This window comes from Mariniphaga anaerophila, assembly GCF_900129025.1.
GTDB classification, from domain to species: Bacteria; Bacteroidota; Bacteroidia; order Bacteroidales; family Prolixibacteraceae; genus Mariniphaga; species Mariniphaga anaerophila.
In genome coordinates this window covers 288,357-346,027 of record NZ_FQUM01000006.1, presented here as the reverse complement: position 1 = coordinate 346,027, position 57,671 = coordinate 288,357, and the positions used below count along the sequence as shown (strand labels likewise).

At 43.6% G+C, this 57,671-nt stretch carries 49 protein-coding genes (2 of these 49 cut by a window edge); 27 read left to right on the top strand and 22 right to left on the bottom strand.

Features of this window, described 5'->3' with window-relative positions; all coding sequences use genetic code 11:
• The 3 genes from BUB08_RS14285 to BUB08_RS14275 all read right to left on the bottom strand — a co-directional run.
• Nucleotides 1–195: the beginning of a glycoside hydrolase family 26 protein gene (locus tag BUB08_RS14285; RefSeq protein WP_073002554.1), read on the bottom strand. It extends 903 nt beyond the left edge of the window; only the first 195 of its 1,098 coding nucleotides appear in the window; the start codon lies at nt 193–195; its stop codon lies beyond the left edge, outside the window.
• A gap of 199 nt (nt 196–394) precedes the next feature.
• The gene (locus BUB08_RS14280; protein WP_073002553.1) at nt 395–1,978 is read right to left on the bottom strand and encodes a sulfatase; all 1,584 of its coding nucleotides are present in this window, start codon (nt 1,976–1,978) and stop codon (nt 395–397) included.
• Nucleotides 1,979–2,006: 28 nt separating this feature from the next.
• On the bottom strand, nt 2,007–3,458 hold the full coding sequence (locus tag BUB08_RS14275; protein ID WP_139249723.1) for an arylsulfatase: 1,452 nt from the start codon (nt 3,456–3,458) through the stop codon (nt 2,007–2,009).
• A 565-nt stretch (nt 3,459–4,023) separates the two neighbouring features.
• Between BUB08_RS14275 and BUB08_RS14270 the strand changes: the two genes are divergently transcribed.
• Nucleotides 4,024–4,230, top strand: coding sequence for a hypothetical protein (locus BUB08_RS14270; protein ID WP_139249722.1), 207 nt, complete (start codon nt 4,024–4,026; stop codon nt 4,228–4,230).
• A 201-nt stretch (nt 4,231–4,431) separates the two neighbouring features.
• On the opposite strand, the gene trpS is transcribed toward BUB08_RS14270, so the two are convergent.
• A complete protein-coding gene (gene trpS, locus BUB08_RS14265) occupies nt 4,432–5,436 on the bottom strand; it encodes a tryptophan--tRNA ligase (protein ID WP_073002550.1) in 1,005 nt (334 codons plus the stop codon).
• Nucleotides 5,437–5,603: 167 nt separating this feature from the next.
• On the opposite strand from trpS, the gene queD reads away from it, so the two are divergent.
• Together queD and BUB08_RS14255 are read left to right on the top strand one after the other, a co-directional pair.
• Nucleotides 5,604–6,056 carry a 6-carboxytetrahydropterin synthase QueD gene (queD, locus tag BUB08_RS14260; RefSeq protein WP_073002549.1) on the top strand — a complete coding sequence of 151 codons (453 nt, stop codon included), beginning with the start codon at nt 5,604–5,606 and terminating at the stop codon, nt 6,054–6,056.
• Nucleotides 6,057–6,146: 90 nt separating this feature from the next.
• Entirely contained in the window at nt 6,147–6,836 is a 690-nt protein-coding gene (locus tag BUB08_RS14255; protein ID WP_073002632.1) for a hypothetical protein, read from the top strand.
• A gap of 94 nt (nt 6,837–6,930) precedes the next feature.
• Here the strand turns inward: BUB08_RS14255 and BUB08_RS14250 are convergent, their stop codons facing one another.
• Complete coding sequence (locus BUB08_RS14250; protein WP_073002548.1) at nt 6,931–7,185, bottom strand: hypothetical protein; 255 nt, start codon at nt 7,183–7,185, stop codon at nt 6,931–6,933.
• A gap of 223 nt (nt 7,186–7,408) precedes the next feature.
• On the opposite strand from BUB08_RS14250, the gene BUB08_RS14245 reads away from it, so the two are divergent.
• The 8 genes from BUB08_RS14245 (at nt 7,409) to BUB08_RS14210 (ending at nt 16,140) form a co-directional block, all read left to right on the top strand.
• Nucleotides 7,409–9,079 carry a T9SS type A sorting domain-containing protein gene (locus tag BUB08_RS14245; protein WP_073002547.1) on the top strand — a complete coding sequence of 557 codons (1,671 nt, stop codon included), beginning with the start codon at nt 7,409–7,411 and terminating at the stop codon, nt 9,077–9,079.
• 198 nt (nt 9,080–9,277) lie between these two features.
• On the top strand, nt 9,278–9,607 hold the full coding sequence (locus BUB08_RS14240; RefSeq protein WP_139249721.1) for a hypothetical protein: 330 nt from the start codon (nt 9,278–9,280) through the stop codon (nt 9,605–9,607).
• Nucleotides 9,608–9,778: 171 nt separating this feature from the next.
• Entirely contained in the window at nt 9,779–11,347 is a 1,569-nt protein-coding gene (locus tag BUB08_RS14235) for a M81 family metallopeptidase (RefSeq protein ID WP_073002545.1), read from the top strand.
• 18 nt (nt 11,348–11,365) lie between these two features.
• Nucleotides 11,366–12,349 (top strand): L-glyceraldehyde 3-phosphate reductase, encoded by a 984-nt coding sequence (gene mgrA, locus BUB08_RS14230; protein WP_073002544.1) that lies wholly within the window; start codon nt 11,366–11,368, stop codon nt 12,347–12,349.
• Nucleotides 12,350–12,575: 226 nt separating this feature from the next.
• Nucleotides 12,576–13,151, top strand: a complete 576-nt coding sequence (locus BUB08_RS14225) for a Crp/Fnr family transcriptional regulator (RefSeq protein ID WP_073002543.1) — start codon at nt 12,576–12,578, stop codon at nt 13,149–13,151.
• A gap of 67 nt (nt 13,152–13,218) precedes the next feature.
• Complete coding sequence (locus tag BUB08_RS14220; RefSeq protein ID WP_073002542.1) at nt 13,219–14,106, top strand: hypothetical protein; 888 nt, start codon at nt 13,219–13,221, stop codon at nt 14,104–14,106.
• A 26-nt stretch (nt 14,107–14,132) separates the two neighbouring features.
• The gene (locus tag BUB08_RS14215) at nt 14,133–14,963 is read left to right on the top strand and encodes a hypothetical protein (RefSeq protein ID WP_073002541.1); all 831 of its coding nucleotides are present in this window, start codon (nt 14,133–14,135) and stop codon (nt 14,961–14,963) included.
• A 202-nt stretch (nt 14,964–15,165) separates the two neighbouring features.
• A complete protein-coding gene (locus BUB08_RS14210) occupies nt 15,166–16,140 on the top strand; it encodes a hypothetical protein (protein WP_139249720.1) in 975 nt (324 codons plus the stop codon).
• 82 nt (nt 16,141–16,222) lie between these two features.
• Here the strand turns inward: BUB08_RS14210 and BUB08_RS14205 are convergent, their stop codons facing one another.
• From BUB08_RS14205 to BUB08_RS14130, 16 genes are all read right to left on the bottom strand, one after another.
• A complete protein-coding gene (locus BUB08_RS14205) occupies nt 16,223–17,761 on the bottom strand; it encodes a YifB family Mg chelatase-like AAA ATPase (protein ID WP_073002539.1) in 1,539 nt (512 codons plus the stop codon).
• 257 nt (nt 17,762–18,018) lie between these two features.
• Nucleotides 18,019–18,498 (bottom strand): SRPBCC family protein, encoded by a 480-nt coding sequence (locus BUB08_RS14200; protein ID WP_073002538.1) that lies wholly within the window; start codon nt 18,496–18,498, stop codon nt 18,019–18,021.
• A 64-nt stretch (nt 18,499–18,562) separates the two neighbouring features.
• Nucleotides 18,563–21,640: a cytochrome c biogenesis protein CcsA gene (gene ccsA, locus BUB08_RS14195; RefSeq protein WP_073002537.1), complete on the bottom strand. Its 3,078-nt coding sequence runs from the start codon at nt 21,638–21,640 to the stop codon at nt 18,563–18,565.
• 284 nt (nt 21,641–21,924) lie between these two features.
• Entirely contained in the window at nt 21,925–22,542 is a 618-nt protein-coding gene (locus BUB08_RS14190; RefSeq protein WP_073002536.1) for a cytochrome b/b6 domain-containing protein, read from the bottom strand.
• Between the two features lie 4 nt (nt 22,543–22,546).
• On the bottom strand, nt 22,547–23,527 hold the full coding sequence (locus tag BUB08_RS14185) for a cytochrome c3 family protein (protein WP_139249719.1): 981 nt from the start codon (nt 23,525–23,527) through the stop codon (nt 22,547–22,549).
• A gap of 64 nt (nt 23,528–23,591) precedes the next feature.
• Nucleotides 23,592–24,020 carry a c-type cytochrome gene (locus BUB08_RS14180; RefSeq protein WP_073002534.1) on the bottom strand — a complete coding sequence of 143 codons (429 nt, stop codon included), beginning with the start codon at nt 24,018–24,020 and terminating at the stop codon, nt 23,592–23,594.
• Between the two features lie 25 nt (nt 24,021–24,045).
• Complete coding sequence (locus BUB08_RS14175) at nt 24,046–24,951, bottom strand: DUF5777 family beta-barrel protein (protein WP_139249718.1); 906 nt, start codon at nt 24,949–24,951, stop codon at nt 24,046–24,048.
• A 20-nt stretch (nt 24,952–24,971) separates the two neighbouring features.
• The gene (locus BUB08_RS14170) at nt 24,972–25,355 is read right to left on the bottom strand and encodes a hypothetical protein (protein WP_073002532.1); all 384 of its coding nucleotides are present in this window, start codon (nt 25,353–25,355) and stop codon (nt 24,972–24,974) included.
• A gap of 72 nt (nt 25,356–25,427) precedes the next feature.
• The gene (locus BUB08_RS14165) at nt 25,428–26,477 is read right to left on the bottom strand and encodes a hypothetical protein (RefSeq protein ID WP_073002531.1); all 1,050 of its coding nucleotides are present in this window, start codon (nt 26,475–26,477) and stop codon (nt 25,428–25,430) included.
• A 153-nt stretch (nt 26,478–26,630) separates the two neighbouring features.
• The gene (locus BUB08_RS14160; protein ID WP_175550012.1) at nt 26,631–27,260 is read right to left on the bottom strand and encodes a Crp/Fnr family transcriptional regulator; all 630 of its coding nucleotides are present in this window, start codon (nt 27,258–27,260) and stop codon (nt 26,631–26,633) included.
• 285 nt (nt 27,261–27,545) lie between these two features.
• Nucleotides 27,546–28,574: a ferrochelatase gene (hemH, locus tag BUB08_RS14155; protein ID WP_073002529.1), complete on the bottom strand. Its 1,029-nt coding sequence runs from the start codon at nt 28,572–28,574 to the stop codon at nt 27,546–27,548.
• Nucleotides 28,567–29,934 (bottom strand): protoporphyrinogen oxidase, encoded by a 1,368-nt coding sequence (hemG, locus tag BUB08_RS14150; protein WP_073002528.1) that lies wholly within the window; start codon nt 29,932–29,934, stop codon nt 28,567–28,569. The genes hemH and hemG overlap by 8 nt, the downstream gene beginning before the upstream one ends.
• Before the next feature lie 11 nt (nt 29,935–29,945).
• Entirely contained in the window at nt 29,946–31,325 is a 1,380-nt protein-coding gene (hemN, locus tag BUB08_RS14145; protein WP_217651624.1) for an oxygen-independent coproporphyrinogen III oxidase, read from the bottom strand.
• Nucleotides 31,312–32,529 (bottom strand): MFS transporter, encoded by a 1,218-nt coding sequence (locus BUB08_RS14140; RefSeq protein WP_073002527.1) that lies wholly within the window; start codon nt 32,527–32,529, stop codon nt 31,312–31,314. The genes hemN and BUB08_RS14140 overlap by 14 nt, the downstream gene beginning before the upstream one ends.
• A gap of 5 nt (nt 32,530–32,534) precedes the next feature.
• Nucleotides 32,535–34,631 carry a TonB-dependent receptor gene (locus tag BUB08_RS14135; protein ID WP_083570775.1) on the bottom strand — a complete coding sequence of 699 codons (2,097 nt, stop codon included), beginning with the start codon at nt 34,629–34,631 and terminating at the stop codon, nt 32,535–32,537.
• 88 nt (nt 34,632–34,719) lie between these two features.
• Entirely contained in the window at nt 34,720–35,058 is a 339-nt protein-coding gene (locus BUB08_RS14130) for a hypothetical protein (protein ID WP_073002526.1), read from the bottom strand.
• 156 nt (nt 35,059–35,214) lie between these two features.
• On the opposite strand from BUB08_RS14130, the gene BUB08_RS14125 reads away from it, so the two are divergent.
• The 14 genes from BUB08_RS14125 to BUB08_RS14060 all read left to right on the top strand — a co-directional run bounded on the left by BUB08_RS14125 (nt 35,215) and on the right by BUB08_RS14060 (nt 54,438).
• Complete coding sequence (locus tag BUB08_RS14125) at nt 35,215–36,630, top strand: leucyl aminopeptidase family protein (RefSeq protein WP_073002525.1); 1,416 nt, start codon at nt 35,215–35,217, stop codon at nt 36,628–36,630.
• A 60-nt stretch (nt 36,631–36,690) separates the two neighbouring features.
• Entirely contained in the window at nt 36,691–37,788 is a 1,098-nt protein-coding gene (gene pdxA / locus BUB08_RS14120; protein WP_073002524.1) for a 4-hydroxythreonine-4-phosphate dehydrogenase PdxA, read from the top strand.
• Between the two features lie 11 nt (nt 37,789–37,799).
• Nucleotides 37,800–38,381 carry a Holliday junction branch migration protein RuvA gene (ruvA, locus tag BUB08_RS14115; RefSeq protein WP_073002523.1) on the top strand — a complete coding sequence of 194 codons (582 nt, stop codon included), beginning with the start codon at nt 37,800–37,802 and terminating at the stop codon, nt 38,379–38,381.
• Nucleotides 38,382–38,394: 13 nt separating this feature from the next.
• A complete protein-coding gene (gene sov / locus BUB08_RS14110) occupies nt 38,395–45,906 on the top strand; it encodes a T9SS outer membrane translocon Sov/SprA (RefSeq protein WP_245820207.1) in 7,512 nt (2,503 codons plus the stop codon).
• Nucleotides 45,907–45,950: 44 nt separating this feature from the next.
• Complete coding sequence (locus BUB08_RS14105) at nt 45,951–46,385, top strand: PaaI family thioesterase (RefSeq protein WP_073002521.1); 435 nt, start codon at nt 45,951–45,953, stop codon at nt 46,383–46,385.
• Nucleotides 46,378–47,493: an isochorismate synthase gene (locus tag BUB08_RS14100; protein WP_073002520.1), complete on the top strand. Its 1,116-nt coding sequence runs from the start codon at nt 46,378–46,380 to the stop codon at nt 47,491–47,493. Before BUB08_RS14105 ends, BUB08_RS14100 begins: the two co-directional genes overlap by 8 nt.
• The gene (gene menD, locus BUB08_RS14095) at nt 47,490–49,172 is read left to right on the top strand and encodes a 2-succinyl-5-enolpyruvyl-6-hydroxy-3-cyclohexene-1-carboxylic-acid synthase (protein WP_073002519.1); all 1,683 of its coding nucleotides are present in this window, start codon (nt 47,490–47,492) and stop codon (nt 49,170–49,172) included. The genes BUB08_RS14100 and menD overlap by 4 nt, the downstream gene beginning before the upstream one ends.
• Before the next feature lie 13 nt (nt 49,173–49,185).
• Nucleotides 49,186–50,010, top strand: coding sequence for a 1,4-dihydroxy-2-naphthoyl-CoA synthase (gene menB / locus BUB08_RS14090; RefSeq protein WP_073002518.1), 825 nt, complete (start codon nt 49,186–49,188; stop codon nt 50,008–50,010).
• Between the two features lie 49 nt (nt 50,011–50,059).
• On the top strand, nt 50,060–50,971 hold the full coding sequence (locus BUB08_RS14085) for a 1,4-dihydroxy-2-naphthoate polyprenyltransferase (protein ID WP_073002517.1): 912 nt from the start codon (nt 50,060–50,062) through the stop codon (nt 50,969–50,971).
• Nucleotides 50,968–52,014 (top strand): o-succinylbenzoate synthase, encoded by a 1,047-nt coding sequence (locus tag BUB08_RS14080; protein WP_073002516.1) that lies wholly within the window; start codon nt 50,968–50,970, stop codon nt 52,012–52,014. Before BUB08_RS14085 ends, BUB08_RS14080 begins: the two co-directional genes overlap by 4 nt.
• Nucleotides 52,011–53,069: an AMP-binding protein gene (locus tag BUB08_RS14075; protein WP_073002515.1), complete on the top strand. Its 1,059-nt coding sequence runs from the start codon at nt 52,011–52,013 to the stop codon at nt 53,067–53,069. The genes BUB08_RS14080 and BUB08_RS14075 overlap by 4 nt, the downstream gene beginning before the upstream one ends.
• Nucleotides 53,070–53,274: 205 nt before the next feature.
• Nucleotides 53,275–53,526 (top strand): DUF6364 family protein, encoded by a 252-nt coding sequence (locus BUB08_RS14070; protein ID WP_073002514.1) that lies wholly within the window; start codon nt 53,275–53,277, stop codon nt 53,524–53,526.
• A gap of 88 nt (nt 53,527–53,614) precedes the next feature.
• Nucleotides 53,615–54,037 carry a type II toxin-antitoxin system VapC family toxin gene (locus tag BUB08_RS14065; RefSeq protein WP_073002513.1) on the top strand — a complete coding sequence of 141 codons (423 nt, stop codon included), beginning with the start codon at nt 53,615–53,617 and terminating at the stop codon, nt 54,035–54,037.
• 107 nt (nt 54,038–54,144) lie between these two features.
• Nucleotides 54,145–54,438 (top strand): hypothetical protein, encoded by a 294-nt coding sequence (locus tag BUB08_RS14060; protein WP_073002512.1) that lies wholly within the window; start codon nt 54,145–54,147, stop codon nt 54,436–54,438.
• A gap of 58 nt (nt 54,439–54,496) precedes the next feature.
• Here the strand turns inward: BUB08_RS14060 and BUB08_RS14055 are convergent, their stop codons facing one another.
• Complete coding sequence (locus BUB08_RS14055; RefSeq protein WP_073002511.1) at nt 54,497–55,660, bottom strand: PQQ-binding-like beta-propeller repeat protein; 1,164 nt, start codon at nt 55,658–55,660, stop codon at nt 54,497–54,499.
• A gap of 539 nt (nt 55,661–56,199) precedes the next feature.
• Here BUB08_RS14055 and BUB08_RS14050 point away from each other — a divergent pair.
• Entirely contained in the window at nt 56,200–57,609 is a 1,410-nt protein-coding gene (locus tag BUB08_RS14050; RefSeq protein ID WP_073002510.1) for an anthranilate synthase component I family protein, read from the top strand.
• An 11-nt stretch (nt 57,610–57,620) separates the two neighbouring features.
• Nucleotides 57,621–57,671, top strand: partial view of an anthranilate synthase component II gene (locus tag BUB08_RS14045; protein ID WP_073002629.1) — the 5' portion only. The gene runs 546 nt beyond the window's last position; only the first 51 of its 597 coding nucleotides appear in the window; its start codon is at nt 57,621–57,623; its stop codon lies off the right edge, out of view.

Below are 57,671 nucleotides of genomic sequence, written 5' to 3'. Positions count from 1 at the left end.
TTCTTCGTAAACCCAGCCTTCGCCGTAGGCCAAATCATCCTGGTGGCCGAACATTATTCCCTCGTGTTGCAGCTTCAGTAAGTTCCGGTAAAGATTAACGGTTTCGGGCGTTGCCTGCGAATCTGCAGGGTGAGGTTTTTGTGCAAAAGCAGCAATTCCTAAAATTAGAAATGAAATTACGAGTAATTTTTTCATGGTTCATCGGTTTTACAAGGTTTAATATTTCGTTTATAAGTGCCTTGAAATAAATCGCTTTTCAGGTTATTGTATTTTGTACTAAAATACAAATTTTGTGGCAGTACTAAAACGAAATCTGCATTTCTTTGTGAAACACCAATGAAGCTCAAATATAACTTGTGGAATTTTTGATAACGTTTTTTATTTCTGTTTAGATTCAGTCGTACACCATACTTCCCCACCAGTTGTTTCCCGGGTCGAAGTCTTTGGAGAGGAGTTGAAGGCGTTGCTTTTCGAGTTGTGGCAGGCGTTTGTTTTTTACTTTTTCCAGGTGTGCTCGTTCCAGTTTTTCGTTGTATTCCGGATCTTTTTCAGGGAAACGGGCGCCTACTTCGTTCAGGTACGAAAAGAGCTGTTCGCTTAACTGGCGGGTCAGCTCCGGGTGTTTGGCAGAAACGTCGTTTGTCTCGGCCAAATCGGTTTTCAAATTGTACAATTCTTTACGGCCGTCTTCGTAATAATGAATAAGTTTCCACTCTCCCAGCCTGATGATTGAAGAGGGCTCGCCTCCCTGGTTACCGTAATGCGGATAGTGCCAGATAAGCGGCCGTTCGGGCAGTGTTTTGCCGTTGAGTAGGGGAACGAGGCTGAGTCCGTCACTGTGCTGTTCCGGCTTCAGATTGGCACCGGCAAGTTCCAGGAGGGTGGGGTAGAAGTCGGTGCCGGAAACAGGAACATTTGTCTTTTCTCCGGCAATGTTGAGCCATGGAATTTTAATAAAATAGGGTTCGCGGATTCCTCCTTCAAACTGGTATCCTTTTCCTGCCCGCAGTGGCTTGTTAGATGTTGCAAACGCATCGCCGGCAGCTACTCCTCCGTTGTCCGAAGTGAAAATAACGATGGTATTTTCTGCAAGTCCCAGTTCGTCGAGTGCATTTAAAACCACACCAACGGCATCGTCCATGGTTTCTACCAGGCCGGCATAAACGGGGTTGTCCTGCACCTGCCTGATTGGAAGAAAATGCCCCATTTCAAACCCTGTTTCTGCGATTCCCATGTGTTCTGCTTTTTGCCTGTATTTTTCCCACTTTTCGTGCGTGGTTTGCAGGGGCGCATGAACCGCATAAAACGAAAGAAAAGCGAAAAAGGAGGTGTCTTTGTGCTCTTTCATAAATTTTGCCGTTTCGTGAGCCAGCCGCATGGTGAGGCTTTCTCCGTTGGGCCCGTTGGGCAGTCTCGGGTTTTCCCAGGGCGCATAAAAACCACCTTTAGGACTGCCTTTATCCCAGCCGCCTTTATTGATGTCGAATCCGTGATTTTCGGGCCAGGAGCCCTCGCTTCCCAGGTGCCATTTTCCGGCAAAGAATGTTTTGTAACCCGCTTCTTTCAAGGCTTCGGGTAGTGTTACATATTCGTGCGGAAGGTTGTGAACGTAGTCTGGAGGAAGTAACTTGTTAAACCTTCCGGCCTTTCTCCATGCTTCTCCAACGGGGGCGCCAATCCAGTCGGTGATTCCATGCCTTGCAGGAAATTTTCCGGTCATGATGCTTGCCCTCGACGGACTGCATACCTGGCACGCAGCGTATCCATAGGTAAAAGTCATCCCTTCGTTGGCAATCCGGTCGATGTTAGGTGTTTCGTAAAAATTGCTCCCGGTAACGCCCGTGTCGTAGTACCCGAAATCATCGGCCAGAATAAAAAGAATATTGGGTTTTTGTTGCCCGGGTTCTTCTTTGCGATTGCTCTGGCATGCGGTTAATAAAAAGAAAACAGAGGCCAGCATTGAAATAGTTTTGAACATGGAGTAGCTTTTTTTTCCGGGGAGGAAATTATTGAATAATGGTTTTGGATTCGAAAGTGAAAACTTCAGACTCTGTACGTGCTGAATTCATTAGCTTTTTCAGCTCTTCAACAATCTCTGGATGTGCTTCTGCCACATTGTTCTGCTCGCCCGGATCGTCAGCAATATTGTATAATTCTGTGGTGGTTTTTTCCGGGTTGAAAACGTTGTAATTTATCAGTTTCCAATCGCCTTTTCGCAATGCCTTTCTCCCTCCTCTCTCGTGAAATTCCCAGTAAAGGTAATCGTGGGGCTTTTGCTCGTTTGTTTTTCCCAGAAGGGTAGGTAAAAATGACACGCCATCAGTATTTTCAGGAGCGGAGATGCCGGCAATTTCGGCAACGGTTGGAAAAACATCCCAAAATGCAGAAGGATGGCCGGTTTCTGTTCCTGCGGCAATTCTTTCGTCCCAGACGGCAATCATCGGAACCCGGATTCCCCCTTCATAAAGATCGCGTTTGTACCCTTTAAAAATCCCGTTCGAGTTAAAAAAGTCGGGGTCGGCTCCACCTTCCATGTGTGGGCCATTGTCTGACGTGAACATGATGACCGTATTTTCATAAATGCCCAGTTCTTTTAGTTTGGCAACAATGTCGCCCACCTGTTTGTCGAGCAGAGTAACCATTGCGGCAAAGGCTGCGTGGCTTTCGGGTTGCGTTCCGTACGCGCCTTCGCGAAAGTTGGGATCGCCCGGCTCGGCTCCTTTAAATTCATTTTCGGGCAGGAGCTTGCCTCTGAATTCGGCCAGGTTTTCTTCCGGCAAAAGCAGCTCTGCATGGGGAATTACGTTGGGGTAAAACATGAAAAAAGGTTTTTCCTTATTTTTTTCGATGAATTGCAGCGCTTTTTGGTGAATCAGCTCGGGTGCATAAACTGCGAATTGCTGGCCGCTGTTTTCCTCTAGAGGCACTTTTTGCTGATTTTCCCACAAATGGGAGGGGTAATAATTGTGTGCCAGCCGTTGGCAATTATATCCGTAAAATTCGGAGAATCCCTGGTTGTTTGGGTCTCCTTCGGAACCCGGATATCCAAGACCCCATTTGCCGAAAGCTCCGGTGGTGTAACCGGCCTCCTGCAGCGCTTCGGCCAGCGTAAACGCTTTAGCTTCCATCGGATATTGGCCTTCGGGTTTCCATTCTTTGTTCCCCCTAATAAATGTGTGCCCGGTGTGCTGGCCGGTCATTAACGACGAGCGCGACGGGGCGCAAACTGTGGAGCCGGAATAGTGTTGCGTAAATTTCAGCCCGGCTTGGGCCAGTTTGTCGATATTGGGGGTTTGAAATAGTTTTTGTCCGTAGCAGCTTAAATCGCCGTAGCCCAAATCATCGGCTAAAATGTATACAATGTTGGGTTTTGTTGGCTCTTTGCTTTGTTTTTTTTGGGAGGTACATGCTGTAAAAAACAGGAATGAAATCAGAATAAGAATGGTTGATTTGTTCACGATGGTTATTATTTGGTTTTCAATAAATACTCAGTAACAGCTTTTTTAAACGTTATATTTCCATGTTGTTGCTTCTGGCTGTGGGCATACTTCTTTATTGTTTTCAGTTCGAAAGATAATGAATATCTGCGGGGTGTCTGTCCGTTTTGCTGATAAATTGTATCAGCTTTTCATCCGTGGAGAGATCCTGATAAATGTCTTGCTTTTTTTGCTTTGACCACAAGTACGAAGGAGGTTTTGTTGGGGTGGATTGAAGTGCGTTGCTCTTCGAAAGTCAGTTTTGTTATCGCTACAATTTTGTTTTCGCTAAGTGTAGATATTCAGGTGTTTATAGGTTGTTTAGATGGGGCTTCTTTTTATGTTGTCGGCAATAAAAGTCAGAAGCAGTGCATCGTTGACGAGTTGATGTGAATGATTTCCGGTAATGCATTAGTAAAGAAAGTGGTATCAGCTTTTTGGATAAAAAATTAGGCATTTTGAGAATTTACTTTCAGCGTTTTTTCTGACCGTTTGTTTAACAAAACTAGATACTTTTGACATGTACAAGCCGTTAAAAAAACACAAGATGGAAGAGAAAAATTATTTTTATAAACTTTTGCTGGAAGGTCATTTCGACCTTTGTTTTGATGAGTGCGCGTTGAAAGAGTTCAGCAAAATGTCTGTAGCAGAGTTGATCGAAAAGACAACAAACATGAGCTCTGTGGAAATGAGAGATATTATCTGCAAGCACGAAGAATGCCTGAAAAATTACCGGCACAAATATGCCAGTTAAAGTGGCTGATTTTGCCCGTGTTTTTTGTTTCTTTCAATCCCGTTACCATTTATCGGTTCCGGATGGTGATGTGAGCAACCCACTTTTGTTGTTTGGATCACACTCTGGTTTAATAATATCCCTGAATGCATAAAAGAATCAGGAAAATGAAAAGCCGGGCAACAGCCCGGCATAAATGTTACCCAGGGTATATGTGTTGTTTTAAAACAACCTTTTAAATCCGACTACCTTTTTTACCTCAGCCAGGGTTTTTGAAGCTGATTCTCGTGCTTTTTCAGCACCCATTTTTGCAACCTTTGCAAGGTACTCATCATTTTTCAATATATCAATAATCCGGTCGCGTATTGGCGAAGTATATGATATAATATCCTCTGCCAGTTGCTTTTTCATGTCGCCGTACCTAATTTCGCAGTTGTTGTACAGCTCGTCAAAATGAGCAACTGTTTCCGGTTTCGAAACAATTTCCATCAGCGTAAACAGGTTTTGCACGGTTTCCGGTTTTTCCTGGTTCATTTCTGTCGGGCCGGCATCGGTTACTGCCCTCATTACTTTTTTGCGGATGGATTTCGGATCTTCGTAAAGGTTAATGGCGTTTCCTTCTGATTTACCCATTTTACCGCTTCCGTCCAGTCCGGGCACTTTTATCATGTCTTTCCCGTCAAAAGTGTAAGACTGAGGAATAGGAAATACCTCTTTTTTGTACATCCGGTTAAAGCGTTTTGCAAATTTCCGGGCCATTTCCAGGTTCTGTTCCTGGTCTTTTCCCACCGGTACAAAGTTGGCTCTGTGGATAATAATATCGGAAGCCATCAGCACCGGGTAGGTAAGCAGTCCGGCGTTTACGTTGTCGGGTTGCTTGCGCGCCTTGTCTTTAAACGAAGTTGTGCGTTCCAGTTCTCCCAGGTACGCATTCATGTTTAAAATAGTATACAATTCGGTAACTTCCGGCACATCGCTTTGGATGTAAATAGTAGCTTTTTCGGGGTCAATCCCGCAAGCTAAATATTCTGCCAGTACCTGTTTTACTCCTGCCTGAAGATTGTCGGGCGTGGGGTGAGTTGTAAGAGAATGTATGTCGGCAATAAAAAAGAAGCAGTTAAAATCGTCCTGCATCCGTAAAAAATTGCGCACCGCCCCGAAATAGTTTCCGAGGTGCAGATAGCCTGTTGGTCGTATCCCGCTAAGAACTGTCGGTTTCTTTGTCATCTTAATTGAATCTGAATTTTTCAGCCCACAAAAATAGAAAAAATGTGAATGAATTCAGTACTTTACAGTCATTACCAGCAAAACAAACCCAAATGATACGATTGGCTTAAACGATTTGAGTTGGGTAAAATGTGTATTTTTGCTTTTTCAAATTTGAAAATATCATTATGCCGAAAATCAGGGTAACAAAACGGTTTCATTTCGAAATGGCTCATGCGTTGTATCAATACGACGGGGTGTGCCGTAATATTCACGGGCATTCTTATAAACTGGAAGTAACCCTGAAAGGAGAGCCTCTGAATCGGCCCGGGCATCCTAAGGACGGGATGGTAATGGATTTTGGGGAGTTGAAAAACATGGTAAAAGAAAATGTAGTCAGCCGTTTCGATCATGTCATGATGGTGAACAGGCTCGTTCCGGAAGAACAGGTTGCCATGTTGAAGAAAATTTCTGAACGTATTTTTGTAGTTGACTTTCAGCCCACAACGGAAAATATTGCAACTTTTATTGCGGAGATTCTTAAACAGCAGTTACCCGAAGAAATTGAATTGTTTAGCATTCGTCTTTACGAAACAGCCACTTCGTTTGCCGAATGGTTTGCCGCCGATAATGCGGAATAAACCTAAATTTTTTTAAATTTGATGGCAGCCGATTCTGCGCCTCGTTTTTTTTCACCGGTACAGGAAGAAATAATGTTTAAAACCGTAATTATGAAGAAAATTGCAGTTGTTGCCGCTTTGCTTGTTTTGTTCTCGTGTAGCGACAAAAATCTTAACCAACCCGATCCCGTAGATTTTTTCTTTGATTTTGCCGAGGGTACCGACGGGTGGAGTGGCGATTTTGCTGATTACCCTGTGGGGGAAGAATCAAATTATGAGCTGGTGTTTGAGTACGATACGTTGCCTGAACCGCTTGACAGAAGTCAAATGGCAATTAAACAATCGGGGAATAATCGCAGCGAGGATCTTTTTATGTTTGCTAAACGAAAAGTTTCCGGATTGGAACCCAACACGGTATATTACATCACATTTACGGTTGAATTTGCTACCGATGTTCCCAACGGGCTGGAAGGCGTTGGCGGAAGTCCGGGCGAATCGGTGTGTGTAAAGGTGGGGGCAACTACTGCTGAGCCCAAAAAGGAAAAGGACAGCGAGAACTTTTACCGGATGAATATTGACAAAGGACAGCAAACTGAAGGCGGGGAAAATATGGTGGCAGTGAGTGATTTTGCTAACGGCACCGATTCTGAAACTTACACACTGAAAACTGTTTCTAACGGATCGCCGTTTGGTGCGGCAACAGATGAAGACGGGAATCTGTGGCTCATTGTTGGAATTGATTCAGGATTTGGAGCTACCACCACTGTTTACTACAATTCAATAAAGGCAGAGTGCTTTTAAAGGTGTAATTTCCAGGGAAATGCTATTGGAAATTCGTGAGGCTTTTTGCAAATAGGATGGCAGGGCAGGTTGGTTTGAGAATTATCTGCATTTGCTATTTAGTATTTTCCTCGTTTTCGGCCAGGTTTTTAAAATATCGTTCCGATTTGCCCCACCATTTCCCGGCCTGTCTGAAAATTTTTTTGGTCGCCTTTTCCATCGACTGGTCAGCTTTTCGGTACGCGTCGCTGTTGTGGATTTTTTCCGACGTTTCGTCAATAATCTTTTCTGCTTTGTCAATCCATCCTTCTTTTTTGCTCTGAACCACTTCTTCTTTTTTCTCCAGATTTTGCTCTTTTTCCGGTTTCATATGGCAATTCATTTGTTGTTAACGCATTTCGCTGAAACAAATATAATGAATGATTGGGGATGTGTTTCGTTGTTTCCATTGCTTTTGTTTTTCGGGTTAGTTGAAAAAACGCTATTTAAAAACATAAAATTTTATAAAATGTATTAACCACAATAACCCGAAGGGTTTATTTTATTAACTTGTTGGTAAATATGTAGTTTAAACCAAAAACTAAATAAAATCGATGAAGTTGAATTATTGCCCGATTGCAATTTTTTTATTTTTTATGGTGATTGGAATCCCGCAAAAAGTATGTGCACAGTCAGGATCTGTTCAATCCATTCAGATGAATGTAGATGAGGAAAATCAAGCCATTACCGGATTTGGTGCTTCGCTGGCATATTACGAAAACTGGCTGACTGCCCATCCCAACCGGGCTGAGATTTACGATGTGATTTTTAAAGAACTGAGCCTGGATATTTTGCGGGTGAGAAATACGTTTGGTTACGATAACGAGATGATTAACCACGTGAAGCAATTCGTTTCTGCCGCGGAGAGTTCGTTGGGGCATCCTGTAGATGTTATGGTTACTTCCTGGGGGCCTCCCGGTTACCTGAAAAGTAACAATGACAAAGATAACGGGGGAACGTTAAAATATACTGTTAACGACGGGGTAGTGGAGTTCGATTATGCCGGGTTTGCCCAATGGTGGAATGCTTCTTTGGATGATTACAACGCCAACGGAATTTTCCCGAAATATATCAGCATTCAGAATGAGCCTGATTGGGCGGCCGGTTACGAGAGTTGTCTGCTGCGGCCTTCTGAAGTGGTGAATGCAGCAGATACCCTGGCAGGTTACAATAAGGCGCTCGATGCTGTTTACGATACTGTGCAGAAGCGCGCAGACCGTCCCTTTTTTTTAGGACCGGAATGCATCGGGATTGGATACAATGCTGTGGAAAACTACGTTAATGCACTGGATTTATCAAAGCTCTACGGAATAGGGCATCATTTGTACCACGGCGCGGAAAGCGGAACTGTGGAGGACGATCCGTTTACATCGTCAAACTATGCTAAAGTAGGTAATTTTCGTCCCAATATTCCTCATTTTCAAACTGAATATTCCCGCACCGGCTGGTTTCCCCTGGCCGGAATGATTTACCAATCGCTTGTGCAGGAGAGTGTAACTGCATTTCTCTACTGGGATTTGATTTGGGAGAACGGGGGACTTGTTGCCCTGCATTTTCCCTGGGACAGATCCCGATGGACCAACGCCTACGGTTATCACTGCACCAAAGATTTTTACGTGTTCAAACATTACTCGCGGTTTATTCATCCGGGGTGGAAACGAATCGGCACAACCGGAGACAACGAGCAATTGAAAACCGCAGCTTTTATTAGTTCAACCGGCGATTCGGCAGCATTCATCGCCATCAATCGTTCGGAGCACGATACATTTAACATTCGGCTTCAGGTCCCGGATTTTAGGATAAATGAAGCAACTACTTATTCTACAAATGAGAATAGTAGCTTTGTAACTTTTGATTATTTAAAGGATACTTTGCTTCAGGTGTTGCCCCGCTCTCTAAATACCGTTGATTTGCGTTTGTCGGTTGTAAACTCAGGAATTTTGGTTCCTGCTTCCCGCTCATCATTTTCGGAGGTTGCGGTTTTTCCCAATCCTTTTTCGCGGGATGCCCGAATTCGTTTTGTTGCAAACGAAGGCGAAGATTATTTGTTGGAAGTATTTGACATTACCGGGAAGCAATTATCTAAAAGAAAACTTGGTTCTTTTTCCGCCGGGAAACAGCACGTAGAAATATCCCGAAGTGGATTTGAAGCCGGAACATATTTTTTAAGGTTAACAAATTCTGCAGGTCAAGCGGCGCAAGGCAAGTTTGTTGTAATTGACTGAATTCGTCTTGCTTTATTTTTTTTAATGTAAAATCTGGACAGTTTATGCTCCGGTAGGTTCTAGCTAAATGTATATTCAAGATAGGCTGAATTTGATGTGTTTGTTATCGGGTTGAGTAGATTTTTTTTGTCTTCGATTAGCATAATTTGGATAGAAATGTTTATTGCCGTAACTTTTCTAGCACAAATATACAATAGCATGAAAAACAAAATTTTGTCTCTATTTCTTTTGATGTTTCTTGTCGCAGGGATTTCTTCCTGCAAAAAAAGTGAAGAAAAAGAAACGCCCTGCTCTGTTGCATGGGCTACCGAACTGAGTGATGAATTAAACGCAATGGCGGCAGCCGCTCAGACGTTTGCTACTAACCCTACTTCCGCTAATTGCAATGCTTACAAACAGGCGGCTCAGGCTTATTTAAATGCACTAAGGCCATACGGAGATTGTACGTTGTTGACCGGGCAGGATCGTGTGGTGTGGCAAAATGCCATCGACGATGCGCAGGAAAGCCTGGACGATATGGAGTGTTGATGGAATATTGCTAACCAATTGACTTTTTGTTCCTGCTGAACAATAAGAATTTTGAAATAAAACAGAAGAAGCTGCGGTTTCTTCTGTTTTTATTATGATGAAGGCGGTGTGCCGCAGGAGATCATTTGTATCTTTGTTTTTGCAGGTTAATGATTCAAACTAAAAAACGATATGAAAAAGCTAGCATTTGTTCTGTTTTTCGCGCTTGTGGCGCTGGGATATTCATGTACAACGGGTACAAAAAAAAGTAGTTCAGATTTGCCAAGGGTGGCTATTTGCGGTTTAGCCATCGAGTCGAGCACTTTTTCTCCGGCAGTAACGCACACGGCGGATTTCCGGATTCGGAGGGGCAGCGATATTTTTTCATATTACCCTTTTTTGTCAGATGATTCGGAAGACCGGAAACGGGCAGAATGGTTTCCTACATTACGCGGACATGCGATTCCCGGAGGTATTGTAGCCCGTGCTGCTTATGATTCTTTGGTGAACGAAACTCTTGCCATGTTAAAAGAAAATCTTCCTTACGACGGAGTATTTTTTGACATTCATGGCGCCATGAGTGTTGTCGGGCTGGATGACCCCGAAGGGGATTTAATTGCAAAAATACGTGAGGTGGTGGGGAAGGAGCCGGTTATTTCCACATCGATGGATTTGCATGGAAATGTTACCGAAAAACTGGCCAGACACACCGATCTGATTACCTGTTACCGCATGGCGCCACACGAAGATGCGCTGGAATCGAAACAGCGTGCGTTGGAAAATTTGCTCGACCGTTTGGAAAGCGGGAAAGGGAAACCAAAGTATAAAGCGTGGATTCCGGTGCCGATTTTGTTGCCCGGAGAAAAAACAAGCACTCGTATTGAACCCGGAAAAAGTTTGTACGCCAAAGTTCCGGGAATAGCCGATCAGGAAGGAGTAATTGATGCGGCAATTTGGATTGGATATGCCTGGGCAGACGAGCCGCGGAATCGTGGCGTTGTAGTGGTTACCGGCGACGACAGGGAAAAGGTTTCAGAGGGCGCCGAGTTTCTCGCTCAGAGTTTTTGGGATGTTCGAAATGAATTTGAATTTGTAGCACCTGTGGCACAGTTGGACGAATGTCTGGACATGGCTGTTGCCAGCGAAAAACACCCATTCATAATTAGCGATATGGGCGATAACCCTACTGCCGGAGGAGCAGGTGACGTGACCTGGACGCTGCAGCAAATTCTTAACCGACCCGAATTTCAGAAAGAAAACGGGACTTCGTTGATTTATGCTTCTCTCCCCGGGCCCGATTTTGTGGAGAAAGCTGTGGCTGCAGGCGTGGGGAATAAAGCAGAAGGATTTGCCGGGGCAATTGTTGATAATCGTTATGCACCTCCGATTAAACTTTCAGGAACGATTCTGGCCATCGATACAGAGGATGCCACCGCCGGAACTGCTGTTGTGGCGCAGGTTGGAAGCGTGAAGGTGATTGTTACGAAAAAGCGCAAACCCTACCATTATGAGAAAGATTTTACCCGGCTGGGGTTGAATCCCCGCGTAGAAGATATTCTGGTGGTAAAAATAGGATACCTGGTTCCCGAACTATATAATATGCGGGCCGACTGGATAATGGCACTTACGCCGGGTGGCGTGGATCAGGATCTGGAGCGACTGGGCTACAAACGCATCGTCCGTCCCATGTTTCCGCTGGACAAAGACATGCCCAACCCGGATTTGTCTGCCCGCTTAATAGCTGCTTCTGATGAAAATTAACAACAAAATTTTGATGATATGACATACATTCCAAAAGAATCGCGTTACGACGAAATGACCTATAACCGTTGCGGGAAATGGGGACTGAAACTGCCTGCTGTGTCGCTGGGTTTATGGCATAATTTCGGAGGAATTGATACCCTTGAAAACGGGCGTGCAATGTTGCACCGTGCTTTTGATTTGGGAATTACCCACTTCGATTTGGCCAATAACTATGGACCGCCTCCGGGGTCTGCAGAAGAGAATTTCGGGAGAATTCTGAAGCAGGATTTCAAGGCGTATCGCGATGAGTTGATTATTTCGTCAAAAGCCGGCTATCTTATGTGGCCCGGGCCCTACGGCGAGTGGGGTAGCCGCAAATACATGCTGGCCAGTCTCGATCAGAGCTTAAAGCGAATGGGGCTTGAATATGTAGATATTTTTTACTCTCACCGTCCCGACCCTGACACCCCGCTGGAGGAAACCATGATGGCGCTGGATAGGGCAGTACGTTCCGGGAAAGCACTTTATGTTGGCTTGTCGAATTATCCCGCTGATATGACGAAAAAAGCCGCTGAAATATTAAAAGAGCTGGGAACACCGTGTCTCATTCATCAGCCCAAATATTCGATGTTTGAACGTTGGGTTGAAGGTGGATTGCTGGATGTGTTGGAAGAAGAAGGCATTGGTTGCATTCCGTTTTCGCCGTTGGCACAGGGGCTGCTTACCGGGAAATATTTGAAAGGTATTCCGGAAGGTTCGCGTGCTACCCGCGAAGTTTTTCTGAAGAAGAAAGACGTGGATTCTGCCCACGATAAAATTGTTACGCTGAACGAAATTGCACAAAGCCGGGGACAGTCGCTGGCACAAATGGCACTGGCCTGGATTCTGAAAGATAAAAGGATTACTTCGGTTTTAATTGGAGCAAGTTCGGTAAATCAGATTGACAATAATGTGGAAATGCTCAGAAACAGAGCTTTCAGTAAAGAGGAATTACAGAAAATTGAAGCGGTGCTGAAATGATTTCTGGGTGTTCCGTGATTATTTAGCCGGCGTGGTAAGTCTTTGACTGTTCTGCTCATACGATTTTAAGGTTAATACGGTTGTCCGTTTCTGTTGGGCGGCCGTATTTTTTGCCTTTTCTTTTGCAGATTTGTACGCGATAATTAATGTACTGTCGATTACAGAAGGGAAATCAATAGTTGCCAGAAGTTTGTTATTGCAGTGTTAATCATTATGTAGAATTACAATGTTCGTTTTCAATAAATACCTGGAGCTTGAAGAGATTGCGGGGATACGGAATTATTTTCTTGAAGTCGGTATTCAAAAAGAATATCAGAAGGATGATTTTTTCATGCAACAGGGGGAAATGCAGAAATATATCGGGTGCATAGTAAAAGGAGGGTTCCGGTATTTAGGATACACTTCTGCCTTAAAAGAGCAGATTGTGGGTTACAGTTTCGAAAACGATTTTGTAGTTGATTACTCCGCTTTTTTATCTCAAACCCCCGCTGTAATAAGCGGACAGGCCATAAAAAACAGTACTGTTTTGGTGCTCTCTATTGATGAGTTTAACCGATATTCCAACGAATTTTCTACCACAAATATCAGGAGTAAAGTGGCTGAAACTTTGCTTCAGGATATATACGGGCGCATGCTTTCGTTGTACTGCAACACGCCCGAAGAGCGCTATTTGAAAATCATCGGGCGGTATCCAGACATTCTGAATCAGGTGAGCTTAAAAGAAATTGCTTCACTTGTAAAAACTACTCCCGAAACACTCAGCCGAATCCGGACGAAACTCTCGCACGGGCAGAACTCTTGATTCAAATCAAGAACTTTAATTTTTAAGCTGGCTATTTTTACAGATTATTTTTACGAAAACAGAAACAATGAAACGAACATTATTCTACTTAGTGTTGGCAATTGCTTTATTTGCCTGCGAGAAAAATGATGACACTATAAAACTTCGTTTGAGTACAGAATCCTGTGTTCTGAACAATGAAACCAGTTATGCAGAAATACAAATTGAAAGGGATGAAGGTTTTCTGAGTATTACTTCGTCTGACCCTGATATTGCGAGAATTCTTTATACCGATAACGAGAATATTTTTTACATCATCGGGCATAGCATAGGGAATGCTACCGTTACGGTCAATATTTCGAATGATGTCGGTTCCGAAACCACTAGAATAATCGATGTTCGTGTGAGCGAACCAATCAGTTACCAGTTTTTTGCCGGAGAAGGAATATATATTAAAAAAGGAGAAAGCAGGGTTTTCGAGCTGCCTTTTACGTTTGACAAAAATTACAGTGTAGTTGCCGATGGCAGTGCTGTTGTTGACACCGAAGGCGCGGCTACCTTTACGGCCAGTGCCGAAACGGGCAGTAATTTCCGTGTAGAAGGAAAGACTGCCGGCAATATTTTGTTTCATGTACTAAAAGGGAAAGTGGAGCTTTATTCGGTTCATGTTTATGTGGTGGATGAGTACGATTTGTTCGTTCCGCCTTCGGATGACCGGCTTACATTCAAACTTCCATTTACCTATGGGGTAAACGGCATTTCAATCTGGAGGGGCAGCGGCAATTATTCTGCCCGGATTATTGACGAGACAGTTGCAGAGGTGAAGTCAGTGACTCCCGGGAAAGATTTTTTTAACAACATGAATAATTCTGCCGTGGTCAGGGTAACCCCGTTAAAAGCAGGTATAACCAAATTAATTGTTACAGATACCATTACCGGGCAAACCAGCGATGTTGAAATTGTTGTTGAAGAATAATCAGAATTAAAAGTTATAATAAGGTCATGAAAAGAAATTATTTTCTAGGATTGTTACTTTTGTCGGTTTTTACAATAATTTCAGGAGGTTGCAGTGATGAGGAAAACACTCCACTGAGTTTTTATGAAAAGGCTTATGAAATTCCAATACACGGCACGCGTTATATTGGCGTTAAAAGCGGAAGTGGCGACTATTCCATTCTGTCAGGAAATTCTGGTTTGTTCTCGGCCTCGAAAGAAGAAGGGTGGTCAAACCCGGCGGGGATGATTTTGGTGCGGGGGCTGCTAACGGGGGAATCAACACTTGCTGTTACGGATAACCAAACCGGAGAAACAATAAGCTTAACAATAAAGGTAACCGACAATTACGAGGTTCTTCGGGTGTCTGACCTATACTGGAATGGTTCCACGATGATAAAAAGCGAACATCCGGTTTTAAGCAAGGCACCGTTTTTATTTTTGGTCAACAACAATTCGCGGGACGTGTATTTTGCTGACGATAATGGAGAGAAAACAATCACAAGCAATGGTCTAAAAATACAGGGAAAAGGAAATTATTCTTTTGCAATGGAGGATGGCAAACCCTACCTGACATTGATATATCCGGCAGATGAAAACGGACAATTGACCGATGCTACTTTAGCTGTTTCAACTCCTCATAAGTTTCAAATTACGCAATGCAGCGAATTTTTTCTGCATCGGCTGGATGAGTACCTGAACCTGGGATGGGAAACCATTGCCAAAGATTATTCTGACGATGAGGTTGGCCTGGCCATAACCATGGAAGAGGTTGAATCCGGTTGTAAACTTGAGGGCAAACTGGAAGAGGTTGAAATTCCGGTAGGGGTATTAAATTGAAAAAAGGGGATTGTCACTCCCGAAGAGCATAAGATTTTTGTTTCAGAAGATAGTAATATTGAATTGACGTATGAGTATTAAAACAAGGCAAAAAAGAATTAGAGTTTTTGGATTTTTGATGTTGTTCGTAAGTGCATTAGTTTGGTCGTCATGCAACAAAAATGAAGATTTTTCTCAGTCCATCCGATTAATTTATTTGGCTATGAATGGACAGACTAATTTTGTAATAAACAATTCGGTTGCCATTAATTTCCCAACCGAAGAAAAAACAGAATTTGTGATACTCGGAGGTGATGAGGATTATTCGATAAGCAACTCCGACAATACCAAGCTAAGTATTAGTGATGACGAAGGCAACCTTGAGCTTACACCCCTTGCCCCTGGCGAGGTTGTTGTTACAATTAGCGATGGCAGTGGTAATTCTTATTTGCTTAATGTGCAGATAATTGACCGTTCACTCAAGTTGAAAGCCACCAGAACTCAGGGAAATATATTCGACCTAATGGAATTCAATATGTACTCAGAAGAAGAATTTACATCGCAGAATTTAATTGAAATATACGATTCGGTTGTGTGGGTTTGCACAAATACGAATCAACGGCTTCAAATTTTGGAATCCTCCGGCCATGGCAGTCGTTTTATTTCGAAGTGGTCAAATTGCTTCTTTTTGCCGGCGGAATACGAAACCTGTTTGCTGGGGTACAAAAACAACCGGGTAATATCGGCCGACACTGTTTCGGTAAGCATTGTAAACGACAAAGATTTTCTTGGCTACAACTGGAGCGATGTGGTAAATACAAGTACTGTTAGCACTGGCTATCAGAATGCTTTTATAAAAGGATATGATTTTGCCACCCGCTCTGTAGTTACCGACAACGGCTCTTCGCTTCATCTGTTCCTGTTTCAAACAAATAGTGGCGATGGAGTTGCCTTTGCTCAGAAAAGTAGACAGGTTCTTCTCAATTATATCAACTCTTTGTATTCGGCGCCAACCTATAGTTTCGACGTGGACAACTCGCTTTCTGAAATCTACAATCAGTTATTCAGAAATACAGGCACCGGGGTAACGCCGGAATATATTTGGATAACCCCTAAATCGAATATGGCGTTGATAAAGAAATACGATGAAAATGCCGGTGTTTTAAAATATGAAATACATGCAGAGCCTGGCAGGTAAGTGAAGATAGAAACAGAATTTTATCCCAACTTCTATAGAAATTTTAGATTCAATCGGACAATACCAAGAGCAGTGTTTTTATTTAACCACCCCAGTTTTCACGATCCAGACTTCTGTAATGAATTGCTTCAGAGAGGTGGTGTGGCAGCACATTTTTTTCGTTCTCCAAATCAGCAACCGTGCGCGCAACTTTTAAAATGCGGTCGTAAGCACGTGCCGAAAGTCCCAGTTTATCCATGGCATTTTTTATGAGTTCGTTTCCTGCTTCGTCCAGTTGTATATATTTGCGAATTAGCTTCGAATTCATTTGTGCATTGGAATAAATCCCCTTGTGTTCAGCAAACCGTTCGTCCTGTATTTTACGCGCCACAATTACCCGCTGGCGCACGGTTTCACTATTTTCCGAGGCTTCCATTTCCGACAGCTTTTTGAATGGCACGGGAACCACTTCCAAATGAATGTCTATTCGGTCGAGCAGCGGCCCGGAGATTTTGTTGAGGTACTTTTGTACAACGCCAGGCGCGCACACACAATCTTTTGCCGGATGGTTGTAGTACCCGCACGGGCAGGGATTCATAGAAGCTACCAGCATAAAACTGCTGGGATATTCTACTGAGAATTTTGCCCTCGAAATGGTAATCAGCCGGTCTTCAAGCGGCTGTCGCATTACTTCCAGCACTGTTCGTTTGAATTCTGGTAGCTCGTCGAGGAATAAAACCCCGTTGTGTGCCAGCGAAATTTCTCCGGGTTGCGGGTATGTTCCTCCGCCAACTAATGCTACGTCCGAAATAGTGTGATGCGGACTGCGGAACGGCCGCTGTGTCATCAACGATGTGTCTTTTCCAATTTTTCCGACCACCGAATGAATTTTTGTTGTCTCAAGTGCTTCTTTTAGTGTAAACGGGGGCAGTATTGTGGGAATCCGTTTGGCCAGCATTGTTTTTCCTGAGCCCGGAGGTCCAATTAAAAGGATATTGTGACTGCCGGCTGCTGCAATCTCCAGCGCCCGCTTCACATTTTCCTGGCCTTTAACATCGGAAAAATCCAGAGGATTGTTGTTGATTTGCGCATAAAATTCTGCGCGGGTGTCAACAATGGTTTGCTCCAATTCTTGTTTGCCGTTGAGGAAGCCCGTTACCTCGTGCAGGTTTTCTGCGCCAAAAACTTTCAGCTTATCAACTACAGCTGCTTCGCGGGCATTTTGTTTGGGAAGTATAATTCCGTCGAACCCCTCTTTTCTGGCGTTAATGGCAATGGGTAAAACTCCTTTTATTGGCTGTAATGTGCCGTCGAGCGACAATTCGCCCATCAAAATGTATTTGCCCAGCTTCTCTGAACTGATTTGTTCTGAAGCCGCCAGAATAGCTGCTGCCAGTGGCAGATCGTATGCCGAGCCTTCTTTTCGAATATCGGCAGGAGCCATGTTGATGATAATTTTGTAACGGGGCCATTTGAACCCATTTAGCCGAAGTGCAGATTCAATGCGTTGCTGACTCTCTTTTACAGCACTGTCGGGCAGGCCAACCAACAAAAATTTGATGCCCTGTGTAACGTCAACTTCAATGGTGATGGTTGTGGCATCGATTCCGAAAACTGCGCTGCCGTATGCTTTTACTAACATGGGAATGGGTTTTGTTTCGACTAATTTATGATTAACTCATTAAATTTAAGAATTTTAACCCGAAATGCAATAGTAGCAGCACTTTCTGTGGTTTCCCGGTTTCAAACAACGAGAGCATTATCATCGCATTCACGAAGGGATATTTTGGTAGGAAGACCTGAATTTAAATAGCGGATATGGACAAAAGAATAAGTGTGTTTTCTGTGTAAAGAACCTGGATTGAAAATGCCCGTCTGCGTTTTAAAAGTTCAGCTAAGTCATGTATAATTCGGCTCCATTATCTTTTTCAGATTGAGGCCTTCTCTATTCATGTGTTTTTGGGTCGTCTCAAAAATTTTTTTGACGGTGCCTTTTCTCAATACCAGAAAAAGCTTGCCGAATTTATAATGCGTTTTTGCAACAAAAAGAGTTTTCTCTTCCCGCGGTTTAATAATCCATTCGAGCTTCGTACACATGATTGACGTTGGCCATGCAGGCTTAAATGTAATTTTTTTATTTTTTACGCTTTCTATGCATGCTCCTTTAATTCTTGTTTTATGCCCGTCAACAATCTCCAGCGAGTCGAACTTCGCACCCCGGGTTAATGGTTCTCCTTTTGTCCAGCGGAAATAGTGATGCTCTTCCGGAGCCCATGTTTTATAGTTGCTTTCAAGATTGTGAAAAAACTTCCAGATTTTGTCGGGAGCCGCGTTTATTCCGGTGGAAGATTCAATAACATAATTTTTGATCAGCTTCATTCTTTTTGTTTTTTCAGATTTACCCGGTTGCTTGTAATTGCCAGACTTGTTCCCAAATTATGTTTTATATTACAATTTCTTCTTGCTTTTCTTTTTTGTCTGATACGAAAGCAATTATTACCAACATTATTACCGCTACTATGGCAACGTACACTCCTGCAGGAATTGGAGCAGGCTCGCCCTGCGCATAGGAGTGCAGTCCGGAGAGGTAGTAGTTTACACCAAAATAGGTCATTAGAACAGAGCCAAAGCCAACCAGCGATGCAGCGCTAACGGCATAGCTCCCTTTAAACCCGGGTATTTTGTGCATATGAACAATAAATGTGTAAGCCAGTATGGTAACCATTGCCCAAGTCTCTTTCGGATCCCATCCCCAGTAACGACCCCAGCTTTCGTTAGCCCAGATACCTCCGATAAACGAGCCGGCCGTTAACATAAAAATGCCGAGAATAAGCGAAATATGAATGATTACCACCAACTCTTTAATTGTGTGATTCACCCGTTTCTTATTTTTTTTGTTTCTGAAAATTATCAGCAACAGGTTCAGCAAGCCAAGCATCGCACCAATTCCCAGAAAACCATAACTGGCCATAATAATAGCAACGTGAACAATGAGCCAGTACGACTTTAAAACCGGTACAAGGTTGGTTATTTCCGGACTCATCCAGCTAAAGCCGGCAACTAATAGTGTTAGCCCGGCAAGCAGAGTCGTCAGCGACAGTGTTATTTCGGAGCGGCGCACAAAAATAATCCCCGACAATAAAGTGGCCCAGCTTACAAATACCATCGACTCGTAACCATTACTCCACGGGGCGTGTCCCGAAATGTACCAGCGCACAGCCAATCCTGCCGTCTCAACAGCGAACAGCAGCAGTATAAAAATGAAGCCAACTTTTTTTAGTGTTGCCATTTTCGTTCTTGGGTTGAAAATGGTGTAAAGTTGTAGTAGTAGTAAAACCAGGCCGGCCGTTAATAATATTTTCGAAAGCTTCCCGAAAACATCCCATTTATGGTACAGAATTTCGAGTTTGATTTTTGATGATGAAGGAATGATCCGGGCGCCCTCTTTTTGTTGGTAGTCTTTTATTTGGTCCAGAATCTGTGAGGCTGTTCCCCAGTCGTAGGCAGCAACAGCGCCCAGGTAATTCCGGGTGGCCTGTGCTGCAAAAACCGCATTTTCTTCAAGCGCTTCAGCATCGTTTGCAGTCACCCATTTTTGATTCTCGTGATTCGGTACCGGAAAAACGGTAAAAAAGTTTCCCGAGAAAACATTGAAAAGAATGTTTACGCGTTCGTCCACATTAATAATTTCCTTGTCGAGTTTGTCGCGCTCACTGCTTTTCTTTGAAAATGCTTTTGAAACCGCTGCATTCAGCCGGTATCCTCCTTTTTCGCGCGGTAAAACAATGTTGTTAAATGATGTGTAGTCTCCCGTAACATCCAGCATTTTCTTTAATTCCGGATTGGCAACTTTTATTATGGCGACACTTTTCCACTGCTCCGGATTGGATTGCATCGAAAGGAATACTTCTGATGCCGACATACGTTCCCATTTATTCTTTTTGGCCACTTTGCGCAGAATTTCCGAAGCCAGTGTTGCTGTTGGCTCAGTCCGCCCTTTGGTGCTTTGCAGCAACAACTCTTCAAATTCCGAAACATGCTTCTTATTAAGTGGTATTATGTTTTGCGCATCTGCATTTACCGACGAAAAAAGAACTCCGAAAATAATAACCGCAAACAGTTTTTTCCGCTCGTTGCTTAGCCTGGCAGATGCTCTGATGAGTTTCATAAAACGGCTGTTTTTGTTGAACAGCGTGAGAATCATTCCAATGGCCATAATCAGGTAGCCGAAATAGGTTATTGACGTTCCCCAGGCGTCGCTGTTTACTGAGAGAATTGTGCCTTTTTCATCGGTGTCGTACGATGACTGGAAAAAACGATAACCCTGGTATTTCAATATATTGTTCATGAATATGCGGAAGGGCTTTTTCGTGGCACCGTCTTTTAGTACAACTTCGCTGGCGTAAGACGACGGGCTGTTGGACCCCGGATATCTTTCCAATTGAAAATCGGTTAAATAAATGGAAAACGGAAGCTCAATTTTTTTTGAGCCGAAAGAAACAGTTACTTCTGTGCCGTTAATAGTAGTAGTGTAGCTTTTCCCAACTACTCCTTTTGTGCCGTAAACTGCCAGTGTTTTTGATTGGTTTCCTACTGTAATTTCAGTTTGAATGGCGTCGCTGGTTGAACCTCCTTGTTGCGGAGGCGAGTAGGCCAGCCGGGTAGTTGCGTGCTGAAAAAACTGTTTTACGGCAAAGTGCATGTTGCCGCTTGAGTACACGGTTTGTGTGTTCATTTGGTGTTCAGTTTCCGGAGGGATGGATGCTGCTTTTTCGCCATTCATGCCCATTATAAAAACTGAATCAGAAGCGACAAAATATAAGTTCCCCTGTTCAATTTTTAAGTTGATGTCCGTGGCGTTGTCCGGCATGTTAAAGCCAATGATTTTTCCAAATGCTGTTTTGTTGTCTCCGCTTTTTAGATTGAAATCTGTCCGCTGCATTCCTTGCCCCACGGCCATGAGCGAGACAATTGGCTCTCCGTTGGGATCGGGAACCACGGTTTCGGCTGCTGAAGGAACATACTGCAAATTTTTTACGCGAATGGCTTTTCCGTTCAACTCTATTTCTTCTGAAAAATGGTTTGCAGTGTAAGGCGAGAATTTTACCTCAACCTCCTTTTCTGCGTTTGATTGTCCGTTGTCAGCCGTTATTTTAACGTATGTTTCTTCGGAAACTATAAAGCTGGCAGATTCTCCTTCGCGAATGTGCATGGTGCCTTCGTACCCGAAATAACGGGTAACGCCGGCGCCGATAATAATAAAAACAAAAGCGATGTGGAACAGAAATCCGGGCCAGCGTTTTCGGCTAAAAAGCTTGTTCTCGAATACGCTTCCGATGAGGTTGATGCAAATAATTGCCAAAAGTATTTCGAACCATCGGGAATTGTAAACTAATATTTTGGCGGTGAGCGTACCGTAGTCGTTTTCGATAAATGTGGCGTAACCAATGGCTATTGCAAAGATTATTACCAGAATTCCGGTGAAAAGCATGGAGAACAAAAAAGAGACAAATTTTTTCATTTGATTAAGATTATTTGTTTTCAACGGTGCCGTATGAAACGAGTGTTTTGTTCATCTGTTTTCGTCAAATATCGCAATGCTCGTATCATAATTTGAAAAACGGCTTTCCAAAAATAACCAAGATTGGAAAGCGGGAAGAAAAATTGTGGTAAAAAGTAGTGATTAGCAATTGGCAAAGTCGATAAAGATGTGCTGATAAAAGCTTTTGGGTGGGTGATTTCCAAAAACGATTGCTTTTCTTTAGAAAATGCCTGAAGAACAGCGTGTGGTTTTGCTGTGCCTTTTCAGGAGTGCCAGCCGGTAAGAATGCTCTTGTAATTTTTCCCCGGTGGTTTTCCCATGGATGCAACGTACAGGTGAATCAGTAAAAAGAGAAAAACGAAGAATCCTAATATTCCGTGTAGTACAGCTGTTATCATAACTCCGCTAATTCGAAACACCTTTTCAATTATCATTTCGGGGAAAAGCAGTGCAATTCCGGTAACAATAAGAGCCGGTAAAAAAATGTACATCACAAAAATGTAGGAGTATTTCTGAAGCGGATTAAACTTTCTTTTTTCGGTAACCGGGTAGGGCGAACTTTCTCCTTTAAACATTCCGGAGGTGTAGTACAAAATTTGTTTCATTAACCTTTTGGGCAATCCCTGTACTTTAACACGGTAGTGTTGCCCGTTTTTCGTGAGAATGTTTCCCAAAATAAAAATGAAATAATTGAATGTTATAATAACTCCAGCAATGTTATGAACTGCAATGGCAATGTCGAATCTCAGCAAGAGAGCTCCTCTTGTCGAATAGTGTAAACTGATGCCTGAAAAGATTAACACAAGAATTCCCAGGGCATTGATTCCGTGCCATATTCTCAACCATAAAGGATACAGATAAAGTTTTTTCCCGTTCTCCATAACACTATTTTTTTAGAATCCTTAAAATTGTGTGCACGGCAATTCCTCCAACAGCCGCAAAGAAAATTATGGCAAATATGGTGTTCAGATATGGAACACGCGAAGCCCCGATTACATAGTAAGTATTTGAGAGATTTTTGTTGGAACGGTTAATGGTAAAAAGCCCTAATATTGATTTTTGGGAATTCTCCCCGTCTTCGGACCGCGTTTTCAGGTTTTGGTATTTATACAACGACGCTTGCAATATTGAATTGGATGAATGACATTCAACACAATTCCTGGTGGCGAGTTCTTTCTTTAATATATTATGCGAAACCATTAACGAATCCTGCACCTCTGTGTGGCATTCGATACAACGCACCCGTTTAAAGTGCAACTCCTGATTGGGCAACCAGCTGTGTACGTCTACCAGTTTTGGCTTGGTGCTGTCAGAAACCAATTGGTACATTGTCATGTTATCGTGGCACGAAAGGCACATTTCGTTGCTGTAGTTAACAATTTCCCTGATGCTGTTGCTGTTTCGGGCAGTGGGGCGGTAATAATGCTGATTGTGACATTTTGAACAGGAAAACTGATCTCCGTGAGTTTCGTAGTGAACACTTTTGTGAAATTCTTCTTCAATTCTGTCGAACTGCCAATCCTGGTATGTTGGGTCTCCGCCGTGGCAATCAATGCATGTCATCATGGGTTCGAGTTTTAACTCACTGTCGTGGGGATAAGTTTCGTAATCCATTGAGTGGCAGTCGATGCAGTTGAATGCATGATGCACCCCTCCAGCCAGCTGAACAGTATCGAGAATATAAAAAGGGTTCATCAACCGTTTTTCCTCTTTTTCTGTCCAATCGTTGTAAAGGGTGTACGTTTGCGAAGCATGGCATTTCAGGCAGGTTTGGTTCTGCTCGGTAGTGTTTTGCCCCGGTGAACTGATTGCACAAAAGATGACCGAAAAACAAAGCAAAAAAAGTGTGCGAACGAAAAACCTCATGGCACAGGGAATTATAAAAACTGCCCCGGAAGATCTTTCCCGGAGCAGAATTCGATTTTATAACCTATTTTAAAGACCTCACAAAGTTTATTAAAGCCCAACGATCTTCTTCATCCGGAATTTTTTTCTCGAAATTAGGCATTTCGTCCATGCCAATAATCGATTGGTAGTAAATTTCTCCGTCGGTTTGCGCCTGGAATTTGGCATCGTTAAACGGGATCATGTGGGCAGTCATGCTGGCTGCTTTTGGACCATCGCCCAAACCAACATTCCCGTGGCACGATTTACAGTGCTTTGCGTAAAGCATTTTACCTACCCGGTCAAGCGATTTGTCGCCGGCATGCGGGTTTTTCATTTCCTTGTACTTCGCCGGTATATCCCAGTTGTCGAGCGTTTCGGTGCTTTCTGTCGGCGAAACAAAAGCAGCCAGGAGAATCCCGGAAAAGAGTACAACTAGCGGATATGTTAAGAATTTAATTTTACCTTTTTTCATGATAAATTAATTTTATGATTAAACATTAAAAGTTCCAGATTCTGGTTATTGTAAAGCCAAATGCCAAATTTTCCCAACTGAATTTGTTGGAATTCCACATCATTATATCCTGTGGAATAATTCCTTTGGAGTTGCCCATGTATATTTGAAATGCGTGGGTGCTTGTGGCAATTTCAACACCAAAAGAAACGTTGGACTGGTGATGTGGCGGCACTTCCAGTTGCTCCGAAATCTGTTGTATTTTTAGCGGAGCGTCGTAGTTGAATATGAAAGAAGACTGTGGCGAGAAATTTATCCTTCCGTTGAAATGAAGTCCGATTTTGTCGTGGTCAAACTCAGGGTCAACCAGGTTGTAGTGGGTAAAACTTACCCCGGTTTGCAACGAAAGCCAGTGGTTAAATTTCCGGCCGATAATTAACTGCGAAAAGTAAGATAACCGGTCTGGAAAGTTGAAATCGAATTCTGTTTTTCCTTCGCCGGAGTGCCATGTTTTTCCGGTGCCAAATGCACTTTCGTTTCTTCCGTCAATGGCAACTACTCCGTATAAAGCAACTGCAACCGGAATGGTGTTTTCCCGGGTTTGCTCCAGAATTGTCCATTTGGCATTCAGGTCGGTGTACATTCTTTCTTTGCTTAATCCAATCCCTGCCTGAAAATTTTTGAAAAATACGTAGTCAAGTGCAAGTCTGATGTTAGCCGCCGGTGCATAAATTCCGAAGAAGTCGGACTTTCCATTTTCGATGGTTCCAAATTTATGCTGTATGGCAAACTCCAATGTCCCTTTAATGGGAATCATGGTTGTTTGGTTATCTATTAAATAACCGCTGGCAAACGGTGCTCGTACCGGCTTGTCTTTTACCTCTTCTTCCTGGGCAAAAATTCCGGAAAATGGCATCACCGTAAGTAGCAGCATTAATATGTAGTTCTTCATCTTTAGCATTTTAATTGCGATTAGTTATTCTCGGCGCCCTTTTGTATCCACGCCAGGAGCAAAGCTGCCTGTGCAGCAGTCAGTTTTTTGTAATGACTTCCGTCGGGGCGGGGAACATTGTAAATTCTGCTGTTTTCGGGCGTGGTTTTGTCTATATATCTTGTACTGTTGAGCGATGTGTAAGCGTTTTCAGCCCTTAAGTCGGGCATCTGATTTCCGCTATGGCAGGCCGTGCAGTTATTTCCACTGGTGAAAATTGGCAGTATGTCTTCCGAAAAACTTACTGTCTGCGACGGGTCATCCGGGTCAATAACAGGAATCTCTTCCGGAACTATCCAATCGTATTTACATCCTGCAAATGCCATGGCCACCACAACAATCAACAACAATGTTTTTAATTTCATCTTTATCTTTTATAGAATTTTCATTCATATACCGGTCTCTGCAAACTACAACAAGCGATGTTGGCGTGCGTTTTAGTTTGCCTGGTAGTTGTTAAGAGCTTCGATGGTGTTCATCAAAAGAGCCACTACGTATTTTGGATTGTGTGCTCCCTGGCTGCGATCTTCTTCCAATCCAATCCAGTTGAAATAAGCCTGTGCATAAAGTGTCGGGTAAGTCCCCGGTACCGGATGATAACCTTCTTCGTCGCTTCCTGCAACCACACTTAGGTCAATTAGTTTGTCTCTTAAACTAACAAGTAAGCCGTGAACCTGGGTTTGTTTACCTCCGTAGTTGTAGTCGTCGAGAGAAGTTCCGTGGCAATCGTTACAAGCTTTTAAACTCGGAATGAACGAGTGACCGCCCTGGCCGGTGTTAAAATCGCCCATGTGGCAACCTGTGCACGAAGCCTGTGTTAAATGTGCGGCAGTGCCTGCGTCCGGATAAGGAACCGAGCCGGGAATCTCTTCAAACCCAACGCCGGCTAAAACATTGGCTTGTGGTCCGTGGTGTGGTCCCCAGTGAGTGTTTGTAATTCTGAACGTTTCTGAATCAGGGTTGGTAATAGATGGTCCTGCTGTGCGGGTTTGGTGACAAACTGCACAAAGGTTACTGTTCCCTTTCATGTCCAGTGTTACAGAAGAATTGAAGTTGGCAGTTACCGGGTCGGATGCACGTAAGGCGTAATCCACCCCTTCGAATGTTTTGTGGATGCCGTGGCATGTACTGCATTTCCATGCACTGGGGTTGGTTATGTTTCCGGCAACGCTGCCAAGCGTCATCGTTTGAACAAATTGTTCGTGAGAATGACAGGGTGCGCATCGGGCTTGTGCTCCGGCATAATCAACGGCTATTGCACCGGCACTGTGGGCTGACATTGCAAATTGTCCCTGCTTCTGCTCCATGTTGGTTCCCGAGTGGCATACCAAACATGTAACATTCCCGTCTTCTCCATCCATCCCGTCTTGTCCGTCGGAGCCGTCAGCTCCGGCAGGTCCCATGGGGCCTTCCTTTACACATGAGGTGGCCAGAAGTGCGAACACAAAACCCAAACAAATAAGTTTTAAAAAAGATACGTATTTCATAACATGACCAGTTTAGTAATTTGTACTATAAAATCGTTTAAATACTTTATAGCGTAAAATTAGCATGGAAACATGTAGCCCCGAAGGGACAACTAATGATATATCAATTGGTTGCTATTGATAAAATCTACAGCATTTATTGATATATATCAATTATCCGTTTTTGCTAATTTCTTGCAGGGCTTCTTCATTAAGTATTTCAATTGTATTTCCATCTGTTTTTATGAGATTAGAAGATTTGAATTGTTGAAGAATCCGCACCAGGCTTTCTTTGGTCATGTTCGACATGTCTGCCAAATCCTGTCGTGTTAATGGAACTGAAAAAGGATTGGTTTTGAAAATGTCGTTTTTCAGATAGAGCAGTGTGTCTGCTACGCGGCCGGGCATGTATTTCTGGGTTAATACCACCAGCTTGTCCAGCAATGCATTGTTCTGTTTGGCGTGGTGCCTGAGCAATTCAACCGCAAACCGGTTATTTTCCGAGAACAGTTGCGAAAGCTTTGTGGTATTTATTAAGCAACAAGTTACCGGAGTAACGGCAGAGATGGTGAATCGTTGTACATTCCCATTGAATAAATCGCCGCCGGTAACAAAATCGAGTTTTTTTATCAGGCGAACCACCAGGCTTTTTCCTTTAATGCCTTCAACATAAACCTTGGCCAACCCGTCTCTAACGCAAATAACGTAGGTTGACGAGGTGTTCTGTTTAATAATGGTTTCTCCGGGTTTGTACCTGATTTGTTGTTTCCCTTCTACAATAGAATCAAGCTCATTATTTTCCAAATGTTTGAGGAGGTTGGTGTCGTCGCTTTTAAAGCAATTTTTGCAACAACAATTCAGTGTTTTTTCACAGTTGTCATTGTGCTTTTCACATCTGAAGCATTCAAAATTTATTTCTTTTAACACTATTCCCTCTTTCAAAATCATTTGTTTGTTGGGTATTTAGCCTGTTTCTATATGTAGTAAGCGAAAACTCAAATCTAATAAAATAAGTTTATGAAAAAAATGTCTTTTAATACAAAATTGAATTAAAATTTAGTTTCTTACATATGTGCATATCTTTGAATGTCAGAAGCTTTTATTTGCCTCTTCTAAGACCAGGGTTGCCATTGTATCAATCCATGCCGGCTCTGCATTGAGGCTTTCTACAAGCTGTAATTTCTCTCCGCCGTTTTCTAAGAATATTTCCCGGTATTCATCGCCAATTTCGATAATGGTTTCCAGGCAGTCGGTAACAAATGCCGGAGCAAAAACAAGGATGCGCTTTTTCCCTTCTTGAAGTTTCTGCAGCATCACATTGTCGGTAAATGGTTCCATCCAGTTTTTGTCGAGCCTCGATTGAAACGACACGGTGTAATTTTCCTTTTTCAGGCCCAGCTCTTTTGCCAGAAGTCTTGTTGTGGCATAGCATGTTGCCCGATAGCAGTTTTTGCCGTATTCGGGAATGGAGTTTTGGCACGAGCACTGTGTGGCTTTTATGTCGGGGTGGCTGTTTTCGAGATGGCGGTTGGGCAGGCCGTGGTACGAAAAAATAACGTGGTCGTAATCAGCAAGGTTGTATTTACGCCCTTGTTCTGCAAATGCCTGAATAAACTGCGGATTGTCGTAAAACTGGTTAATAACCTTTAGTTCGATGTTGGAGTTTTGCCGTTCTAATTCCTGTTTAACGGCAACAACGGTAGTTTCTGTGGTTGATTGAGCGTACTGCGGATAAAGGGGAAAAAGAATTAGCTTTTTGAATCCCTGCTCTCTTATTTGGCAGATTATTCGTTTGTAGTCGGGGTTTTGATAGCGCATGGCAACAAACACTTCAAACTTGTCTTCGAGTTTAATCTGGAGTTTCTGCTTCATTTCAAAAGAATGAAAAATGAGGGGTGAACCCTTTTCTGTCCAAAGTAATTTGTATAGCCGCGTTGAATTTTTTACCCTAAACGGAATGATGATGAAATTTACCAGAAATTTGCGAAGCAGCCAGGGCAGATCAATTACCCGCTTGTCGTTTAAAAATTCGGTGAGATACCTCCAGACTGCACCTATTTCTGGCTCGTCGGGGCTACCTACATTCATTAGTAAAACGGCTGTTTTGTCGTTATTCATGCTCTATGTTTGCAATTTTTGCAGCAACAGTTCTCCCCTGATTAATGCGGTCGGCAATGCCAATTCCATCGCGAATATTTCCTGCAAGTATCAGCCCCGGGTGTTGTTTCTCCAGGGTTTCGATAGTTTTCAGTTTTTCTTCTGATTCAAATCCATATTGCGGAATCGCATGGCTGTATCGGAATATTTTCAACAAATCGGGTTCGAATTTTTTCAAATGAAACATTTCTGTTAACTCTGTTCTGACAATTTCAACAATCTTTTCATCAGAAAGTTCTGCAATTTCGGGCCTGCGTATTCCGCCCAGAAATACAGACAGTAACGCGCCTTTTTCGGGGGCTTTATCCTTGAAAAATGAAGAGAGAAACAGCGCTCCTAAAATTTTTCTTTGTTCAATAAAAGGAACCAGCCCGCCAAACGCATTAAGCGGAATGCCGTGCCAGTTGTTGAATCCGACAGAAACCTGTATTACTTTTGAATATTCCATTTGGGTAATGGAACCCAGTTTTTCTTTTTCGAGAAAGGGGAAAAGTTCCGGCAACGCATATCCTCCGGTTGTGGATATTACGTGAGAAAACTCTTCGCTCGACTGCGAGCACAAAAATTTGCTTCCCTTTTGAGCAAATGAAAGATTGTTGCTGTTCAGCCGTATGTTTTCTTCTCCAACGTTTGTCGCCAATGCATGAATCATGTTGCTCAGGCCTCCTTTAACGGAGAAAATTTCTTTTGTGGCTTTCTTGTCACGTTCGCTTTTGGGCTCTTTGGCCTTTTTGAGAGCGCCTCCAATAAAGCTGCCGTAATTTTGTTCCAGGTTGTATAGTTTCGGAAAAGCATATTGTGTAACCAGCCGCCCGGGGTCGCCAGAATAAATGCCAAGAATAAACGGATCTATAGCGTAATTGAGAAAGCTTTTTCCCATGCGGCGCAAAACCAGCTGTGCCAAAGATTCGTTCGGGTTAGTTCCTTTTTTTCGGAAGGGCTCGCCCAGCAGTCTCAGTTTGTCAGGAAAAGAAAACAGGGGCGTGGAAATGCCAGAAACCAGTCCGGAAGGAAGTGGCACCCAACGATTATTTTTCCATATCCACCGGGCTTCTGCAGCATCGTCGGCCACTTCGAGGGTACATTCGTGTTGCAATTCTTCCAGCAACTCCACCACTTCCGGTTTTGAAAGGATTCCGGAGTTTGGCCCGCTTTCAAATGTGAATCCGTTTTCGTGATGGGTTTGAATGACACCTCCGGGGCGATCTTCTTTTTCGAAAACCACGAACGGAATTCCTGCTTTTTTCAGGTAGAATGCAGTAGTTAGCCCGGTTAGTCCGGCGCCGGCAATAGCAACCCTAATGTTTTCCTTGTCTTCCATTTGTATGATGTTTACAACGCTTTTGAAAATCTTTTGGTTTCTTTCTGAAGGTTCGGGTCGAATTGGGCCGCAATGTTTCGAATGAAAAATCTGCCGGTTGGTGTAACCTGAAAATTTTCCTCTTCGTCAATCTCCAGAAGTTGATCTGCTACAAAACCATTAAACAGTTTTCTATCGAAATTCAGTGCATTTTTAATCTCTTCTGCCGAAGTGTTGAATTTTTCAGCGGCTTCTTTAAACGACAGGTATTCATTGCACATCATTTCGTTAATTACGTGCCGTATTATTTTTTCCTGCCGGTTCAGATGGTATCCCTTTTCAATGGTAAACTGCCCTTTGTTGATTAATTCAACATAGCTCTCGGGGTTTTTATCGTTTTGGGCATATACACTTTCCAGCTGGCTTATTCCTGTTGCTCCAAAAGCATATACTTGCCCGGTGGTTTCGCGTGTGCAATATCCCTGGAAATTCCGGTGAAGCTTGCGGTTTTTCAGGGCAATGCTCAAATCGTCGGTGTGTTTGGCGTAGTGATCCAGCCCGATGGGGGTGTAGCCGTTTCCGGTGAGTATTTTAAAGCCGGCTTCAAACATGGAAAGCTTTTCTTGTGCTTCCGGGAGGCCCCGTACTTCAAGAATTTTTTGGGCTTTTTTTATCCACGGAACATGGGCATACGAAAATGTTACCAATCTGTCGGGCGAAATGTCCACGGCCTTTTCAATGGTTTCCGAAAACGATTTTTCGCTTTGAAACGGAAGGCCGTAAATAAAATCGAGGTTTACCGATGTGTTTTCAAAACCTCTAATCCAGCTTACAATTTCTTTAACCGGTACATTTGGTGCGTCCCGGTTTACGTTGTCCAGCACCTCCTGTTTAAAGTCCTGAATTCCCAGGCTGAACCGGTTGAATCCTGCCAAAACAAGTTGGCCGGTATAGTTTTCATCCAGCATGGCCGGGTGGCATTCAATGGCAATTTCAGGCTTTTCGATGAATTGAAAGTTTTCGTGAATAAGTTCCATTATTCCGCGAATCATTTCAATGGGCAATGAATTTGGTGTTCCGCCTCCCCAATGCACCTGCGATACTTTACGCGAGGGGTCAAGCAGTTTCTTCACCATTTTTATCTCTTTTTTCACTGCTTCTACATACCGGCCCATTTTTTCTTTGTCGCGGGTGTATTGTGTGTTGCATCCGCAGAAATGGCACATTTTAGAGCAAAACGGAATGTGGATATACAACGAAATGTTTTCGGGCCACTCGTGATTGGATTTCTCAATTGCACTTACGTACTCGTCGGCTCTAAAATTTTCGTGAAAAAAATTTGCAGGCGGGTAACTGGTGTACCGTGGTACCGGAACGTTATATTTTTGAATGAGGTTTTCAGGAATTTTCATAACGATTGTAAAAGTTATTCTTAAAAATGAACGGGATGAGCATAAAGATAAGCAATCCGATGCCAACTTCAATGCCAAAAAGCCCGCGATATGTAATGGTGTCTGCTACCTTTCCGCTCATTACCGCAATAATGAGGCTGCTCAGGTGTGTAATTACAATTTGAATGGTAAAGTCGGTTCCTTCTCTTCCTTTGCGAACAATTTTCATGGCCAGTGTGTACACAAAAACCGACGACATGGCGTAGGCGCTCCATAATAATGCGACACCTATATATATAAGGTATAACGGATGACCGGTAAATGTGAGCCCGAAAAAGAAGATTGCCACCAACACATTAATGGCAGGAAAAACCCAGACTGCTTTGTTCAGCCCGACTTTTCGGATGAATATTCCGGCGGGAATCGTCATTAACGCTCCGCATGCTGTGCCGAATATTCCGGAAATGAACCCGATTTGTTTTACGTCGTAGCCCAGGTCAACCAGGTAGGGTTTTACCATGGTTAAAATGGCAATCAGCCCGGAGTAAAAAAGAAACAGCAAGAGCAAATGGCCTCCGATTTTTTTCTGTCTGAAAAAGTAGACGAACTCCAGAGGCGAAATGTTTTTCCTCGATTTGTCCAATTGCTTTTTCTCCTTTGCCGGGTATATTGAAATGGGAATTAAAACGATGAGTACAAAGGCCGCCAGTGAAAAAAGGAGCGATTGCCAGCCCCAGTAATGGTAAATTACAAGCAGGACACCACTGCCCATCAGGGTTCCTATAAAATTTCCGGCCGACTGCATGCTGTTTCCGAGGCTGCGTTCCCGCTCTTTTAGAACGAGAATGGCAAATGCATCGGTGGCAATGTCGTGGGTTGCCGAGGCCGTAAATGCAATTACCATTAATATTATGATGGTAGAGAAACTTGTTTCGAGATCTAAAAAGCCAATGGAAAAAATTACTACTGCATAAAATGTTTCCGAAGCCAGAATCCAACGCCTGTACTGTTTTGTACTGCTACAATTTCTGTCTACCATTGGCGCCCACAAAAATTTCAGTATCCATGGCAACTTTATCAATTGCAAATACCCGATGGATTCCAGCGAATAGTTCTCCATTCGCATGATAACAGGCACTACTGTTGAAAAAAAGCTCATGGGAATAGACTGTGCCAGGTAGAGGCTCAGCAGCGTGAAATACTTATTTGCTTCTTGCTTTTTCATTTTTGCTAAAACGTAACTTTCAGATTAACACCAAATGTAGCCGGTTTTCCTATTTGAGCATAGGAATTTCCCAATGCCTGAAAGTAAAACGAGTTATAGTCGGCATTTAAAATATTCTTTCCCCAAAATGAAAAAACAACATTGTTTTTTTCGAAGTTTATGCGATGGTTCAGCAATCCGTAAAAATTTTGGTAAGCTTCGTTCGACTCGTGCCAGTAATGCTTTCCAAAACCGTTGTATGAAAGGTTGAACCGAACTCGGTCGAGCCATTTTGCCCTGACATTTACCATGTAATTACCTCCTACATTAAACGAATATTTGGGGACATAAGGTAAGTAATTTCCGCTGTAATCCTGATTTTCGTTTTTTACGTAATCAATAAATTTTGCTTCGTTGTACCCAAAAGTCAGCCACGTTTCGAAGTTTTGGGCAGGCAGTGCTTTCAACTCCAGTTCAACACCTTTGCTTTCCGATTTTCCTGCATTGGTAAGCATCGAGCCGGTTCCGCTGGGAACAGTTTGGTAAACCTGCTGGTTGGTCCAGTCTATGTAGAAAAAAGCCAGGTTGGCATAAATTCGCTGTTGTAGCCATTTGGCTTTTAATCCGGCTTCGTAATTCCACGATTGCTCCGGATCGAAAGTGCGGTTTTCGTCATCTTCGAAAGTGGAATTAAACCCGCCTGAATTGTACCCTTTTGCAACAGTAACATAAGGAACCAGGTACTCGTTAATGCTGTATTTTAGCGCCACTTTCGGAAGAATTTCAAAGAAATCCATATCGCTGTCAAACTCTTCTGCCCGGGTTGAATTTCCGTTTCTAACACGGTCGTCTGCATAATCGAGGGTTGCTTTTTCGTAGTCGGCGCGAATGCCTGCAGAAAATGTAAATCCGCCCAAATCGAGAGTGGACTGGTGAAAGAACGCAACTCCCGAATTGGAGTTGTTGTAGGTTTTTGTGTAATAATATTCCGATAAAGGAATTTTGTATTTTACCAGGCCGTCTTCTCCGTATTCCACGGTAACCGCTTTGTCAAGCAGTTGTTTGAACCCAAATGCTCCGAACAGCCAGTTGTAATTTCCATTTTGGTTCGACTCAATATTTATTTCCTGTGCCAGCATTTGCAACTGCTGATCTTGTACCACGAAAAACAGCGATTCGGGAGTGAAATCCTGGTCGATCTCCTGAAAATCGTCCAGCGACTGGAAACTGCTTACCGCCCGCACCGAAAAATCAGTGGCTGTGTATTTCAGGTTTAACCCGGCCGATAAAAGTTTGCGGTTGTATAAACTCTCTTTGTCGTACGAAATTTCGCCGGCTGTCATTTTTTCTTCGTCGAACAATGCGTAAGGGTATCCGCCCTGCCTGCTGTCTTCGTATTGGATATTTGCCAGTGCGTTAAATTTTTTCGAAGGCGTAAACAGCGCTTTCAACTGCCCCGAGTAGCTGTTTATTTTATCTACTTCGGTATTTGAAAAAGTGTTGTTGTAAAACCCGTCGTTGTGCCGTTGATTCAGGCTTCCCTGTAGTGCAACTTTTTTTCCGATTGGTTGATTGTGGGTGATGTTAGATCGAATCTGGTTGTAATTTCCATAATCTACCGACACGGTTGTAGCCCGTTTGTCTCGTGGTTTATTGGTGATTACGTTTATTAGTCCGCCCATGGTGTTGCGCCCGTAAAGAGTTCCCTGCGGGCCACGCAAAACTTCAATGCGTTCCACGTTATAAAAGTCAAAATTGAAAGCCGCTTTTTCGAAATAGGGAATTTCGTCGACATACAATCCAACCGAAGGCGTGTTAATACGATTCCCAACACCGCGGATGTACACCGGCGAAGTAAGTTTTGATCCGTAATCGGGCATAAAAAAGTTGGGAATCAGGGTCGAAATATCCGTTAGGCTTTCCACCCGGTTATTTTCAATTAAACGCTCCGGAATCATTGATGCCGCTGCCGGAATTTCAAAAACATTCCGGTTGTATTTGGGCGACTGAATAACAATTTCGTCCAGTTTATATTTTTTGATGCTGTCTTGTTCTGTTTCCCGGGCAAAAGTATTTACCTGAAAAAAAGATATGGTAAGAATTAGTAATAATAATTTCTTCATGATAATTTTTATGAAAAGCAGATAATGTAAAAAACAGGCACCGTGTTGCCCGGTAACATTTACATTTTAAATAGAATACAATGAAAAATCAGGCAGCCGGGGGAGGTCGGGAGAAATACGAAAAAGCAATATTAATTGAAAAAAGCGGTTCGTTTACCGGAATCAGAATTTTTGTTTTCCGATCCATGTAAAATATCTGCTCCAATTTGGGCGAGATACTTGAATGTTGCTTGTTAAAATCAAAGTTTTCGCAGTCGCTTCCGTGTTGGGTGTTAGCAGATAACGCTACTTCGTGCCGGATGTTTTTTTCGCCGATTGCGGCCTCTTCGTCAAAATTCTTTTGATAGTCGAACAAGAAGAAAAAAGCATAGAAACACACAAAAGCAATATAAGGGATGTGTGTTGTAAATATACCAATTGTAAACATGCTGCTCTTGTTCTTCAGGTTTTTGAATGCACAAAAATAGGATAAACCTTTGTCTTTAAAAACTAGGCAGGTCTTTTTTTTGTTGATTTATCTCAATGGCTTCAATTGATTTCAAAAAAGTAAGTTTTATCGTATTTTTGGCAAAATTTAAGAGTTATGCTACCACAAATAGAGAAGATCTCAGCACAAAAACAACATATCTCAACCGCTGTTTTGTTTCAAAGTTTTGATTCACTTTCCCTTTCTCCGGAAATTGACTCCGGGTACTTGAAGGAAAAATTATCGGAAGAAACCGAATGGACAATTTATAAACAGCCCGCAGTGTATTTTTTTCATAAAGCCGCGGAAGATGAAGAGTTGTGCAACCGCGCAGAGGCAGCGCGTCAGGCAGGTTCTAAATTTTTTGATGTGCTGAAAAGCGAGAAAATCACCACATTGCAAATAGTTGGTAATTCCGAAAACAGTGCAACGCTTTCTTTTTTGGAGGGGATGTTGCTTTCGGGGTACTCCTTTTCAAAATACAAAAAAGAAAAAGACGGGTTTGCCCTTTCTCATATTTTTGTTGTTGACCAACAGGTAAGTGACCAGCAAATTGTTGAGCTGAAAAATGTTGTAGATTCGGTTTTTCGTGCACGTGATTTGGTAAACGAACCGCTTTCGTTCCTTACTGCTACCCGGTTTTCCGAAGAAATGGAAAAGCTGGGAAACGAAGCCGGCTTTACGGTGGAAGTGTTCAATAAGAAAAAAATTGAAGCGCTGCGGATGGGGGGTCTGCTGGCGGTAAACAAAGGGAGTATCGATCCGCCCACATTTAGTATTCTGGAGTGGAATCCCGAAAATGCAGTGAACGACAAACCGGTTGTTCTGGTTGGTAAAGGAGTGGTTTTCGATACCGGAGGACTGAGCCTGAAACCAACGGCAAAATCGATGGATTATATGAAGTGCGACATGGCCGGTGGGGCAGTGGTGGCTGCAACTATTTACGCTTTGGCAAAAAATAAAACTCCGCTTCGCGTGGTTGGGCTGGTTCCTGCAACCGACAACCGGCCCGATGGAAATGCATATGTTCCGGGGGATGTGATTACCATGTTTGACGGAACTACTGTTGAAATTAGAAATACCGATGCAGAAGGACGGTTGTTGCTGGCCGATGCATTGAGTTACGCAAAAAGGTTTGATCCCATGTTGGTGATCGACCTGGCTACCCTGACCGGCTCTGCCGAAATTATTACCGGCTCGCAGGCGTTGGTGGCAATGGGTACCAGCCCCGAAAATTTACAGAAACTAAAAAATGCCGGCGAAGAAGTTTACGAACGAATGGTGGAAGTGCCGCTGTGGAAAGAGTTTGCCAAATCGTTGAAATCGGATATTGCCGACCTGAACAACCTGGGCGTTCGCGAGGCACAAACTTCTATTGCCGGGAAATTTCTTGAACATTTTACCGATTATCCGTGGTTGCATCTCGACATTGCCGGAGTTGCTTTTTATCACGAAAAAGACTTTTATCGCCCCGCTGGCGGCACAGGTTTTGGCATCCGCCTGCTCTACCACTTTTTGAAAAAATTCAATTAAAAACGTAACTTTGCCTTTCGTTTTTAAGAGACTAAATATTAATCTGATAGTAATTCGAGAATGACAGATATAATCAAAGTAGGAATATCACATGGCGACATAAACGGGATTAGTTACGAAGTAATTATGAAAACCCTGATGGACCAGCGTATTATGGAAATGTGCACTCCCATAATTTACGGCTCGCCAAAAGTGGCTGCATACCACAGAAAAGCGCTTAATATTAATAGCCTGAGTTTAAATCATGTGCGCTCGGCAAAAGAGGCAGGCCCGGGGCGTGCCCACGTGCTGAACTGCATCGACGATAATGTTCGTGTTGAACTGGGGAAATCTACACCTGAAGCCGGAGAAGCTTCCTTTATGGCACTGGATAAAGCAGTGACCGACCTTCAGGATGGATTGATAGATGTTCTGGTTACGGCGCCCATCAATAAAGACAATATTCAAAGTGAAAAATTTAATTTTCCGGGGCATACCGAGTTTCTTGCCCGGAGGTTTAATTCCGGAAACTTTCTGATGCTCATGGTGAGTGAAACCATGAAAGTTGGTGTGGTTACTACGCACATGCCAATATCTCAGGTTGCTGAACATATTACCAAAGAAGTGATTCTTTCAAAACTGCGCATTATGTCGCAATCGCTTCAGCAGGATTTTGCCATTACGCGTCCGCGCATTGCGGTGTTCGGGCTGAATCCTCATGCCGGAGACAATGGATTGCTCGGAAGCGAAGAGAACGATATTATACTGCCGGCTATTGTTCAGGCAAAAAAAGAGGGAATTATTGCTTTGGGACCTTATCCTGCCGATGGCTTTTTTGGTTCTGAAAATTATCGGAAATTTGATGCTATTCTTGCTATGTATCACGACCAGGGGTTGATTCCGTTTAAGCTGGCGTCTTTCGAGCGCGGAGTGAATTACACTGCAGGGCTTCCTATTGTTCGTACATCTCCGGCACACGGAACAGCTTATTCAATTGCCGGCGAAGACAAAGCTTCTCCCGACTCGTTCAGGCAGGCGCTTTACCTTGCTATTGATATTTACCGGAACCGGAAAACTTACGAAGAGATTTCCAAAAATCCACTAAAGAAATACGACATCCATTCGAACCAGGAAGATGAAAGTGTGGACATAGAGGCAGAAGACGATCAAAATTATTAAATCTTTTACCCATGTATGAATTTATCCGGGGGGCAGTTGCTGATTTAAATCCGGCAAGTGTTGTGGTTGATGTAGGCGGAATTGGTTATTTCGTGAATATTTCGTTAAATACCTACAGTCAGGTTAACGGCAAAAAAGAGGTGAAGCTGCTTATTCACCAGGTAGTTAGAGAAGATGCTCATGTTTTGTACGGTTTTGCCGAAAAGCGGGAGCGTGACCTTTTCCGCAGCCTTATTTCTGTGAACGGGGTGGGAGCCAGCACTGCTCTGATGATGCTCTCGTCGTTGAGCCCGGATGAGATAACTTCTGCCGTTGCCACGGGGAATGCAGATGTGTTGAAGGCGGTGAAAGGAATTGGTACAAAAACGGCCCAAAGGATTATTATTGACCTAAAAGACAAACTGGGTAAAATGCCCGAAAGCGGTCAAATTTTGATCTCAACAGACAATACTATAAGAAATGAAGCGTTATCAGCATTAGTCATGCTGGGGTTCGCAAAAAAGGATGCAGACAAGGCAGTGTCCAAAATCATTAAGGATGATCCCGGAGCGACCGTTGAGCGTGTGATAAAAACAGCATTAAAAAGGTTATAAAACAGGAATGAGATTGGCCCGTTTTTTACGTAATTTAAACTTATCTTGCCTGCTTGCGTCCCTGCTTGCACTTGCCGTAAATGGAGTTGCGGCTGCCAATGGCATGGCGCATTTTTCGATGGCACAACCCCAGGATACCGTTGCAATGGATACCACGGGGCCACTTCCGTTTCCGTTTAAAGATCAACCGGCATTCGGAACTCCGTCGCAGGATTCTACTCAGATATTTCTCAATAAACCCAGCAATATTAATTTCGAGATTGAGTACGACCCCGAAACAGGGCAGTACATTTTCTATGAGAAAATTGGTAATTTGAATTACCGCTTGCCGCAGGCCATGTCGCTGGACGATTATATCAATTACGATTTTGAAAAGTCGGTTAAGGATTACTGGCGGCAACGCAGCCGGATTCACGAAATGGATCAGCGCGGATCGCTTATTCCGCAGCTTACAATTGGTGGCGAGGCTTTTAACCGGGTGTTTGGCGGAAACGTGGTAAATATTCAGCCGCAGGGATATGTGGAAGTTAGCTTTGGTTACCAGGTAAATAAAACCGAAAACCCGGCCATCCCGGTGCGTTTGCAGCGGGTTCCGACTTTCGATTTCGACGAAAAAATCCAGATGAACGTGATGGGGCAGATCGGTACCAAAATGAACATGCGGGTAAACTACAATACCGAAGCCACGTTTGATTACGAAAACAAAATGAACCTGGAATATACTGGCGACGAAGATGAAATAATCAAGCGCATTGAGGCCGGAAATGTTTCGTTGCCGCTGAATGGATCTTTGATTACCGGAGCGTCGAACCTCTTCGGTGTAAAGGCCGAAATGCAGTTCGGAAAATTAACCCTCACAACACTGTTTTCTCAACACAAGGGCGAAACACAAACTGTTGAAACAGAAGGTGGAGCACAGGTTACTACTTACGAAATATCCGCTGCCGACTACGATGCCAACCGGCACTTCTTTTTGTCTCAGTATTTTAGAGAAAATTACGACAACTGGCTGAAAAACACCGCAGTGCCTACATCGCCAATCAGCATCAACAAAATTGAGATTTGGGTAACCAACAAATCGAATAACTTTGAAGAGTCGCGAAATATTATTGCCTTTCAGGATTTGGGAGAACACAACCCGCATATTTACAATAACCTGCCTCAGTTTCAGCAGTCCATGGGGCAACCTTATCCCGAAAATATTTTCCCCAACAATAAAGCGAACGGGCTGTACGACCAGATGACAACAACATACAGTGACATTCGAAGTACGCAAAACATTACTGCTGTTATGTCGCAGTTTGGTGAAGATTTTACCGGCGGTCAGGATTTCGAGAAGATTGAACAGGCACGAAAACTCTCTGCTTCGGAATATACCATAAACGAGCGCCTGGGTTACATTTCGCTGAACACTGCACTTAACTCAGATGAGATTCTGGCAGTCGCATTCAGTTATACGTCAAATGGAAAAGTGTTTCAGGTAGGTGAATTTTCAACCGACGGGATTGCTGCCCCTCAAACACTTATTCTGAAACTTTTGAAAGGCACCAATCTGTCTCCGGGTTTACCCACCTGGGATTTGATGATGAAAAATATTTACAATCTGGATGCTTACCAGCTTACCAGCGAAGATTTTTCTCTGAACGTGGTTTATCAGAACGATTCCACCGGAACCTACATTAATTATCTGCCAGAGGGGCGTTTGAACGGGCACATTCTGCTTGAGGTAATGAACCTCGATAAACTGAATAAACAGCTCGACCCATACAAAGACGGTGTTTTTGACTACATCGAAGGGATTACGGTAAATTCTAATCGTGGCCGGATTATTTTTCCGGTTTTGGAGCCGTTTGGCAAGCATCTGGCCGACTCGATCCGGGATCCGATGCTGGCTGAGAAATATACGTTTCAGTCGTTGTACGACTCTACGCAGGTTATTGCAGAACAGGATGCCGAGCACAATAAATTCAGGCTGGTAGGGAGTTACAAAGGGGCTTCCGGATCTGATATTTCAATTGGTTCGCTTAACCTGGCTCAGGGGTCGGTAAAAGTAACTGCCGGCGGCAGAGAGTTGACTGAAAACGTGGACTATACGGTGGATTACACGCTCGGACGCGTAAAAATTATCAACCAGGCATTGCTGGAGGCCGGTACACCAATTCAGGTGTCGACCGAAAGTGAAGACCTGTTTACCATGCAGCGGAAAACACTTTTGGGAACTCATGCCAATTATGCTTTCTCTGACAATTTTAATGTTGGCGCCACTGCTTTGTATATGCAGGAACGCCCGCTTACGCAGAAAGTTGACTACGGAGAAGATCCTATTTCCAACCTGATGATTGGGATGGATGCCCGCTACTCTACGCAAAGTATGCTGCTTACAAAAGCGGTGGATGCTTTGCCGTTTTACAGCACCAATACTCCTTCAACCATTGATGTGGAGGCCGAAGTAGCTAAATTAATTCCCGGCCATTCGAAGGTAATTGAAGATAGCGGAAACGCGTATATCGATGATTTTGAAGGAACCAAAACCAGTATCGACTTGAAAGCCCGTCAGACATGGAGCCTGGCCAGTACTCCCCAGTTGCAGAACAATCTGTTTCCGGAGGGAAATTTGACTAATCAGCTCGAATACGGGTTCAACCGCGCAAAACTCGCGTATTATATTATCGACCCGCTGTTTTTGAGAAACAACAGCCTTACTCCCGGGCACATCAAAAATGATCCGGATCAACAATCCAATCATTTTGTCCGCGAGGTTTTTGAAAAAGAAATTTTCCCCGCCAAGGAATCGCCGGTGGGGCAGCCGACCAATATTCCGGTTTTCGATTTAGCTTATTATCCCGAAGAACGTGGCCCGTATAACTATGATACGCACCCGTCTGCTTTTTCGGCCGGTGTTAACCCCGACGGAACTTTGGCCGCGCCTGAATCCAGATGGGGTGGAATTATGCGGCGTATAGAAACCAACGACTTTGAAACTTCCAACATCGAATTCATCGAGTTCTGGATGATGGACCCTTTTGTTTACGATACACTGAACCAGCACAACGGTGGGGATTTGTATTTCAACTTAGGTGAAATTTCTGAAGATATTCTGAAAGACGGCAGAAAATCATTTGAACAGGGATTGCCAACTTCAGCAGAGGTTGCAAATGTTGATACAACTGTGTGGGGGCGTGTTTCTACGTTACAATCGCTGGTTAATGCTTTTGTTAACGACGACGAAGCGCGCAGGTATCAGGACATCGGGCTCGACGGATTGTCTGACGATGACGAAATGCTTTTTTATGAAGATTACCTGAACCAACTGCGCGATTTGGTTTACGACGATGTGTTTGATCGATATTACAAAGACCCGTCTTCCGATAACTTTAATTATTACCGGAGTTCCGATTTCGACCGGGATGAGGTAAGTATTTTGGACAGGTATAAAAATTATAATGGGCCCGACGGGAACTCTCCCACAAGCGAAATGTCGGAAGAATCATACCCGACGGCAGCTTCCACTATTCCGGATGTAGAAGATATTAACAGCGACAATACCCTGAATGAACACGAACGGTATTACCAGTACAAAGTGAACATTCGCAAAGAAGACATGCAGTTGGGCGACAATTATATTACGGATATTAAGGAAAGCCGGGTACAATTGAAAAATGGGCAGATTGGCGAAGTGAAATGGTACCAGTTTAAAATTCCGGTTCGTAATCCCGACGATGTGTTTGGAAATATTCGTGATTTTAAATCCATTCGGTTTTTAAGAATGTATTTGCGCGGATTTGAAGATCCGGTGATTTTACGTTTTGCTACGCTTGACCTGGTGCGTGCCGACTGGCGCCGTTATACCAATCACATCGGAGAGTTGGATGCGGTTTCTCCCAATGCTACTTTCGATGTGTCGGCCGTAAACATTGAGGAAAACGGCAGCCGAGAGCCGGTAAACTATGTTCTTCCTCCGGGAATCAGTCGGGTGATTGATCCGGCTAACCCGCAAATGAGGCAGTTGAACGAACAGTCGATGGTATTGAAAGTAACAGATCTGGAACCGGGAGATGCCCGTGCTGCATACAAATCGTTGTACATGGATTTCAGAAGGTATAAAAGGCTTAAGCTGGAAGTTCACGCCGAAGAGATGGCCGACTATCCGCTGGATGATGACGAACTGCACTTTTTTATTCGCCTGGGATCTGACTACAATTACAACTACTACGAATACGAGGTTCCGTTAAAACTAACGCCCGCCGGCAGGTACAATGGCGAGATTGAAAACGACAGGTATATTGTTTGGCCCGATGAAAACAGGCTGGATATTCCGCTCGAAATTTTTACAGACCTGAAACTCGACCGGAATGCAGAAATGCGAATGTCCGGTTCAACTCTGGGGATTCAGGATATTTATGAAGATGTTCATCGCGGCTGGAACAAGGATAAAAACCGGATAAAAATTAAAGGTAGCCCGAACCTCGGCAATGTGCAGGTGGTAATGATGGGTATCCGCAATAAAAAAGGACAGCTGAATACCGGGCCAAAATCTGTGGAAGTTTGGTTGAATGAAATGCGCCTTTCCGATTTTGACGAAAGCGGCGGCTGGGCAGCAAATGCCCGTGCAACTGCCCGCCTGGCTGATTTGGGAAGCATTACCGTTGCCGGGCGCGCGCGCTCTGCCGGGTTTGGAAGCATTAACCAAAATGTGAACAGTCGTTCGCTGGATAATTTAAACGAAATTGACATTGCTACATCCCTTGACCTCGGGCGCTTTTTCCCGGAAAAAGCAGGGGTGAGGTTGCCAATGTATTACGGTTATTCGCGTAGCGTGAGCACTCCGAAATACAATCCGCTGGAACCGGATATCGAACTGGATAAATCGCTGGAAAGAGCAGAAACCCAGCAAATAAGGGATTCAATTAAACACATGTCGCAAGACCTGGTTACCCGAAAAAGCCTCAATTTTACCAATGTTCGGGTGGAACCGAAGCGGCAGCAAACCAAAACGCGGGTTTGGGATCCGGAAAACTTTTCGGTGTCCTACTCTTACAACGAGATTTTCAAAAGAAATATAAATACAGAATACAACCTCGATAAAACGTACCGGGGAATGTTTTCGTACAATTACAGCAGCCGGCCAAAGTTGGTTGAGCCGTTAAATAAAGTGAAGCTTTTGCAAAAAGGCCCTTTAAAACTAATTGGCGATTTTAATTTTTACCCGCTGCCAACACAGATTTCGTACCGCACAGATTTGTCGCGCCGTTACCACGAAATTCAGGCACGGAACATTACCAACCCGCAGTTTGTGCTTCCGGCAACTTACGAAAAAGACTTTTTGTGGAACCGCTACTTTGATTTGCGTTACGACCTTACGCGATCCATTAAGTTCGATTTTTCTTCCAGAGCCACTTCCCGCATCGATGAACCCGAGGGGCGAATCAACCGGGATATGGACGAATACGAAATGCTCAGAGATTCCATACTTACCAATTTGTGGAATCTGGGAAGGCCGACATTATACAATCACAACGTTAATGTTTCGTACACGTTACCCATCAACCGGATTAAGATGTTAAGTTTTATAACATCGACTGTTCGATACCAGGGAACTTTCGACTGGCAGGCCGGGCCAATCACCGCCGATACAATTCGCTTGGGAAACAGGGTGCAAAATTCACGGAACATTCAACTTACCGGTAATGTGAACCTGCAAAGCCTTTACAATAAAGTTCCCTATTTTCAGGAGCTGAATAAAAAGTTCAGGAGAACCGGAGGTAGCCGTTACAGCTTAAACCGCCAGGCCAGCAGCGGCCGGAGGCAGCAAGAGCAGGAGACGCCGGAGCGCAAAGTCGAAAAAACGTATAACGGGAGTATTAAAATTACTCCAAACAAACCGCAAACAATCAGTCATAAGTTGAATACCCGTAAAGTTCGGGTACTTGCTACCCGCGAAGATGGCGAACTGGTTAGGGGAAGAACAAATATTGTTGATGCCAACACCGTGGAATTTATTGCTGCGGCAGATAGCGGACAGGTGCAGGTAACCGTAAAAGGTGTGCCGGGCGACCAGTCACTTGCAAAAGATATTCTCGATTTAACAACTCGTATGTTGATTGGCGTACGTACAATTTCTGTTAATTACAGCATTAACGGAGGTACCGTTTTACCCGGTTACATGCCCGAGCCGCGCTTGTTTGGTGCCGGAGCATATTATCCGGAGAGCGACATGTTTGGAAGAGATATGGTTGGTAGCTTCGCTCCGGGATTTCCATTTTTGGCAGGGTGGCAGGATTATAATTTTGCCCGGCGTGCTGCTGAAAAAGGATGGATTACTACCGATTCAACGTTGAATTCTCCGTACGTATTTACCCGAAACGAAAGGTTCAATTTGCGAACAACAATAGAGCCTCTTCCCGATTTGCGTATCGATCTTACTGCTGATCGTTCCTTCTCAAAAAATGTAAGCGAGTTTTATAATTACGATCCTTCTTCGGGCGAGTTTAATGCCAACAGTTTTTCCGAAACAGGAAACTTCAGCATGTCAACTTTAACTTGGGGAACTGCATTTTTTGCCATGGGAAAAGGGAAAGTTCACCAGTCAGAAGCGTTCGAAAAATTTAAGGATTATCGCGAAATAATTGCCTGGCGTTTGGCCGGGCGACGTGAGCCGAACGGCGGAATTGGATACGATCCTAATGCGCCAAATGCAGAACATCCCGGATATCCGGATGGTTACGGACCGAATTCGGTAGAAGTAATGGTGCCGGCATTTTTGGCTGCATACCAGGGGAAAGATCCAAACTCTGTTTCGCTGGGGCTGTTCCCGTCAATTCGGTTTATTCGTCCTAACTGGAGAATTCAGTACGAAGGAATGGTCTCCAAAATTCCGGGGTTGAACCGTATTATGAAATCGTTGAATTTTACGCACGCATACCGTTCCAGCTATAATGTGGGTTCGTTTATTACCAATCTGAATTATCAGGAACAGTCCGACGGGTTTAGTTACGTTCGCGATATGGCAAATAACTTTATTACGCCGTACGATTTTAATGCGGTAAGCATTAGCGAAACCTTCAGCCCGCTGATTAATATGGATATTATGTGGCAAAACGATTTTACAACCAGGGGCGAAATAAAGCGCTCACGTAACCTTACTCTTTCGTTTGCCAATAATCAGCTTACCGAAGTGCTTAGCGATGAATACACGGTTGGTCTGGGATACCGTTTCACGCAGATGGATCTTATTATTAAAACCAAAAATTCGCAAAAGGCCTACTCCAACGATCTTAATCTGAGGGCAGACCTTTCGTACCGCAAGAATAAAACGGTTCTGCGGAAAATTGTGGAAAACGATGATCAGATTACTGCCGGGCAAAGTGCATTCACCATTAAAACAACGGCCGATTATATGCTTAGCGACCGTTTCCAGTTGCGTTTGTTTTTCGACAAGGTGCTGAACAATCCGTTTACCCAGCTTTCGTTTCCAACTTCGAATACCAATGTTGGCGTAAGTTTCCGGTTTACTTTGGCACAGTAAAAACTAAATCTTAATTTTGGGTTCATCTTTTTGAGTGAATCGCTATGGATTTTAGTTTACTGAATTTTGATACGCCGCTGGAGCTGCTCAACCAGGCAATGCAAAACAGTCTGGTCGGTAATCTCGGCATCGAAGTCACCAAAATTGAAAACGGTTTGGTGGAAGGTTTTCTTCAGCTTTCGGAAAAGAACAACCGCCCCGGAGGGATGTTGCACGGCGGAGCTAACCTTGCATTGGCAGAAACGCTTGCCGGGCTGGGCAGTATGTTAATCGTCGGGCTTCAGGAAAATGAAGTTCTGGGAACAAATGTATCAGGCAGTCATACCGGCGTGTTGAAACAGGGAAAAGCGCTGGCCGAGGCAAGAATTATCCATCAGGGAAACAAGACTCACATTTGGAATGTTGATGTAAGAAGTGAAGAAGGACGGCTGATTTCTACCGTTCGTGTTACAAACATGATTGTAAAAAGAAATGACTGAGTCGAAAGATTTTGCTTCGTTTATCGATAAACTGCTTTCCAAAAATTGCCCGTTTGCACTGTGGGCGGTTCCCGGGAGTAACATACCAGAAATTCTTATTTCCTGTAACGAAGAGCTGGTTTATCCTGCTCAATTCAATAAACTGAACGGGCAGGAAGGCTTTATTTTTGCTCCCTATCATATTGAAGAAAATACCCCGCTGGTTCTTTTAAAACCCGGCATTTATAAAAAAGGGGTAGAAGATATTATGGGAATCGGGTTGGGGCAGATTCAGAATGAAGAAAAATATGAAGAGCCGGGCGAGCATTCTTTTGTTATTTCGCAGCCCGAATACCTGACAGATATTGCAGAAACAATTGCCGAAATAAAACGCACAAAACTGGCTAAAGTAATTGTGTCGCGGCTGATTCCGTTTCAACGCCAGCAAGAGTCGCTTGGCGAGGTTTTTTTACAGCTTCACCGGCAAACACCCAAGGCATTTGTTTACCTCGTAAATTTGCCCAAAGCGGGGTTGTGGATGGGAGCTACTCCCGAAATTCTGTTAAAGTCTGAAGGGAAGACACTGGAAACCGTTTCGCTTGCAGGCACGCAGTCGCGCCGCAACGACGGGGATTACATGTGGCACACCAAAGAAATAGAAGAGCAGGCGTTTGTTTCGCGGTATTTGCTCGACGTCTTTTATAAGTTCAATATTCATCCCTATTACACCCAGGGCCCGGAAACACTGGAAAGCGGAAAAGTGGCTCATTTGTCCACAAGCTTTCGTTTTGCCGCAAAAAAACTGGCGTTTAATCTGGGCGATTTTATTGCCGAGTTGCATCCTACTCCGGCGGTTTGCGGTTACCCGAAATCGAAAGCTGCAAAGTTTATTTCGCAGGTCGAAAAGCACAACCGGCGTTACTACACAGGTTATCTTGGCCCGTGGCGATTGAACGGTAATGTAGGATTATTTGTAAATTTGCGTTGTATGGAAATTTTGCCGCAACAGTATGTTTTGTATTCCGGTGGCGGAATTACTGCCCGCTCCGTACCGGAGGACGAGTGGGAAGAAACCAATAAAAAAGCCACCACATTACTGTCGGCCATTGAAGCAGTGCAAAACCGATGATTTCAACAAAAAAACATATTCGGCAACTGGCTGCCATTCTGCATGCCAAAGCCATCGAAAATATTGTTATTTCGCCGGGTTCACGAAGTGGCCCGCTGGTACATACTTTTGCCGGAAGCGGAAAGTTTAATTGCAGAAGTATTGTTGATGAGCGCAGTGCCGGCTATTTTGCATTGGGGCTGGCGCAGGCAACGCAAAAACCGGTAGTTTTGGTTTGCAGCTCAGGAACGGCCACGCTTAATTTTGCGCCTGCCGTAGCCGAAGCGTTTTATCAAAACATTCCGCTGGTTGTGTTAACTGCCGACCGGCCGGATTACTGGATCAACCAGGGTGAAAACCAAACTCTTCGGCAAAACAACATTTACCGCGATTTTTGTAAAAAAGAAGTTGTATTGCCAATGGGCGAGTCGGAAAAGGAACTTTGGTTTGCCGGGCGCCTGATTAATGAAACGCTGAACAGTGCCGTTTGGGGAGCTCCGGGGCCGGTGCATATTAATATTCCGCTGGAAGAGCCGTTGCACGATTTGTTGGAAGAAGAGCTTACTGCCGTAAAAATTATTGGTGTACCCAAAACAAAAGCTGTTTTACCTGAAAGCGAATGGGAAACGTTGGCTGCTACTTTTAACCGGTCTGAAAAAGTTTTGATTTTGTGCGGACAACAAAACCCAAATCAACAACTTGAGAGTACTCTGGCTGCCTTCGTCGAAAAATCGGGCGCAGTGGTTTTAAAAGAACATCTGGGGAACCTGAACCATCCGCAGTTTGTGGAAAATATTGATTTGCAGATAACTTCGCTGTTGCCTGAAGCTTCTGAAAAATACCGGCCAGACTTACTTATTACGCTGGGAGGGACGTTTGTTTCCAAGCCACTCAAACAGTTTTTGCGGTTAAATAAACCTGCTAACCACTGGCACCTGACCTTGGCCGGGCAGCACTACGATACTTACCAGTCGCTCACACAGGTAATTGAAATGGAGCCAGCGGAGTTTTTTCGCGGGTTGTCAGAAAAGATAAATTCAAACAGTAACGATTTTTCAAACGTTTGGAAAGAGAAAGAACAGCAAATTATTGAAATCCGGGATTCGTTTATTTCGCAGGCTGAGTTCAGCGATTTAACGGTAATTAACCGGGTATTAAAGGCAGTCCCGGAGAATTCTGTAGTACATTTGGGAAACAGCTCGCCGGTGCGTTACGCGCTGGTTTGTGCCGGGGCACAAAATGCGGAATATTTCGGAAACCGCGGCACCAGTGGAATAGACGGGTCTCTTTCAACCGCGGCAGGGTTTGCTTCTGCCTCGGAGAAACTGAATACGGTAATATTGGGTGACCTTTCTTTTTTTTATGACTCCAATGCTTTGTGGAACAACTACATTGGGCAGAACCTGCGCGTAGTTGTTGTCCACAACGGAGGAGGAAATATTTTCGGAATGATAAAAGGCCCGGGCGATTCGCCGGCATTCAATCCCTTCTTTTTTGCTGAAAATAGAGCGAGTGCAGCCGGCATTGCACAGACCTTTGGGCTGGATTATTTTAGGGCAGAAAACGAGTCGGAATTAACAGAAAAACTACAGGAATTTTATTCGCCGGATCAGAAAAAGGCGGCTGTTCTGGAAGTTTTTACGGACGCCGGCACAAGCGTAAAAACGTTTCGAGACCTATTTAAATTGGTAAAAAAATAAAACAGAATATATTATGGGAACAACACGCAAATGGGAAACCATTAAAACATACGAAGACATTTTTTTCGATTATTTCGACGGGATTGGAAAAATTACCATTAACCGCGAACGATACAGAAATGCGTTCAGGCCAACTACTGTAAATGAAATGAGCGATGCTTTTCGGATTTGTCGCGAGGATCAGCGCATTAATGTGGTGGTTTTAACCGGTGCAGGCGACAAGGCATTTTGCTCGGGCGGCGACCAAACCGTAAAGGGAAAAGGCGGCTACATCGATAAAGACGGTATTCCGCGGTTGAATATTCTCGAAGTGCAGCGTCAAATCCGCAGCCTGCCAAAACCTGTAATTGCAATGGTAAATGGTTACGCCATTGGCGGAGGACATGTGTTGCATGTGGTTTGCGACATTAGCATTGCCAGCGAAAACGCTATTTTCGGGCAAACCGGCCCCAAAGTCGGCAGTTTCGATGCCGGGCTCGGCTCTTCATATCTGGCAAGTATTATCGGCCAGAAAAAGGCACGCGAAATTTGGTTCATGTGCCGCCAGTACTCAGCGGCCGAAGCGCTGGAAATGGGATTGGTGAACAAAGTTGTTCCGTTCGATCAGTTGGAAGACGAAGTAGTTGCATGGGCACAAAAAATGCAGGAACACAGTCCGCTGGCACTGCGTATGCTGAAGCTGGGATTGAATGCAGAACTCGATGGGCAGGTTGGCCTTCAGGAGTTTGCAGGGAATGCAACACTGCTTTATTACCTCACCGAAGAGGCGCAGGAAGGGAAGAACGCCTTCCTGGAAAAAAGGAAACCGGATTTTAAAAAGTATCCCAAGTTCCCGTAAATCATTTTTTTGTATTGTTCGCAAAAGAGTAAGGAGACCAGATAGAATTATGGCAACAACAAAGTCGTGGATAGATGCAGCCCGCCCGCGAACGCTTCCTTTGGCGCTTTCCGGCATTCTTATGGGGTGCGGTTTGGCGTGGTTTTACGGTGCAATTCAGGCATCGGTAAGTGCGCTGGCGGTTGTTACGGCTACGCTTATCCAGATTTTTTCCAACTTCGCCAACGACTATGGCGACAGCCAAAAGGGAACGGATAATCAGTTTCGACTGGGGCCTGTCCGGACTGTTCAAAGCGGAGAAATCAGTAAAAAGGAGATGGAAACCGGCATGAAGATAGTCGGAGCATTGAGTTTTGTGTCCGGACTATTACTGGTTTATTTTGGAACCCGACACTCCTCACCGGTTGCGTTCTTTGTTTTTGTGGGGTTGGGAATTCTTTCACTAATTGCAGCTTATTTTTATACTGCCGGGAAAAAACCGTACGGCTACATCGGCCTGGGCGATTTGTTTGTTTTCCTGTTTTTTGGGCTGCTCCCGGTTGCCGGTGTTTTTTACCTGAATACAGGAACACTTCCGGGTTCTGTGTTTTGGCTTGCTGTAACCATCGGGCTTTTTAGTACCGGAGTTCTTAACCTGAACAACATGCGCGACATTGCCAACGACCGGAACTCCGGAAAGATTACCATTCCCGTAAGAATTGGTGCAACGGGGAGTCGGTTGTATCATGCAGCAATGTTGCTGCTTGGTTGGGTTTTTGCGGTTGTTTTCACAATTCAGAATTTTCAATCACCCTGGCAATTTTTGTTCCTGCTCACCTTCCCGTTTTTTATGCGGGATTTATGGCAAATTTTCCACATTCAAAACGAAAAAGAACTCGATCCGTTTCTTAAACGGCTTGCGCTCTCTACGCTTGCATTTACTTTACTTTTCTGTTTGGGATTAATAATTTCAGTGGCGTGAAAGCGTATTTCAAAAAATATGAATTGCAGTTTAAACGTCCGGCAAGAACGTCGCGGGGTGAATATAAAGCCCGCAAAGTCTGGTATCTTTTTTTGACAGACAACAATCAAACAGGCGTAGGCGAATGTGCTCCGTTGCCCGATCTGAGCTACGAAACCCCGGAGCAGGTGGAGCAGCTATTAACGGAGGTTTGCGCAGACCCGGTTCGTTTTATTCAGAATCCGGGGCTGACAACGAATGTTTCTTCCGTCCGGTTTGCGTTGGAAACAGCCTGGCTCGATCTGCAGAACGGAGGGAAGCAACTGCTTTTCCCTTCTGAATTTACTGACGGAAAGGCGGGAATTCCCATCAACGGACTGATTTGGATGGGGAGCACTGATTTTATTCTGCAGCAGCTGCACGAAAAACTGGAGGCTGGTTTCCGCTGCATCAAACTGAAAATTGGCAGCAATGACTTTGACAGGGAAGTGGAAATTTTGAATTCCATCAGGGAGAGATTTGACGAAGATCAGATTGTGTTGCGGGTGGATGCAAACGGAGCTTTTCAATTGCATGAAGCGCAGGAAAAGCTGGCAAGGCTTGCTGCGTTAAAAATCCATTCCATTGAACAGCCGATTGCCGCCGGGCAGTGGAGCAAAATGGGTGAGATTTGCAGAAAATCGCCTGTCCCGGTTGCCCTCGATGAAGAGTTGATTGGGGTTTGCGCCGCGTCCGAAAAAGAAAAGCTGTTAGATACCATCCATCCACAGTTTCTTGTTTTAAAACCCAGTCTGCATGGAGGATTTTTCGGGTGTGTAGAATGGATTGAACTGGCGGAAAAACGCAATATCCGGTGGTGGATTACATCTTACCTGGAGTCGAACATCGGCCTGAATGCCATTGCGCAGTGGACATTTCACAAAAACGCACAAGGTTACCAGGGGCTGGGCACCGGAAGCCTGTTTACCAATAATATTTCTTCTCCGCTGGAAATAGAAGGAGAGGAGTTGTGGATGGTGCTGGGCAAAAAGTTTGAGTTCCCGGAGAATTTTTTTGCGAAATGAATCTGTTTCCGTCACATATCATTTTAAACGGGAACTCGGTTGCAGTTTCAGAATTTGTTGAAAAAGAGCAGCAAACGGAGTCGGAGAGACAACTGGCGGTTTTTTTGAAAACCTGGTACGCCCCCGAAGATTTTGTTGAAGTAAAAACATCGGGAAGTACCGGGATACCAAAAGTAATCAGGCTAAAAAAAGAGTTTGTGGCAGCGAGTGCACAGCGAACCATCCGCTTTTTTCATTTAAAAGAGGGCCACAGAATTTTGCATTGCCTGCCGCTAAAGTATATTGCCGGAAAATTAATGGTAGTTCGTGCTTTGCTGGGGAACCTCGATTTATGTATGGTGGAACCGACAACGGATTTTGCTTTTCTTCAAAACAATAAGTTTCGTTTTGCGGCCATGGTTCCCAATCAGGTAAGTAAAATTTTGAATACAGAGCCAGGGGAGAACAGTTGGATCAGGAATATTGAACAGCTTTTGATTGGCGGTTCTTCTGTTCCCCAACAGGTGGAAAAGCAGCTCCAAAATGTTTCTGCTGCTTGCTATTCCAGTTATGCAATGACTGAGACTGCTACCCACATCGCTTTGCGAAAAATAAACGGGCCGGATGCCGACTCGTTTTACCACTGCCTGAACGACATTAACGTTCAAATTTCTGCGAAAGAATGCCTTCGTATAAGCATGCCGGGGCTTTCTACGCAGTACATTGAAACCACCGATTTGGCTGAGGTGAAGGACGAAAAAACGTTTCGGATATTGGGACGCAGCGACAATGTAATTATTTCGGGAGGCATCAAATTCTCACCTGAAGAACTGGAGAAAAAACTGGAGCCATTTATTAAACAGCCGTTTTTAGTCTCTTCCAAACCGCACAATTCGCTCGGACAGCAATTGGTTCTGGTTATTGAAGGAACGGAAGATAAAACACTTGTTGAACAACTGATGTGTATTTGCAGGCAAGAGTTGGAAAAGTACGAGCAGCCGCGCCAAATAGTTTTTATTGCAGAGATCCCCCGTACACCAACCGGGAAAATCAGCAGAAAAGAGATACTGTTTTAGCAGATAGTGCAACCGATTTTTAACCAGCAAAAAAAACGTATTTGTTGAATGTTGATAGAAGCTGCGCACGCTGGCAAGTTTGAAAATTCCCGGTTGGTATCGTTTAAATGTAACGGTGGGTGCGGCTGTAAACCATAGAAATCAAATATTTGCATTTGACGTATTTCTGAATTAACTTTGTACGTAATCGTAAAGTGCAGATATTATGGAGACAAAATTGACATTAAGATTAAATGACAATGTTATTGCCAGGGCAAAAGTTTATGCTCGAAGTCATAATGTAAGTCTATCCAAAATGATTGAAGCATATCTTGATAGCATAACATCGCAAAAGGAGCAGGTGAAAGATAATTCTATCACTCCTTTGGTTGAAAGTATAAGCGGAGTAATTGATTTGCCTGCTGATTTTGATTACAAAAAAGAATATGGTGATTATCTGGCAGAAAAATACAAATGAAGCGAGCAGATAAAATGGTTATACAAAAGTTTGCGGATAATGGTTTGAAGTCTATAGGGGATAGTGAAAAATAAACAGTTTTACTCTGGTGAAAAAGATTTTTATAGATACAAACATTGTGATTGATTTGTTGTCGGGAAGAGACCCCTTTTACAAAGAAGCAGCAGAGCTTTTTTCGTTAGCAGACAAAAAACAAATAGAGTTGTTTGTATCATCATTAACTATTGCCAATACAAGCTATATTTTACTAAAGCAAATGAGTTCTACCGCCGCGAAGTCCGTTTTAAGAAAACTTCGGCTGATTGTGAAAGTATTGCCTTTAGATGACAGAGTTATTGGACTGGCGCTGAATGACGAAACATTTACCGATTTTGAAGATGGACTCCAATATTTTACGGCGTTGGAGAACGACAGTGAGCTGATAATTACACGTAATCTTAAAGATTTTAAAAAATCAAGGTTGCCCAAAATGACTGCTAAACAGTTTTTAGAAATGATTGGTTCAAAGTAGTTAAATACACTTCTGCAAAAAGAACCTTCGAAATCAATAGCGCAATCCGAAGAAATAGATGTTATTTTTTTGCAACAGATAAGACAGAGACACCAGATTTGTAGGTAATGAAACACCCCAAAATTCTATATCTAACTCTGAAAAAGGAGTTTTTTGACCAAATAAAAAGAGGTGACAAAACATCAGAATTCAGAGAGTATAAAAAGTATTGGGTTCAGAGATTAATGGATGCTGATGGGCGTTTAATAAAATACGACTTTGTTGTATTTCGAAATGGGTACCACAAAAGTGCCCAGAAAATGACAGTCGAATTCAAAGGAATTAAAATAACTAGAAATAGGACTGACTGGTTTAGGCATAAAAAATATTTTGAGATTGAACTAGGGAAAATTACTCAATAGAGTTTAGTTTGCTTTGTCGAAAAAGAAGAGCATAGAATCATGCAGCCGGTTTTGCTGTTTACAACAAAGGGCTGAGCTTTTTTACCCATCCCGAAAGCAAATAATTTGTATCGATATAACCGGGGCCTACCATAATAAATCCACCGTCGGAAGTACAAATTATGCGTGCTGCCTGGTCGTTAACAAATTTGAATTGGAACACCTTTTCGGTTAGCATTTTCCCGCTTTTGTCGATGAGCAATAGCCATGGGCCAATCTTTCCTGAAAATGATGTTTCGCATTTTCCGGCTGCCATAATGTTGGCATTTGGCAAAACAGCCAATGCTGTTCCTTTTTCTGAACCTTCGCGGTTGTAGTTTTGCGTCCATACTACTTCTCCGGAAGCGCTTAATTTGGTCAGTAAATAGTCATAATCCCAAATTTGTTCTGCCGTCGGTGCATCGGGGTTGTAGCACAATCCTGCCCAGCCTCCAACAAGTATTGTATTGTCGGGGGAACAGCACAGACATTGGGGCGTGAGTGTTCTTGCGTTTTGAGGAACGGTAGTTTCCCACATTGTTTTCCCGGTTGAATCCATCCGGATAATATGTACCGTCGGATTTCCTTCCTGGGGTTGAACCTGGCAGGAGATTCCCAATGTTCCATCCGGAAGTGTGCGAACGGAATACCCGGCAGATGGGGTGTCGCCTTCAAAATTGAACTCGTCGATTTTATTTCCTTCGTCATCCATCTTCTGAAGTGAGACCGTGTTTTTCCCGTCGTCTTTTGCAAAAGTGTTAAGCCACCAAATGTTGCCCGAATTATCAACAGCAACATCAGTTTGCAGAATGCCGGAAAATTGTTCCGCTTTTACCGACCACATTTTCACCAAAGTCGAATCAACAGCTAAAATGCATGCTTTGGGTTTTGCCTGGGGCATCTCGTTTAAAAAGGCCACCAGGTAACCTTTCCCTTCGTTGTAAATTATACGAATGGGAACATCGTTTCCTGGATTTTTGTACAACAGAGATTTGAGGGTGTCGCCCTTTTGATTGCATTTAACAATCCAAATATCGAAACTCCGGTCGTCAGGTTTTTCAATTGCTCCCAGAAGAATAAAATCCCCTCCGGGAAGTTCAGCAACATCAGAAAAATAGTTGGAAGAGTTTATTTTGAATTGCTTTTCCCAGCTTACTTCAGGAATCTGCGAGAATCCTTTCGACGCCACGAAAAAAAAGGGCATACAACAAATGGTTAGCCAAAGGCAGTTAGTTATTTTTTGCATAGCCGTTTTTCCTTGTTTGTTTAAACGACATCTTTAATTACGATAAACTGAAAGGAAGGTTATAGAAAAAAGTTGGGCGAACTGTTTTGTTTTTGAATTTTTTTTTCTTCTTTTGATTTCGATAAAAAATAGAATGATAAAAAATATAAATACAATATGGCTGCCGTGGTGGGGTCTTCTTGCTTAAAGTGAGGAGTTTATGGCCATATTGGTATTTTTGAGAGATATTAAAAATAGGCCTGCTCCTCCAAAGGGGCAGGTTTTTTTATTAAAAATGATAGAACAATAAGCACGAAAAGAGTGTTGGGATAAAATAAAATTAACGTTGAAATGAAGAATTTTCAAAATACAAATTGGTGGTGGCAGAGCAACTTTTTACAAATCCGTGAAGAGGTGTAATGCCATTGTCGCAATTAAAAAAACGGCTCATCGATTCACGGTGAGCCGTTTTTTTGTTTAATAGAATTAGAAAAATAGAATAAATCAAAAATAGTAAAATGGAAAAGTTGAAGTTTAAACCAGTTGTTCAGAAGATTTTGGCTGACACAGTAACGCCGGTAAGTATTTACCTGCGATTGCGAACGCTTTACCCCAAAGCTATTTTGCTGGAAAGTTCCGATTACCACGGGCACGAAAACGCCTGGTCGTTTGTGTGTTTTAATCCGGTGGCTTGTTTTACGGTAACCAATGGCGAGGTTGCTAAAGAGCTTCCCGGAAAAGAAAAGGAGAACTTCCTCCTTTCGGAAACTAGAACGTTGGATGCCGAACTGGATGCGTTTTTTAAGTTGTTTGATGTGGAGTCAGAAGAAGTCGAACTCCCGGCAAACGGCCTGTTTGGCTACATTAATTACGATGCCGTTCAGCATTTCGAGAGTATTAGTTTTACGGCAGAAGCAAAAGAAGATTACCAGATTCCGGAAGTGAAATACTGTTTTTACAAGTACGTTGTGGCCATCGATCACCACAAAAACCAGATTCACATGGTAGAAAATCTGCTGGAAGGCGAAACTTCTCAGATTGACTACATTCATCATCTGCTTGTTAACCTGAATTTTTCAACCGATAAATTTCAGGCAAAGGGAAATGAAACCTCCAACATTACAGATGAAGAGTACATGCAGATGGTTACTAAAGGAAAGCAGCACTGTTACCGGGGCGATGTTTTTCAGATTGTACTCAGTCGCCAGTTTTCGCAACAGTTCGAAGGCGACGATTTTAACGTTTACCGTGCGCTGCGCTCCATCAATCCTTCGCCGTATCTTTTCTATTTCGATTACGGCACCTACAAAATTTTCGGCTCCAGTCCTGAAGCTGAGTTGAGGGTAAAAAACAACAAAGCATACATTCATCCCATTGCCGGCACATTTAAACGAACCGGTAACGACGACAACGACCGCGAATTGGCTGAGATGCTTAGTAAAGACCCGAAAGAAAATGCTGAACATGTGATGCTTGTTGACCTGGCTAGAAACGATTTGAGCCGGAATGCAAAGCATGTGGTTGTGGAAACTTACCGTGAAGTGCAGTTCTATTCGCACGTTATTCATCTTGTTTCTCAGGTTTCCGGAGAAATTAACAACGACACCAACCTGATAAAAGTTTTGGGAGAAACTTTTCCTGCAGGAACGCTCTCCGGCGCGCCCAAGTATAAAGCAATGCAGCTCATCGACAGGTATGAAAACCAAAACCGTGGTTACTATGGAGGCTGCATCGGGTATCTTGGTTTCGATCGCACAGTGAACCATGCCATTATGATTCGCTCGTTTCTGAGTAAAAACAACCGGTTGTTTTACCAGGCAGGCGCCGGCATTGTTGCCGACTCCAAAGAGGAGAACGAGCTGCAGGAAGTGAACAACAAAATGGCTGCGCTAAAAAAGGCAATTGAAATGGCGAAAGAGATTAATTAAAAATGAAAGCAATGAAAATACTGGTTATTGATAATTACGATTCATTTACTTACAACCTGGTA

Coding starts and splice junctions, on each gene's coding strand:
- pdxA (WP_073002524.1), top strand. CDS start 36,691: ATGACAGATATAATCAAAGTAGGAATATCACATGGCGACATAAACGGG.
- menD (WP_073002519.1), top strand. CDS start 47,490: ATGATTTCAACAAAAAAACATATTCGGCAACTGGCTGCCATTCTGCAT.
- BUB08_RS14245 (WP_073002547.1), top strand. CDS start 7,409: ATGAAGTTGAATTATTGCCCGATTGCAATTTTTTTATTTTTTATGGTG.
- BUB08_RS14205 (WP_073002539.1), bottom strand. CDS start 17,761: ATGTTAGTAAAAGCATACGGCAGCGCAGTTTTCGGAATCGATGCCACA.
- BUB08_RS14140 (WP_073002527.1), bottom strand. CDS start 32,529: ATGAAAAAGCAAGAAGCAAATAAGTATTTCACGCTGCTGAGCCTCTAC.
- BUB08_RS14180 (WP_073002534.1), bottom strand. CDS start 24,020: ATGAAAAAAGGTAAAATTAAATTCTTAACATATCCGCTAGTTGTACTC.
- hemH (WP_073002529.1), bottom strand. CDS start 28,574: ATGAATAACGACAAAACAGCCGTTTTACTAATGAATGTAGGTAGCCCC.
- BUB08_RS14240 (WP_139249721.1), top strand. CDS start 9,278: ATGAAAAACAAAATTTTGTCTCTATTTCTTTTGATGTTTCTTGTCGCA.
- BUB08_RS14085 (WP_073002517.1), top strand. CDS start 50,060: ATGGCAACAACAAAGTCGTGGATAGATGCAGCCCGCCCGCGAACGCTT.
- BUB08_RS14215 (WP_073002541.1), top strand. CDS start 14,133: ATGAAAAGAAATTATTTTCTAGGATTGTTACTTTTGTCGGTTTTTACA.
- hemG (WP_073002528.1), bottom strand. CDS start 29,934: ATGGAAGACAAGGAAAACATTAGGGTTGCTATTGCCGGCGCCGGACTA.
- BUB08_RS14060 (WP_073002512.1), top strand. CDS start 54,145: ATGAAACACCCCAAAATTCTATATCTAACTCTGAAAAAGGAGTTTTTT.
- BUB08_RS14185 (WP_139249719.1), bottom strand. CDS start 23,527: ATGAGGTTTTTCGTTCGCACACTTTTTTTGCTTTGTTTTTCGGTCATC.
- BUB08_RS14165 (WP_073002531.1), bottom strand. CDS start 26,477: ATGAAATACGTATCTTTTTTAAAACTTATTTGTTTGGGTTTTGTGTTC.
- BUB08_RS14170 (WP_073002532.1), bottom strand. CDS start 25,355: ATGAAATTAAAAACATTGTTGTTGATTGTTGTGGTGGCCATGGCATTT.
- BUB08_RS14270 (WP_139249722.1), top strand. CDS start 4,024: ATGGAAGAGAAAAATTATTTTTATAAACTTTTGCTGGAAGGTCATTTC.
- BUB08_RS14220 (WP_073002542.1), top strand. CDS start 13,219: ATGAAACGAACATTATTCTACTTAGTGTTGGCAATTGCTTTATTTGCC.
- BUB08_RS14190 (WP_073002536.1), bottom strand. CDS start 22,542: ATGGAGAACGGGAAAAAACTTTATCTGTATCCTTTATGGTTGAGAATA.
- mgrA (WP_073002544.1), top strand. CDS start 11,366: ATGACATACATTCCAAAAGAATCGCGTTACGACGAAATGACCTATAAC.
- BUB08_RS14050 (WP_073002510.1), top strand. CDS start 56,200: ATGGAAAAGTTGAAGTTTAAACCAGTTGTTCAGAAGATTTTGGCTGAC.
- BUB08_RS14235 (WP_073002545.1), top strand. CDS start 9,779: ATGAAAAAGCTAGCATTTGTTCTGTTTTTCGCGCTTGTGGCGCTGGGA.
- menB (WP_073002518.1), top strand. CDS start 49,186: ATGGGAACAACACGCAAATGGGAAACCATTAAAACATACGAAGACATT.
- BUB08_RS14210 (WP_139249720.1), top strand. CDS start 15,166: ATGAATGGACAGACTAATTTTGTAATAAACAATTCGGTTGCCATTAAT.
- trpS (WP_073002550.1), bottom strand. CDS start 5,436: ATGACAAAGAAACCGACAGTTCTTAGCGGGATACGACCAACAGGCTAT.
- BUB08_RS14225 (WP_073002543.1), top strand. CDS start 12,576: ATGTTCGTTTTCAATAAATACCTGGAGCTTGAAGAGATTGCGGGGATA.
- BUB08_RS14055 (WP_073002511.1), bottom strand. CDS start 55,660: ATGCCCTTTTTTTTCGTGGCGTCGAAAGGATTCTCGCAGATTCCTGAA.
- ccsA (WP_073002537.1), bottom strand. CDS start 21,640: ATGAAAAAATTTGTCTCTTTTTTGTTCTCCATGCTTTTCACCGGAATT.
- BUB08_RS14070 (WP_073002514.1), top strand. CDS start 53,275: ATGGAGACAAAATTGACATTAAGATTAAATGACAATGTTATTGCCAGG.
- BUB08_RS14280 (WP_073002553.1), bottom strand. CDS start 1,978: ATGTTCAAAACTATTTCAATGCTGGCCTCTGTTTTCTTTTTATTAACC.
- BUB08_RS14175 (WP_139249718.1), bottom strand. CDS start 24,951: ATGAAGAACTACATATTAATGCTGCTACTTACGGTGATGCCATTTTCC.
- BUB08_RS14135 (WP_083570775.1), bottom strand. CDS start 34,631: ATGAAGAAATTATTATTACTAATTCTTACCATATCTTTTTTTCAGGTA.
- BUB08_RS14255 (WP_073002632.1), top strand. CDS start 6,147: ATGAAGAAAATTGCAGTTGTTGCCGCTTTGCTTGTTTTGTTCTCGTGT.
- BUB08_RS14125 (WP_073002525.1), top strand. CDS start 35,215: ATGCTACCACAAATAGAGAAGATCTCAGCACAAAAACAACATATCTCA.
- queD (WP_073002549.1), top strand. CDS start 5,604: ATGCCGAAAATCAGGGTAACAAAACGGTTTCATTTCGAAATGGCTCAT.
- BUB08_RS14075 (WP_073002515.1), top strand. CDS start 52,011: ATGAATCTGTTTCCGTCACATATCATTTTAAACGGGAACTCGGTTGCA.
- BUB08_RS14100 (WP_073002520.1), top strand. CDS start 46,378: ATGACTGAGTCGAAAGATTTTGCTTCGTTTATCGATAAACTGCTTTCC.
- BUB08_RS14130 (WP_073002526.1), bottom strand. CDS start 35,058: ATGTTTACAATTGGTATATTTACAACACACATCCCTTATATTGCTTTT.
- BUB08_RS14200 (WP_073002538.1), bottom strand. CDS start 18,498: ATGAAGCTGATCAAAAATTATGTTATTGAATCTTCCACCGGAATAAAC.
- ruvA (WP_073002523.1), top strand. CDS start 37,800: ATGTATGAATTTATCCGGGGGGCAGTTGCTGATTTAAATCCGGCAAGT.
- BUB08_RS14105 (WP_073002521.1), top strand. CDS start 45,951: ATGGATTTTAGTTTACTGAATTTTGATACGCCGCTGGAGCTGCTCAAC.
- hemN (WP_217651624.1), bottom strand. CDS start 31,325: ATGAAAATTCCTGAAAACCTCATTCAAAAATATAACGTTCCGGTACCA.
- BUB08_RS14250 (WP_073002548.1), bottom strand. CDS start 7,185: ATGAAACCGGAAAAAGAGCAAAATCTGGAGAAAAAAGAAGAAGTGGTT.